Raw genomic sequence first — 57,671 nt, forward strand, 5'->3', positions numbered from 1 at the left:
TTGTGAATGTTGCGCAGTTTGATGCACTCTTTCCACAGTTCGTCACTTTTAATGTTTTGATTTAATGAGAATTTATAAAAATCTCCTGCGTCATACATTGCACAGGCGTTCAATGTATGACGCAATGTTCACTTTCTCCAAGAGAAAAAACCGACAAAAATTACAACGTTAGAATTTAAAGCTTTGACTTAAAATCGTTTTATTATTAGATTTGTGGGCAATTTAAAAAATAGCGTGCTGTTTTTATTGTGCATGCGTGATAAATACACTGTTAGGTGTTCAATCAAATTTCGTGCAACATAGTACCTCAAAGGAAAGATAAATAGAAAATGGCAAAGCCAAGAATATTCATTAGTTCAACTTATTATGATTTAAAACATATTCGCAACAGTATTGAGAGATTTGTTTCTGATCTAGGCTATGAATCAGTATTGTTTGAAAGTGGCGACATCCCTTTCGATCATCAAGATCCATTAGACGAATCATGCTACAAAGAAATAGAAACATGTCATATATTTGTTCTCATTATTGGTGGTAGATATGGTTCCTCTGTTTCGAATGAAGAAAACTCATTACCTGAAGATGAACTAGAAAAACACTATCATCACTTCAACTCGATTACGCGAAAAGAATATGAGACAGCTAAAAAACTAGATCTGCCAATATATATATTTGTAGACAAAGGGGTTTCCGCAGAATATCAAACCTATAAAGAAAATAGAGAAAATACATCTATAAAATATGCTCATGTAGATAGCGTAAATATCTTTAAACTTTTAGATTCTATTCACTTACAGAGAAGAAACAATCTAGTCAGAGAGTTTGAAAAATTTGATGACATCTCTTCATGGCTAAGAGAGCAATGGTCAGGACTTTTTGCTAAATATTTATCAAATAGATCCTCTGAATCCAACTTAAAATCATTAGCTAGGCAACTAGGTAACTTAGAAGATGTTGCAAGCGCTTTAAAAGATTACTCGGAAAACCTTCTAATAAATGTAAGTCCCCAGAACTCAGAACAACTTATCTCTGAAACTAATGAAAAACTTAAACATAAAAAAGAACTGAGCATCTTTGAAAGCTATAGATTTATCAAGCACTTAATTAATGACCATGGCGCTGATCCTGAAAAGCTTTTTGATGTATTTGTAGTATCTAAAACCTTAACTCAGTTTAAAAACAAGGCTAATGAGATGTTGCCAGAGGGGAAGACTTGCGGAGCATTTATTAGCCCTAAAGTAAGATTTGAGTTAGAAGATTTGCGAGAAGAATTAGATCTCAATGAATGGAAAAGGATGCCCCGGAGAAAAACACCTAACAAGTAAATCCAGGTGACGCCTACGGCGCACCTGATTTAGGCGTTAGAGCTATCGAGGGTATATTAGTGAAAAAAAGGACACCCACAAATTTCTCTATGATTTTTAACCCTTTACGACTGTAACAAACAAAAAGCTCAGTAATTAACAATAATTACTGAGCTTTTTTATTCAATTTTAACAGCCACGATTGATTAAAAAATTCAATCTCTCCCTACACTAAATTTTCTTCATTCTTCCGCATTGAGAAAAAGGGACACCCAAAAAATTCTCTTTGATTTTTAAAGTATTACAATTTCACTTCCCAATAAAGCTCAGCAAATAAAAATAATTGCTGAGCTTTAACGCCCACAATCGATACGAAATCAAATGGATTCATTGGACATCATTAACCAACAAATAAAAACCAAGGAAACTCAGTGATAACCATTGATAACTTCACCATTGAAAAGCATCAGGGTGACTACGAAAACAGGCCGTTAAAGTCAGCCCTGCACTTCAATGGTGAAAAGTTAAATTTAAAGGTATCTGGCTATGTTATTGAAAAGCAGTTTGAACTGCCCAATTACTTCCTACTGCTCATAAATTGGGATTGCCCGTTCGAGGAAGGATGCGAGATTGTTGTATTAAATAAGGACTTTAAAATTGTTGGCAACTACAGCTTTACGCCGTTTTATCACAGCTATTTATTAACGAGCTTTTGCGAACTATCAGCCAATCAATATCAGTTAGTTTTTAATGACTCTGATAGCTTCGAACTAATCGTCAACTACCCCAAACGTCGCTTATTTAGCAAAGTTGTTTGCGTAAATAAGATCAATTAGAAGAATAATAAAATTGAGGTAGCACTGTTATTAAAGCTGCTTCTATCAATTTTCACATAATCAAAAACAACACTTCAGATCATAGTCTACGCTAAGTTATCAAAGTGAATTATCCCCAGTTTGCGGCCAAGCGAGCTGGATAACCGCCTTTGTTAAACGTTGAAAACATACCCTAATGGAGTATACTTTGATTTACAAAACCAGAGTTTTTGCTTCTTTAACTAAAAAAGAAACTATATCGGACAATGATCTAATCACTGCTTGCTTGGAAATGAGCGATGGTCTTTTCGATGCGGACTTAGGTGGTAACCTTTATAAAAAACGTATTGCCTCAGGTAATAAAGGTAAAAGTGGTGGCTACCGTACAATTGTCGGCGCAGTCATTGGAGACAGATATTTTTTCCTGTATGCCTTTGCGAAAAGTGATAGAGCAAATATCAATGCTAAAGAAAAACTGGCATTAAAAGAGTTAGCAAAAGAGATTTTAGCGTTTGAAGAGAAAGAGATTAACCAACTAGTAAAAGATGGTGAATTGATTAAGGTAGGTAAATGATGAGTGACATTCTAAAGGCAGTTCATGACACAGCGAAAGGCTTGCAAGATTCAGGAGCTATCAGCAAAACAACTATGAGAAAGTTTGATGCCCTATGTCTAACCACAATACATGAATTTACGCCGGAACAAGTAAAATCGCTTCGAAAGAAAAACAACCTTTCACAGCCTGTCTTTGCGCAGTATCTAAATGTCAGTGATAAGTTAGTGAAAAAATGGGAACAAGGTGAAAGCAAACCAAGAGGCGCGGCATTGAAAATGCTTTCTCTCGCCGAAAAGAAAGGCTTGGAAGCTATTGCATAACCATAGAAAAAAGAAATTAGAAATTTAGAAGGCATGTAAATATTGCTGGTTAGGTAAGTAACCAGCAATATTTAACAACACTAACCTACAACACCGCCGACAACGTTTCTAACACTGACTCATCTTCGATTGTCGCTGGCACAACAAACTCATCGCCGTTGGCCATTTTCTTCATAGTGGCTCGAAGAATTTTACCTGAGCGAGTCTTTGGCAATTTCTCAACACAGTGCACACGCTTAAACGCCGCTACTGCGCCAACTTGTTCACGCACCAATGATACTAACTCTTTGCTCACTTCTTCGGCTGATTTGTTGTTGCCACTACTTAATACAACTAACGCTAATGGCAATTCGCCTTTTAGTTCATCGTTGACACCAATCACTGCGCCCTCGGCGACACTTGGGTGATCACAAATCACTTCTTCCATGCGGCCAGTAGATAAACGGTGCCCTGCTACGTTAATCACATCATCGATACGGTTCATTACAAATAGGTAATCATCCTCATCTAAATAGCCAGCATCACCTGTTAGGTAATACCCTTCGATTTGGCTTAGATAAGCGTCGTAGAAACGTTCGTTGTTATTCCACAGTGTTGGCAGTGTGCCCGGCGGTAATGGCAGTTTTGCGACTATCATGCCTGATTGGCCTTGCGGCACTTGCTCGCCAAATTCATCGACGATTTGCACGTCGTATCCTGGTACGGCACGTGCTGGAGAGCCAGCTTTAACTTCACTTGGGCAGCTACCTAATAAGTTAGACGCCATTGGCCAGCCAGTTTCGGTTTGCCACCAGTGATCGATCACAGGAATTTGTAATTGGTCTTGCGCCCAATGCAAGGTTGCTGGGTCACAACGCTCGCCAGCAAGGTATAGTGCATTAAGACATGAAATATCGTATTTCTTAATAAACTCACCGTCAGGATCACAGCCGCGAAGTGCGCGGAATGCCGTTGGTGCAGTAAAGAAGCTTTTCACATTATATTCACTAATAATGCGCCAGAATGTGCCAGCATCTGGTGTACCTATTGGCTTACCTTCGAATACTACCGTCGTCGAGCGATTGATAAGCGGGCCATAACAAATAAAAGAATGGCCTACTACCCAACCAACATCCGATGCCGCCCAGAACACTTCGCCTGGTTTCACGTTGTAAACGTGCTTCATTGACCACGCTAGCGCCACCGCATGACCGCCGTTATCGCGCACCACGCCTTTAGGCTGCCCTGTGGTTCCAGAGGTATATAAAATGTAGAGTGGATCTGTCGCCGCAACACTAACACAGCCCACAGGCTCAGCAGCTTCAACAGCTTCGTTCCAATCGACGTCACGACCAGCAGTCATTTCAGCAGTCAGCTGTGGGCGCTGCAGAATAATTGTATGCGTTGGTTTGTTAGCGGCAATCTCGATGGCTTCGTCAAGCAGTGGCTTGTACGCAACAAGACGATTAGGTTCAATACCACATGAGGCGCTTAGAATTAGTTTAGGTTTCGCATCATCAATTCGTGTTGCGAGCTCTGGCGCAGCAAAACCACCAAAAACTACTGAGTGAATCGCGCCAATACGCGCACAAGCGAGCATACCAATTACGGCTTCAGCGACCATTGGCATATAAATGACCACAGTATCGCCTTTCGTCACACCAAGATTGGTCATCGCGCCAGCAAGTCTTGCTACTTTGTCTTGTAGCTCATTAAAGGTCAGTTGGTATTTTACGTCGGTAACTGGTGAATCATAAATAATAGCGGCTTGTTCGCCATAACCATCTTCAACGTGTCTATCGACGGCGTTGTAACAGGTGTTTAGCTCCGCACCTTTAAACCAGCGATAAAAAGGTTTGTTGCTGTCATCAAGAATTTCATCGGCTTCTTTATTCCAGCTAATGGCTTTGGCGGCTTCGCCCCAGTAGCCTCGTGGATCGTCGATGGCGTGTTGTTTGAGTGTTTGATAGTCGAGTTGCTCAGTCATTGTTCTTGTTCTCATTCTTCTAATCAATGTTGACTATAACTAACACGTTAAAGAGCCGCTTAAATATTAGACTTAGTGTTGAGTGGCAGATAAATTGCTGTTTAGGCTTGATAATAACTAGGTATCTCCATTAGTCTAACAAGACAAAAGTGGTAATTGGTTCTGGAGTTACGAAAAATAACTTTACCTTTACGTAAACTTCAAGTACCGTATAAAAAATTCAGGAGTTATGCATGATAGATTCACAAAAAACATTTTCGATAAGCGACTTATCAAAAGAGTTTGACGTTACAACTCGAAGCATTCGCTTTTACGAAGATCAAGGGTTAATGAAACCAACCCGCCGTGGACAAACACGTATTTACAGCCCGCAAGATCGCGTGCGACTGAAACTGATTTTACGCGGTAAACGCCTTGGCTTTTCACTTGCTGAAACCAGACGTTTATTCGACTTATATGACGCCGACCGCTCAAGCGTTCAGCAGCTACACACCATGTTGTCGTTGATTGATGAAAAGAAACAACATCTGCAACAACAAATGGAAGACATCACCGTCGTGCTGATGGAGCTAAGCTCGGTAGAAACCCGCTGTAGAGCGGAATTAAAAGAATTAAGCTAAAAATAGCCAATGGAGCCCACTATGTTATCTACATTTAGTTCACTAAATTTCAATCACGGCGAAACTATCGACATGTTGCGCGATACTGTTAACGCCTTTGCTCGCGACGAAATCGCACCACGCGCTGAGCAAATCGATTTAGACAACGAATTCCCTGCCGATTTATGGCGCAAAATGGGTGACATGGGCTTATTGGGTATTACCGTTTCAGAAGAGTTTGGCGGTGTGGACATGGGTTACTTAGCCCACATGGTAGCAATGCAAGAAATCAGCCGCGCGTCAGCGTCTGTTGGTTTAAGCTACGGCGCACACTCTAACCTTTGTGTTAACCAAATCTACAAAAACGGTAACCAAGCACAAAAAGAAAAATACTTACCAAAACTTGTGAGCGGTGAGCACATCGGCGCACTAGCAATGAGTGAGCCAAACGCGGGTTCTGACGTAGTTTCATTAAAACTACACGCGCGTAAAGAAGGCGATAAATACATTCTAAACGGCAACAAAATGTGGATCACCAATGGTCCAAATGCCGAAACTTACGTAGTTTACGCAAAGACAGACGTTAACGCGGGTTCACGCGGTATCACAGCATTCATCATCGAGCGCGGTTTCAAAGGTTTCTCTCAAGCACAAAAGCTAGACAAACTAGGTATGCGTGGTTCAAACACCTGTGAATTAGTATTTGAAGACTGTGAAGTACCAGAAGAGAACATTCTTGGCGAGCTAAACGGTGGCGTTAAAGTATTAATGAGCGGCCTAGACTACGAGCGCGTAGTACTAACAGGTGGCCCACTAGGCATCATGGATGCGTGTATGGACATCGTTGTTCCTTACATTCACGACCGTCAGCAGTTTGGTAAATCAATCGGTGAGTTCCAACTAATTCAAGGCAAAATCGCCGACATGTACACACAAATGAATGCAGCTAAATCATACGCTTATGCTGTTGCAGCATCTTGTGATCGCGGCGAAACAACGCGTAAAGACAGTGCGGGTATCATTTTATACAGCGCCGAGCTAGCAACTAAGATGGCATTAGATGCAATCCAACTGCTAGGCGGTAACGGTTACATCAATGAGTTTGCAACGGGTCGTTTACTACGTGACGCTAAACTTTATGAAATTGGCGCGGGTACTTCAGAAATCCGCCGTATGCTAATCGGCCGTGAGTTGTTTAACGAATCTAAATAATTCATCCACGATTAGAACTCAGTTCGCTAACGGTGCTATACCTCCCCTTTTGTACCCGCAGGCTTTGGGCAATCGCCAAAGATTGCGGGGATAGCACCGTTACCTTTAACAAGGTAAAGGAGCCCACTTGTGACTATTCTTTCCAGCAAAATTAATACCCGCAGCCAAGATTTCATCGATAAAAGCAACGCTATGCAAGCGCTTGTTGATGAGCTAAACGACAACGTTGAAACCCTTAAAAAAGGCGGCGGTGAAGCGGCGCAAGAGCGTCATCAATCACGCGGCAAAATGCTTGCCCGCGACCGTATCAGCAATCTTATCGACGCTGGTAGCCCATTCTTAGAAATCAGCCAATTTGCCGCATGGCGTTGTTATGAAGACTACGTACCTTGTGCCGGCGTTGTGGCAGGTATCGGCCGCGTAGCTGGCGTTGAGTGTATGATTGTTGCCAATGACGCAACAGTTAAAGGCGGTACTTACTATCCGCTCACGGTTAAAAAGCATTTACGTGCTCAAGACATCGCCGAGCGTTGTCACCTGCCGTGTATCTACTTAGTAGACTCTGGTGGCGCATTCTTACCTCGTCAAGATGACGTATTCCCAGATCGCGATCATTTCGGCCGCATCTTCTTTAACCAAGCGAATATGTCTGCCAAAGGCATCCCACAAATTGCTTCGGTAATGGGTCTGTGTACTGCAGGTGGTGCTTACGTGCCAGCCATGGCGGACGAGTCAATTATCGTTAAAGAGCAAGGTACTATTTTCCTTGCGGGTCCACCGCTTGTTAAAGCAGCAACGGGTGAAGTGGTTAGCGCAGAAGATTTAGGCGGCGCGGATGTGCACACCAAGATTTCTGGGGTGAGCGATCATTACGCACAAAACGATGAGCACGCTTTACAACTTGTACGCCAAGCAGTTAAACGCATCAATCACGTTAAACAGCCAAACCTAAGCGTATTACCAACGGTTGAGCCACTTTATGACGCCAAAGAGTTATACGGCATCGTAGGTACGGATCTGAAAAAGCCGTTTGATGTGAAAGAAGTTATTGCTCGCATCGTCGATGGCTCTGATTTTGATGAATTCAAACAGTACTACGGTTCAACGCTAGTGTGTGGCTTTGCCCGCATTCACGGCTATCCAGTAGGCATTGTTGCTAACAACGGTATTTTATTCTCAGAGTCGGCGCAAAAAGGCGCGCACTTTGTTGAGTTGTGTTGTCAGCGCAAAATTCCATTAGTGTTCTTACAAAACATCACTGGCTTCATGGTAGGTCAAAAATACGAGCACGAAGGCATCGCTAAACACGGCGCGAAAATGGTAACAGCGGTTTCTTGTGCCAAGGTGCCTAAATTCACAGTACTTATCGGCGGCAGTTACGGCGCTGGTAACTACGGCATGTGTGGCCGTGCGTACGATCCAACCATGATGTGGATGTGGCCGAACTCGCGTATCTCAGTAATGGGCGGCGAGCAAGCTGCTGGCGTATTAACGCAAGTTCGTCAAGACGGCTTAGCGCGTAAAGGCGAAAGCATGTCGGACGAAGAAGTCGAGAAATTCAAAAAGCCGATTATCGATCAATACGAAGAGCAAGGTAATCCATATTACGCCAGTGCCCGTTTATGGGATGACGGCATTATCGATCCTGCGCAAACCCGTCAAGTACTTGGCCTAGCCATTAGTGCGTCGTTAAACAAAGAAATCGAAGATACCAAGTTCGGTATCTTTAGAATGTAGGAGTTGACGATGACGGATTACATATCAACGGATATCGCGGGTGGCGTGGCGACTATTACCATGCTGCGCGAAGATGTTCACAACGCCTTTGACGATGTGATGATCGCTCAGCTTATCGCAGCATTCAACGGCGCAATAGCTAATGATGACGCGCGCATTATCGTGCTGCGCTCAACGGGTAAAAACTTCTCAGCGGGTGCCGATCTGAACTGGATGCGCTCGATGGCCAAGAAGAACTATCAAGAGAACATCGATGACGCTGGCGAGCTAGCGAACCTAATGAAAACTATCGCCACCTCGCCAAAGCCAACCATGGCCTTGGTGCAAGGTGCAGCCTTTGGCGGCGCAGTAGGTCTAGTGGCTTGTTGTGATATCGCCATTGCCACCGAGCGCGCAAGTTTCTGCTTAAGCGAAGTAAAAATTGGCCTTATTCCAGCGGTTATCAGTCCTTATGTGGTTGCTGCTATGGGACAACGTCAGGCGCAGCGTTATTTCTTAACGGCTGAGCGCTTTAAAGCAGACAAAGCAAGCGAGTTTGGACTTGTTCATGAAGTTTGTGCCGATGGCGAGTTAGACACAGCAGCAGCCCCTGTTATTGCATCGCTACTTGGCAATAGCCCAGCGGCCATGACAGCAGCGAAAGAGCTTATCGGTTTTGTTCGCTTTGATCATATCGACAGCACTATTATCGATGGCACCAGCGAGCGCATCGCCGCTATTCGCGTGTCAACCGAGGGTCAAGAAGGCCTGAGCTCTTTCTTAGAAAAACGCGCACCAAATTGGCTGCTAGCCGATAAATAAGGTAAGGAATTAGTTATGTTTGATAAAATTTTAATTGCCAATCGCGGCGAAATTGCTTGTCGCATCATCCAAACCGCACAGAAAATGGGTGTGCGTTGTGTGGCGTTATACTCTGACGCCGACAAAGATGCCCTACACGTGAAAATGGCTGATGAAGCTTTTCACATTGGACCATCGCCGTCGAAAGATTCTTACCTTCGTATGGATCGCATTTTAGAGGCAGCTAAAGAGTCTGGTGCCCAAGCAATCCATCCGGGTTACGGCTTTATGTCTGAAAATGTAGACTTTGCTAAAGCCTGTTTAGACAACAACATTACCTTTATCGGTCCACCGGTTGAAGCCATCGATGCCATGGGGTCAAAGAGTGCCGCTAAAGCAATTATGACTGACGCGGGCGTACCGCTAGTACCGGGTTACCACGGCGACAATCAAGACGAAGCCTTCTTAAAAGAGCAATCACTTGCCATTGGTTACCCGCAATTACTTAAAGCGGCCTACGGCGGCGGTGGTAAAGGCATGCGTGTAGTTGAGTCTGCCGATGAGTTTGACGCAGCACTTGCTTCCACCAAGCGTGAAGCCATTGCTAGTTTCGGCAATGACAAGATGCTGATTGAGCGCTACCTAACTAAGCCACGCCATGTTGAGATTCAAGTATTTGCCGATAACCACAGTAACTGTATTTACCTATCTGAACGCGACTGTTCAATTCAGCGTCGTCACCAGAAAGTTATTGAAGAAGCGCCAGCGCCAAACCTGAGCGAAGAGACTCGCGTTGCCATGGGTGAAGCGGCTGTAGCGGCTGCAAAAGCCATTAACTATCAAGGTGCAGGTACGGTTGAGTTCTTATTCGACGAAGACGGCTCTTTCTACTTCATGGAGATGAATACTCGTTTGCAGGTTGAGCATCCAGTGACTGAAATGATCACTGGTCTTGATTTAGTTGGCTGGCAGTTAAAAGTTGCTAACAACGAAAAACTACCACTTGAGCAATCTCAAGTAACCGTTGATGGTCACGCGATTGAAGTACGTATTTACGCCGAAGATCCTGACAATGAGTTCTTACCAGCGACAGGTCAATTGAACTACCTACGCCAACCAGAGCCGTCTAATCACGTGCGTGTTGATACGGGTGTTATTCAAGGTGACGAAGTATCAAGCTTCTACGATCCTATGATTGCTAAGCTAATCGTCTGGGATGAGACGCGTGATCGCGCTATCGCTCGCATGAACCGCGCGCTAGATGACTATCGCATCAGTGGTTTAAAAACCAACTTAGGTTTCTTAACGAACCTAGTAAACGCGCAGCCGTTTAAAGATGTTGAGTTAGACACGGGCTTTATCGAGAAACACGACGCCTTACTCTTTAGCGACAAGACAGAGACTTGTTACAAGTCACTAATGCTAGCGTGTTTAGCAACGCTGGCTAAAGAAGATGCGCCAATCGAACCGCATCGCACCAACAACGACCCATTCTCGCCGTGGAATATCAACAACGGCTGGCGTCTTAACGAACAAGCGTCACACCTTGTTGAGCTAACCGACGAGAACGACAACAGCCATAGCGTGCGCGTTGGTGTTGAAGGCAATGGTTACGTATTTAACTTCGATGGCGAACGTTTCGATGCCACAGCAAGCGTTAACGGCGATCACCTAGTTGCTACCATCAATGGCCACAAAACAAGCCTACTATTTGATGTAACTAGCGAGCAAGTAACATTGTTTATCAAGCAAGATGTACATCACTTTACCCGTAAATCAGATGGCAGTGCAGGCTTTGACGTTGATGAAAGCGAAGACAAGCTAACAGCGCCAATGAACGGCACCATCGTTGAAGTGCCAGTGACCGCTGGTCAAAGCGTGAAAGAAGGCGACGTGCTAGTGATTATGGAAGCCATGAAAATGGAATACTCAATCACTGCAACCCATGATGGCGTAGTCAGTGAAGTATTCTTTGCCGCCGGCGACATGGTAAAAGATGGCGATCAACTCGTTGAACTAAGCGAGGGCTAATCATGAGTTTACCGAAGAAAGTTCGCATCGTTGAAGTAGGCCCACGTGATGGCCTACAAAACGAGAAGCAAGTGAGCACCGATGCTAAAGTGGCATTAGTTAACGACCTTGCTGACGCTGGCCTTAAAGTGATTGAAACTGGCAGTTTCGTATCCCCTAAATGGGTGCCACAAATGGCGGATAGCAGCGATGTTTTCGCTGCTATTGATCGCAAAGACGGTATTACCTACGCCGCACTTACACCAAATGTTAAAGGCCTTGAAGCCGCTATCGCAGCGGGTGCATCAGAAGTTGCGGTATTTGGCGCGGCTTCTGAAAGCTTTAGCCAAAAGAACATTAATTGCTCTATCGATGAATCTCTAGAGCGCTTTACACCGCTAATGGCGATGGCCAAAGAGCACGGATTACCGGTTCGTGGTTATGTGTCTTGTGTCTTAGGCTGTCCATATGAAGGCGATATCGACGTAGCAACCGTGGCTCACGTTGCCAAAAAACTATTGGATATGGGCTGCTATGAAATCAGCCTTGGTGACACCGTTGGTGTCGGTACACCAATGGCGGTAAAAGCAATGCTTGAAGCAGTTACTACTAAAGTGCCCGTTGAAAAATTAGCGGTTCACTTTCATGATACCTACGGACAAGCGCTAGCCAATATCTTTAGCGCGCTGCAAATGGGTATTGCTACAGTAGATAGCGCCGTTGCAGGCCTTGGTGGCTGTCCATATGCTAAAGGCGCATCGGGCAACGTTGCCACCGAAGAGTTGGTTTATATGTTAAACGGTCTTGGTATCGAACACGGCGTTGATTTAGATAAATTAGCGCGTGCAGGCTGGCGCATTAGCGACGCGTTAAATCGCGCACCTAATTCAAAAGTGTCATTGGCGCTAAAAGCCAATAGTAATGGATAAAATAATAATCTCTACCTAAGGAGCTCATAGTGGCTGGTTTAAATAAAGTAGTAGAAACATATGATCAAGCATTAGCTGGTCTTACTGATGACATGACCTTAATGGTTGGTGGCTTTGGTTTATGTGGTATCCCTGAAAATCTCATCATCAAAATGCAGGAAATGGGCGTTAAAGGTTTAACGTGTATTTCAAATAACGCCGGTGTTGATGATTTTGGTTTAGGTTTATTACTGCAAAAGAAACAAATTTCGCGTATTTACGCTTCTTACGTTGGTGAGAATGCCCTATTTGAGCAACAAATGCTTAATGGTGAGTTAGAAGTTATTCTGACGCCACAAGGCACGCTGGCTGAGAAAATCCGCGCTGGCGGCGCTGGTATTCCAGCATTCTTCACTGCAACAGGTTACGGTACGCCAGTGGCTGAAGGTAAAGAAACCCGTGAAATCGATGGTCGTCACTACGTATTAGAGCCATCGTTGACTGCTGACTTCGCCTTAGTTAAAGCATGGAAAGCCGATACTATGGGTAACCTTGTATATCGCAATACAGCCATGAACTTTAATCCAATGATGGCAACCGCAGGTAAAATTACCGTGGTTGAAGTGGAAGAGATTGTGCCAGCAGGCACTTTAGATCCAAACCACATCCACACACCGGGTATCTATGTTAATCGCGTGATTAAAGGCAACTTTGAAAAACGCATCGAACAACGTACAACAAGGGAGGCATAATCATGGCACTATCACGAGAGCAAATCGCTAAGCGTATCGCTGCTGAGCTGCAGGATGGTTTTTATGTCAACCTAGGTATCGGTATTCCAACACTAGTGGCTAACTACATTCCTGACGGCATGGAAGTGATGCTGCAATCGGAAAATGGCCTATTAGGTATGGGACAATTCCCAACGGAAGACGAAGTAGACGCCGATTTAATCAATGCCGGTAAGCAAACCGTTACTATGGAAACTGGCGCATCGTTATTCTCATCGGCAGAAAGCTTTGCAATGATCCGCGGCGGCCACGTTGATTTAACCGTACTAGGTGCATTTGAAGTTGATGTAAGCGGAAATATCGCGTCTTGGATGATCCCAGGCAAGCTTATCAAAGGCATGGGCGGCGCAATGGATTTAGTGGCTGGCGCTGAAAACATTATTGTGACGATGACTCACGCCGATAAGAAAGGTAACTCAAAACTGCTTGATGCTTGTACCCTGCCACTAACTGGCGCGCAATGTATCAAGAAAGTAGTAACTGACTTAGCCGTGCTAGAAATCAAAGACGGCGCTTTCCACCTACTTGAACGCGCCCCAGATGTATCGGTTGAAGAAATCATCGAAAAGACTGCTGGTAAATTAGTGGTTCCTGAAAATGTGAAGGTAATGGACGTTTAGTCTCTTCATATTGCCCTGATAAAATGCTCGCTTAGGCGAGCATTTTTTTTGTGGCATACTATTTGCTAAATTCTCAGTAATCATTCACAGCAGCTCAATTGGAGCCATAATGACATTACGAAAATATCTAATGGCCTTTGCCCTTCTTGCCTTAGGCGGTTGTCAAACCATTGACACCATAGTTGGCAAGAGCAAGTCGACGGAGCAGCCAGTTGAAGTCGCAATCTCCTCGTTAAGTCAGCAACTTACAACAAATCCGCTTTTTTCGGTGGCAGATATCAAGGTTGTGAGTACTACTTTTGTGTGGTCAGATAGTTTAAATACCACCACCAAAAACCAAAAGATGGAATATTTAGGTAATTTGCTGCAAGAGAGCATCAGCACCAACCTTAGCAACGCGGGTGCTAAGGTCATGGAAATCAAATCAGCCAATGCCATCTATTTAACTGAGCACAGTGAACTCATTCTAAGTCGAGACGGAGAACGTGTTGCCAACGACACTGACGCCGATTATGTTCTTACAGGAATTATGACACCAAGTGAATACGGTACTGTGGTCAATGCGAAGTTAATTAACCTACATAACAAACAAGTTGTTGCCGCCGCTCGGCAGGTGATTGCCGCTATGAGCGCCGATCGCAATCAAGGACAATCGTCGACAGTGAAAGACGGCCTACTCTATCGCGATAATTCGCGCCAAGGAGTTATTAATGAATAAATCAACGTTGAGCCTATTAGTTGCTGCTGCAATGATTCCAGCCTGCTCAATCTTTCCTTCACAAGAAGAGATGAGCCAGCAAGTTGTAAAGAAAGTCATCGAAGCAAAAGAAAAAAGCGCCTTTGATAAGAAAACACTGGTGAAGAATGTCAATCACTACGCCAAATGGCTGGTGCAAGATCTCTTTTCTCATATCGATTCACCGAATAACAACAGCGCTTTCGCGGTAGCAAACTTTGCCCTACTCGATTCTGACTTAAAAACCACTAACCACTTTGGCCGCCAGCTTAACGAAGCTATCATGCACGAAACGAGTCGCTTAGGCTTTGCGGTTTTCGATTTAAAATCGACAGGCCGTTTACAGTTTTCTGAAGCTGGTGATATTTTCTGGCATAGTGAAAACATTGACGAGCTATCGGGTAATTTTGATATTAACTACGTCATCACTGGCACAATGACTAAGCATCAAGGTGGCTATTTAATTAACGCCCGTATTATCGATGTAAATACCAGTATTTTACTTTCGTCAGCGCAAATATTTACACCTGCCGAAGTGGTAAAAGCAGTGCTCAGCGAAGCGCCGGAAAGCGAAAAAGGCTTCCCGATTATTTCACTGGCTAATTCAGAGATGGAATAAAATGATGAAATTAGGATTGTCACTCACGTTAATTGCAACAGTTTTTACAAGCGGCTGTACCACTAACTTTCTGATGTCAGACGAACACCAAGTGCCACAACAAACCAGTGCGGCATCGATGGCGCAAGATAAAGCTGTGGATAGTGTGATGACGCCACAATTTCATACCCACAGTCACCTTGCAAATTACACCGATTGGCTAGCCAATCAATTGGTTGAACAGGCAACCATGGACTTATCGTCGCAATATATTACTGTGTTGCCATTTACCTTTAGTCAGCCACCAGCAACCGTCAATCATCAATTAACCAAAGAACTTAGTGAACATGTTGCCCATGATTTACAGGCATTCGGCGTTAAGCTATTAGCAGGCCCAACGACGATGCTAACCGCCGACCAAGCACCGCAATTAGCTGCACAAGCAGGTAATGGTCAAGCGACAGCTTATTTAACAGGAACGCTAATACCAACAAGCCACGGTATTATTGTGCATGCAAAATTAGTGGATTTAAGCACCAATGCGATGTTTGCTAGCGCTGAAAAATTTATTCCGTTTTATGCATTAAGTGAGTGACTTAACCGAGTAAAATTGAACTAAACTTTCCTTTTCTTCGTATAGCTAGCTACTTGATTAGAACTTTGAGTAGCTCGTGACACTTATAATTTGCAGACATAAATCAAACTATTACAAGCAAGCTACTATTCCAAGCTTACTTATTTCATTTTCTCGTCCAAAACACGCTGCACTCTTTAATAGCATTACGCAATCGAGTTAGCCCATGAAACATCTACGCTTAATTTTGGGAGATCAACTAAATGCCAGCCATAGCTGGTATAAAACCGTCGATAATAATACGGTCTATTTGATCTGTGAGTTACATCAAGAAGCAAGCTACGTCACTCATCATATTCAAAAGATTGCTGCGTTTTTCAAAGCGATGGAGAGTTTTGCTACCGCCCTTAGCAAAGCGGGCCATCAGGTTATTTATTTAACCCTTGACGACACGGCGCAATATCAAGATTTACCGCATTTACTTGAAACCATTATTCAACAACAGCAAATCAGCCAATTTAGTTATCAGCAGCCAGACGAATATCGCTTAGCTCAGCAGCTAGCAGCGTTTTCACAACAGCTTGCTATCGCAAGTACATGTGTCAACAGCGAGCATTTTTATTTAGCACATAGCGAATTATCATCATATTTCAAAACAAACACTAAACACCGCCTTGAGCATTTTTATCGCGCCATGAGACGCCGTTTTAATTTATTAATGGACGGTGAAGAGCCCCATGGTGGCCAATGGAATTTCGATACTAATAATCGTTGTAAACTCAAGGCAAAAGATTTAGCTCAAATTCCACAACCCTTACTCTTTGACACGAATGTGACTGAGATCCTTGAACGGATAAACCGCCATCAGATAACTACCATGGGTCACATCGGAAGTAACTTATTATGGCCTGTAACAAGAGCGAGTGCCAAGGCGCTGCTCATTTACTTTTGTCAGTATTGCTTACCACGGTTTGGACAATTTCAAGATGCGATGACGGGTCGTCTCGGCTCTTTCACTGACGACAACGGCTGGAGTCTGTATCACTCCCGCTTATCATTTGCATTAAACAGTAAGATCCTCAGTCCACAACAAGTGGTTAACACTGCAATAAACGCCTATCACGATAGTAATGGCGATATCTCTATTGCACAGATTGAAGGATTCATTAGGCAAATTTTAGGGTGGCGCGAATTTGTCCGTGGAATTTACTGGCTTAACATGCCAACTTACCGTCAACTCAATGCACTCGATGCCAAAAGAGCACTGCCGAGCTGGTTTTGGAACGGCGATACAACTATGCGTTGTCAGCAGCAAGCCATCAGCCAATCGTTAGATTACAGCTATGCCCATCACATTCAACGTTTAATGGTTACTGATAATTTTTGCTTACTGACGGGAATAGCACCAGATGAAGTAGACAATTGGTATTTAGGAATTTATATCGACGCCATAGAATGGGTTGAGTTGCCTAATACCCGTGGTATGAGTCAATTCGCTGATGGCGGCATTGTTGGCTCTAAAGCCTATGCGGCTAGCGGTAATTACATCAATAAAATGAGTGATTACTGCCAAGACTGTCATTACGACGTCAAACAAATTACCAGCGACAACGCCTGCCCACTCAATGCACTTTATTGGCATTTTATGCTGCAGCATCAGGCGCAGTTTGCCAACAATCCAAGAAACAGCATGGTTTACGCTAATTGGCGTAAACGCTCACCAACAGTACAAGAGGAGATACTGGTAAAAGCCCAACATTTACTAGCTAACCTTGAGCAACTTTAATTTTTATCAGGACAAAATTCACCATGAACACAGCAATTAATAACTCTATTCACATCACTAGCGACGATATCGCCGATTACGATTCTCGTTATCGCGCCAAACTCATCAATAGTCTTTCCGGTTTTAAAAGCGCCAACCTCATTGGCACCATCGATGAGGATTTAGTCACGAATCTAGCTATTGTTAGTTCAGTCTTTCACCTAGGTGCCAATCCGCCATTAATGGGCATGATAATTCGACCAGATACAGTGCCAAGGGACACACTGGCCAATATTCGCAGCAATGGCAGCTATACCATTAATCACGTCAACAGCGCTATTTACCAACAAGCACATCAAACCTCTGCACGCTACGATGCCAGTGTTAGCGAATTTGACGAAACGCAACTAACACCGCAATTTACGCCAAATGTTAAAGCGCCTTACGTGGCACAAAGCCATTTAAAATTCGCGCTCGAAGTTCGCGACATTCAGTGGTTGGCAGTCAATGGCACCGTGATGGTGATTGGCGAAATTATGGAAATTATCACACCGAGTGATAGCATAAAAGCTGATGGTTATATCGATATCGAGGCCTTAGATTCTGTCGCCATTTCAGGACTCGATGGCTATCATCAAACCACACGCCTGAACCGTTTAAGTTATGCGAAAGTCGCGACAACGCCATCCGCACTATCAATCGAAGGTGCTAACCTCGTCGAATAAACTAACTTCATCTAATCGGCTGATAAATTCCATTGGTTATTTATCAGCTAATTTGTGCAAATGCTCTGCAACACCAACAGAACCGACATCCATTGCTAAAAACGCATAAATTAGCCTAAAAACCACTAACGCTTTGCATAAATATGCGGTAGTCTCAAAGCACATCAAGAATCAATATACAAAACAGGAAGCATAGAACTAATGAAAAAAGTAGGTTTGGTCGGTTGGCGCGGTATGGTTGGCTCGGTATTAATGGAGCGCATGCAAAGTGAAGGTGATTTTAATCACATTGAGCCAGTGTTTTTTAGCACCTCTCAAACGGGACAAGCAGGTCCTGATATTGGTAAACCGGTAACCACCCTGCAAGACGCTTTTGACATTAGTATTTTAGCTGAGCAAGAGATCATTATTAGCTGTCAGGGTGGCGATTACACTAAAGATGTTTATCCAAAGCTGCGCGAGTCTGGCTGGCAAGGTTATTGGATTGATGCAGCTTCTGCATTGCGCATGGAAGATGACAGCATTATTGTGCTCGATCCTGTTAACCGCGACGTTATCGACGCAGGTATTAAATCAGGCATTAAGACTTATGTCGGCGGCAACTGTACGGTATCGCTAATGTTATTAGCCCTTGGCGGATTATTTGCCGATGACTTAATTGAGTGGGTAAGCCCAATGACTTATCAAGCGGCTTCTGGTGGCGGCGCGCGTCATATGCGTGAACTGCTAACGCAAATGGGCGACATTAATGCTCATGTAAAAAGTGAATTAGATAACCCAAGCTCAGCGATTTTAGACATCGATGCTAAGGTATCAAGCTATATTCGCAGTGGTGAACTTAATACCGATCAGTTTGGCGTGCCATTGGCGGGCAGTTTAATTCCTTGGATTGATACGCAATTAGCCTCAGGTCAAAGCCGCGAAGAGTCCAAAGCGGAAGTTGAAGCAAACAAGATTTTAAATACACAAGATGCGCCAACCCCAATCGACGGTTTATGTGTTCGTGTTGGTGCGATGCGCTGTCACAGCCAAGCATTAACTATCAAGCTAAAGCGCGATGTCAGCGTTGAAGAAATTGAAGCCAAGCTTGCTGCCCACAACGAATGGGTTAAAGTGATTCCTAATGATCGTGACATTAGTATGCAAGAGCTTACGCCAGCTAAGGTCAACGGCACCTTATCTGTGCCAATTGGTCGTATTCGCAAACTCACCATGGGGCCTGAGTACATCAGCGCCTTTACTGTTGGTGATCAGTTACTGTGGGGCGCGGCAGAGCCATTGCGTCGTATGCTGCGTATTTTGATTGATTAACAAGTCCAATACATTAAATCACGGCCGTTAACATCAACGGCCGTTTTTGTTTAAACTATCAGCAACCAATTCAAGTTTCTCGATTTACTCCATCACATCCATTCGTATTACTGATACACTCCAAAAAATAGTTAGATAGACTTGCTGTTAATTTAATAACATTTGATACTATTTTTACTTTATTACCCTTTTTAACTAGGTTTTTACGATTGATTTGGCTAAATTAAAGCAACTTGATCTTAAACAATAATTATAAGAAGAAGAATATGAGCGCATCTAGAGGTAAGTTTAATTCTCGCATTGGCTTTATATTAGCCGCGGCAGGCAGTGCCGTTGGATTAGGGAATATTTGGGGCTTCCCCACGCAAGCGGCAGGAAACGGCGGTGCCGCTTTCGTATTAATGTACTTAATTTTAGCCTTTTGTTTAGCCTATCCTGCATTTATGGCGGAGCTAATCATTGGTCGTCACGGTCAAGCTAACGCCGTAGAATCGCTGCGTAAAGTGTCAAAAGACGGCTGGCAAAAGAAGTTTGCCTTTATCGTCGGTTTTGGCGGCATCTTGTGTGCGGCGCTGCTGATGAGTTTCTATTCTATTGTCGCTGGTTGGATGCTAGCCTTTACCGCAGAGCCTATAACTACACTCGTTGGCGCAACAGATACCTCTAATTGGCTAACCGCGCAAAGCACCTCTCGCAACCTTATTTTCACACTAATTTTTACACTACTGACGGTATTTATTATTAGTCGCGGCGTTGAAAACGGGATTGAGCGCTGGTCGAAACGTTTAATGCCAGCGTTAGTCGCCCTACTCGTTTCTCTTACTGTATACGTACTAACGCTAGATGGCGCGATGGATGGTTTAAAAGCCTACCTCATTCCAGATTTCAGCCAACTATTTGAGCCATCGCTGATTGTAAGCGCACTTGGCCAAGCATTCTTCTCGTTATCGCTAGGTACCAGCGTAATCATTATCTACGGCTCTTATGTCGCTAAAAATGAAAACCTCGTGAGCCTTGGCGCATCGGTAACGCTAATTGATGTATTTATTGCATTCTTAGCAGGTCTATTAATCATTCCAGCAATGTATGTTGCAGCGGCTCAAGGCGTACAGATTTTCGATGCTAATGGCGCTCTAATATCGGGCGACACTCTTGTGCTTACTGTGCTACCAGCATTATTTGATGGCATGGGCAGTGTTGGCGTTATTGTCGCGCTAGCGTTCTTTGCATTGATGTCAATTGCTTCGCTAACATCGTCTATCTCAATGCTAGAAGCACCAGTATCATACACAGTGGAGCGTTTTGGCATTGCACGTAACACGGCAACAATGGTGATTGGTGCGTTAATCTTCGCTACCAGCTGTTTAATTATCTTTAATTTCAACACCCTATTTGGCTTTGTAATCGCGCTGACAACTCAGTATGGTCAACCAATAATCGGTATGCTATGTTGTATATTCGTAGGCTGGATCTGGCACCGTTCATCGCTACTCGAAGAATTGAAATCGGGTAATGAACATGTTGAAAATCAACTCTTTTGGAAAATCTGGCCGTGGTATACGAAGCTTGTGTGTCCGGTAGCTATCGCTTTGGTATTTATTCACTCGCTGTAACCAATTAGCTCCAGACGCTTCACAAAAACCAGTAGTTGTTATTCATCTACTGGTTTTTTTGTCTCTGTCACCTAGGTTAAAGGAGCTAGCCATGTATATTCTCGGTATTGAACTTAAAGGCAACGACGCTTATATGGCGTTAGTCGACAAGAAAGGTCGCTGTCGCCATCAACAACAACTAGAACTAGGCGATCGCGATGACGCCGCTCAAGTGGCAACCTTTTATCGCGCCATCACTAGTTTAATCAAACCCTATTCCATCGCTTGCGTTAAACTAACGCGTACCCCACACATTGCAACCAACGCCAACGCTATTGATGTGGTGCGAATGGAAACTATATTCCAACTGCACTTTAGTCACTGCTTTTCGATTATTGAGCGCGATGAATTGGAAGATTGGATGACTCACCATTTGGTAGAGCATCATCCAATGACCCAATTTCATTTAGCCATCACAGCTGCACAATACGAGCTGCAACATAATATCTGTTTTATTGATTAGCTTGATATCTTATGTAGATTATATCTAAGCCAGTATTACTGCGCGTTTGCTGGCTTATTTCCATTCATTTTCCCCATAATCGCCATTTCTTTAAAAAATTGTGACAGAGTATCTTTAACAAGCTATGTTAGGCTAAAGTCTAGTCGGTTAGAAGATTATTCATACTAACCGATTAATTTTTAGCGTTTTTGTTGAAGGAGTTTTGTCATGCTGATCAGTATTCCCAAAGAGCAATTGGCGGGAGAAACACGAGTTGCTGCGACCCCAAAGTCGGTGACTCAATTAATTAAATTGGGCTTTGACGTTCAAATCGAGCAAGGCGCTGGTACCCAAGCCAGTTTTAGCGATGCCGATTATCAAGCCGTTGGCGCTTCTACCGTTAATGGTGATGACGTTTATAACACCGATATCTTACTCAAGGTCAATGCCCCACTGATCACCGAAGATTGTGATGAAGTCAGTAAAATCAAAGACAATACCACGCTCATAAGTTTCATTTGGCCAGCGCAAAGCGAAGAGTTGATGGCTAGGCTCACAGCAAAAAGTATCAATGTTATGGCGATGGACTGTGTGCCGCGTATGTCGCGCTCGCAGTCACTCGACGCACTCAGCTCTATGGCTAATATTGGTGGTTATCGCGCGGTGATTGAAGCGGCACACGAATTCGGCCGCTTCTTTACCGGACAAATTACCGCTGCGGGTAAAGTGCCACCAGCTAAAATGTTAGTGATTGGCGCTGGTGTCGCTGGCCTTGCAGCTATTGGTGCTGCTGGCAGTCTAGGTGCTATTGTCCGAGCATTTGATACTCGCCTTGAAGTAAAAGAGCAAATCACCTCTATGGGTGGTGAATTTCTAGAGCTGCAATTTGATGAAGATACCGATTCTAGCGATGGTTACGCCAAAACCATGTCAAAAGAATTCATTGAAGCAGAAATGGCACTCTTTGCCGAGCAAGCCAAAGACGTAGATATCATCATTACCACCGCGCTTATCCCTGGCAAACCTGCACCTGTGCTAATTACCAAAGAGATGGTGGATAGCATGAAAGCGGGTAGCGTGATTGTCGACTTAGCAGCGGCTAACGGCGGTAACTGTGAATACTGTGAAACAGGTAAACTCATTACCACCGACAACAACGTCAAGGTTATTGGCTACACCGATTTACCGGGTCGCCTGCCTGTGCAATCTTCACAACTCTACGCCACTAACCTAGTTAATTTACTCAAACTACTGGCACCAGAAAAAGATGGCAGTATCAATATCGACTTTGAAGATGAAGTCATTCGCGGTGTTACTGTGGTTAAAGCCGGTGAATTAACATGGCCAGCACCGCCAATTAAAGTCAGCGCCGCACCAGCTGCCGCGCCAGCGCCATCAGAGCCTGCGGTGGTGGAAGAAAAAGCCATGTCGCCAATCCTTAAAGGGTTGCTAGCTGCTTGCGGCATTTTTGCCTACGGCGCAATGGCGATGTATGCACCAAGCGAGTTTATGGCGCATTTTACTGTCTTCGCCCTCGCCTGTGTTATTGGCTATTACGTGGTATGGAATGTCAGTCATTCACTCCACACCCCTCTGATGAGTGTTACTAATGCCATTTCCGGCATCATTATTGTCGGCGCGCTATTTCAGGTCGCAAGTGGTTCAATCATTGTCACTATTTTAGCGACCATAGCGACACTGATAGCAACCATCAATATCGCGGGTGGATTTTACGTTACCCAGCGCATGCTGAAGATGTTTAGAAAATAAGGGGAATTGAAATGTCACAAGGCTTAGTTAGTGCTGCTTATCTCGCAGCGGCCATTCTCTTTATTTTGAGTTTGGCGGGATTATCGAAACAAGAAACAGCCCAGCGCGGTGCCTACAGCGGGATTATCGGCATGGCCATCGCGTTAATCGCCACGCTGTTATCACCATCAGTTGAAGGTTTAGTCTTTATAATTTTCGCCATGGTAGTTGGCGGTGCGATTGGTATTCGTCTGGCCAAGAAAGTCGAAATGACGGAAATGCCAGAGCTCGTCGCCATTCTGCACAGTTTCGTTGGCTTAGCAGCGGTATTCGTTGGCTTTAATAGCTATATCGATGCCCCAGCGACTACGGGTGCGCTGCACACCATTCACTTGGTTGAAGTGTATTTAGGTATTTTTATTGGCGCAGTCACCTTCACTGGTTCAGTTGTAGCTTATGGCAAACTGAGCGGCCGTATTGATAGTTCAGCGTTAATGCTGCCACATCGTCATAAACTCAATTTACTGGCGCTTATTGTTTGTGGTTACCTGCTTAGCCAATTTGTTGGCGATAGCTCAATTGGTATCTTGCTGATCATGACATTAATTGCCTTTGCCTTTGGGTATCATTTAGTTGCTTCAATTGGCGGTGCCGATATGCCTGTAGTTGTATCTATGCTCAACTCATATTCGGGCTGGGCAGCAGCGGCAGCGGGCTTTATGTTGGCCAATGATTTACTCATCGTCACTGGCGCGCTAGTAGGTTCATCGGGGGCGATCTTAAGTTACATCATGTGTAAGGCGATGAATCGCTCGTTTATCTCGGTGATTGCCGGTGGTTTTGGCACAGATGTCACAGCATCAGGCGATGAAATTGAAGGTGAAGCGCAAAGTGTAACCGCAGCTGATGTTGCCGACAAACTAGTCAATGCATCACGTGTTATTATCACTCCAGGCTATGGAATGGCGGTGGCTCAAGCGCAATACCCAGTATACGAATTAACCCAGAAACTACGTGATAAAGGTGTTGAAGTTCGCTTTGGTATTCACCCTGTTGCAGGTCGTTTACCAGGTCACATGAACGTACTCCTTGCCGAAGCCAAGGTGCCGTATGACATCGTATTAGAGATGGATGAAATCAACGATGATTTCGACGATACCGATGTCGTGCTGGTTATTGGCGCGAACGATACGGTAAACCCTGCTGCAAAAGAGCCGGGTAGTCCGATTGCTGGTATGCCTGTACTAGAAGTGTGGAATGCGAAAAACGTAATCGTGTTTAAACGCGGCATGGCAACGGGTTACGCTGGTTTACAAAATCCGCTGTTCTTTAACGACAATACACAAATGCTATTTGGCGATGCCAAAGACAGTGTCGATCAAATTATCCACGCGATGTAGAGTTAAACGTCAGACACAAAAAAGGATGCCGCGGCATCCTTTTTTATTAAGTGCTTTTAATAAAAGCGACTTAAGATTTGTCTACTTTAGCGCTGTAAAGCAAGCCACCAATTGCTGAAGCAATTAAGATAAACGGTGTTGCTTGGATGAAGAACGCAACTACAGATAGTTCGTTACGCAAGAATGAGAATGCAATTGGAAACGCAATTGCTGCTACAACAACTAATAATAAAAGACCCATTTTTGCTTCTGCAGATATGTTTTGCTCAGTTCTTTCGCTCATTTTTGATCCAAATCAATTAATTTTTAAGTGGCGAGATTATAGGGCAATATAATTAGCAACCCAAGTTTTGTTTTGCTATTTTGAGAGGTTTTTCGACTAATTTATAATCACCTGTTTCCATCCGAAATTTTTACCACTTGCGCTAAGTTGACAAAACTTCAGCTAACTCCCTAATAAAACGCTTATTTCCAGTGAAAGGTTGGCGAATTGTTAAGGAGTTTGATAGATTGTTACCGTCTAAAAATAGCGAGAATATTCAGATGAAAAAATGGATGATTAGTGCTGTTGCACTGGCGATCACCGCCTGTTCACAGTCACCTAAGACAGATGATGTAAATATTGCTGGTGTTAAGTTTGTTGAAAAAGTTAGCGCGCAGCCTGGCAAAACAACTATTCCCTACAAAAAATTCCAACTTGCTAACGGTTTAACCGTTATCTTACACGAAGACAAATCAGATCCCTTAGTTCACGTTGATGTGACCTATCACGTTGGCTCAGCCCGTGAAGATCTTGGTATGTCTGGTTTCGCCCACTTCTTCGAGCACATGATGTTCCAAGGCTCAGAGAACGTTGGCGATGATGAACACTTTAAGATCGTTACCGAAGCTGGCGGTACTATGAATGGTACCACCAACAGCGATCGCACCAACTACTATCAAACAGTACCAGTAAACCAACTGGAAAAAATGCTGTGGTTAGAATCAGATCGCATGGGTTACCTACTCGATGCGGTAACACAGGAAAAATTCGAAGTTCAGCGTGAAACCGTTAAGAACGAGCGTGGTCAACGCGTCGACAATGCACCTTATGGCCGCTTAGGCGAAATCAAAGCGCGCGCAATGTATCCAAAAGGTCACCCATACTCATGGCCGGTAATTGGCTACATGGCCGACTTAAATCGCGTAAACGTAAATGACCTAAAAGCCTTCTTCTTGAAATGGTACGGTCCAAACAACGCGACCCTAACCATTGGCGGTGACATCAACGTTGCAGAAACTATGCAGCTAGTGAACAAGTACTTTGGCGACATCACGCCGGGTCCTCAAGTAATACCACAAGATAAAACGCTGATTAATCTACCACGCGATCGTTACGTATCTTTCGAAGACAACGTTAGCCTACCGCTTGTTTACATGAGTTTCCCAACGGCTTACGCCCGTCATGAAGACGAAGCAGCACTTGATTTACTTGCGCAAATCTTAGGTGGCGGTAAAACATCACTGCTCTACAAAAACCTCGTTAAATCACGTCTTGCGGTACAAACGTCGGCAACACATCCTTGTCAAGAACTCGCCTGTACCTTCGATTTATACGCCCTACCTCACCCTGCAAGTGGCAAGAGTTTAGGCGAAATTGAAAAAATCATGCGCAAGACCATTAGCGAATTTGAAACACGCGGCGTGATGGACGATGACCTAGCAAAAGCCAAAGCACAAATGGAAGCGAGCTTTATCTTCGGCCTACAAAGTGTACAAGGTAAAGTAGCGCAACTTGCCGCATACGAAACCTTCACTGGCGATGCCAATTACATCGAAAAAGACATTGCGCGTTACAACAACGTTAGCAAGGTAGATGTAATGCGTGTGTTTAACCGCTACATCAAAAACAAACCGTCTGTTATCGTTTCAGTTGTGCCAAACGGCCAAGGCGCTATGGTGGCTAAGGCTGATAACTATGAGCCACAAATCACTAAGTTAAGTGGTGAATCAACCACTAGTGCAGCTGATTTAAAAATGCGTGATAACCCAAATACCTTTGATCGCAGCAAGCAGCCTAAAGCGGGCGCAATTAAAGCGGTTGACGTACCAAGCTACTGGACAGAAACATTCGACAACGGAATTAGCGTACTAGGCAGTGTTAGTAACGAAACACCAACGACTTCGTTACTATTGCGCATTCCAAATGGTCACTTCACTGAAAACAGTGCTAAAGCGGGTATTACCTCTTTGACTGCACAAATGATGAATGAAGGCACCAAGAACTATTCAGCAGAGCAAATGAGTAAAGCGCTACAAAAACTAGGTAGCTCTATATCTTTCTCAGCAGGCAACATGTACACCAGCGTGTTCGTAAGCTCGTTAACGAAGAACCTTGATCAAACCATCGATTTGTTAAACGAGAAATTGTTTAACCCAGTGTTTAAAGAAGCTGATTTTGAGCGCATTAAGGCCAACCAAATCGAAGGCCTAATCAATGCACAAAAAGACGCAGGTTCACTATCGCGTAACGCATTTAGAGCACTGATGTTCCAAGGCACTATCGCTGCCCTACCAACCGCAGGTACTGTTGATTCACTTAAGCGTTTAACCATTGAAGATGTGGAGCAATATTACAACCGCAACTACAAGCCAAAACGCGCACAGTTAATCGCCGTATCAAACCTTGGTGAGCAAGCCTTAGTTAACAAGTTCAACCGCCTTAAGTCTTGGAAAGGCCACACAGGTGTTACTGAGCTAAACCTATTGCCACCAAGCTACGCGAAAAACACCGTGTACCTAGTGAACAAAGATAACGCTGCACAATCAGCTATCCGCGTTGGCCAACGTGCCATCAAAGAAGATATCACTGGCGAGTACTATGAACTTGGCCTAATGAACTTCCCAATTGGCGGTAACTTTAACTCGCGCATCAACATGAATTTACGTGAAGACAAAGGCTACACTTACGGAGCTGGCTCGACCTTCTACGGTAACAAGTTCGGCGGTGCTATGGTTGTATCAGCAGCGGTTCGCGCCGATGCCACTATCGCCTCTTTAAAAGAAATCATTAAAGAGCTTAAAGACTACCGTGAAAACGGTATTACCGACGAAGAACTCGCCTTCATGCGCGCTGCTATCAATCAGCAAGACGCTCTGAAATACGAAACGCCTAACGCAAAACTTAACTTCCTAGCACAAATCATCGAGCATGACTTAACGCCAGCATTCGTTAAAGAGCGCGCTAATATCGTTTCTAACATCAGCAAAGAGCGCATCAACAGCCTAGCTCGTCAATATCTAAACATCGACGATATGGCTATCGTGATTGTAGGTGACGCGAAAACGCTGAAACCTCAATTACAAGAGATGGGCTACAACGTAGTTGATTACACAGCGCCTTAATTAATTTAAGCGCTAAAACGACAAAAGCCGATGTTTATGCATCGGCTTTTTTTGTGGGTATTAGATATTGTTGAAATCAGTCTAGCTTGTAGTTAATTTGATGATTAGAGTTAGCAAACGGTTTCCAGCCGGAGTCCAGCCCTTCCGCTATTGCGTTAGCTATAAATCTAGGCGTCACATTGTTTGAATAATTACTGAAGAAACTATCATTTCTTGGACACAAGAAATCAATAATCAGTTTTGACTGCGGATCGTTATAAAGCTCGACAACAGCGGTTAAATTGGTCCACTCGAGACCAGAACTATAAGTAGGCTTATGTCTGATTCCCCAGCGATAATCATCACCATTAATCTGTATTTTCCTGGTTCCCTTCTTAGATAACGCCATAATTTCCTTCAGTTGATCAATCGTTTATACCATTTAAGAATTATCCCACTCCTTAAACCAAACCAATATAGACTCTAACTTGAGGATAAAAACAAGCTCATCATCGCTGGAGCGATCTCGAAAGCTTTCGTCAACTGTAACCAAGGTAATTCCGTTTTCAGTATCTTTACTAATAGAATGAAAGCCAAGGGTTTGAGGGTAGTTCTTTAATACTCCGTTCAAACAAATGTCAGTAGAGCTATCGTTGGTAGGCTTAGTTATATACAGCAATATCTCATCACCCAACTGAGCCCTTCGATAACTACCTCCTCCCCAAGTAATAAACTTATCCCGCTGCTCTCCCTTAAAGGTTTCAATTACTTCAAAAACCCACAATTTAGCAGAACAATCACCATTATCGCTAATTACAGTTTGATAATCCGTGAGTTTACCTCGAATCACACTATGAGAATTCAAATATTGCCACTTCAAAACGTCCATAGACGGCTCTTTTGGCTTGCAGCCACTAAGTATAAAAGTGACTATTAACAAAAAGCAGAAGCAATTTACTTGAATTCTAAATAATCCACTAAACTTCCATTTACACGACAAGCCTGCCGCTAACTCTTTACTCACCACTCACTTCTTCCTAAACATTGAAAATGAATAGATTAAAGATAACTATCAAATAATCTATTTTACCGTTTCTTGTTCCCCGCTTTTTTTATATCGAAATGATTTTGGTCCTTCGAATGGTTCAATTGTAATTAGCCGAGAGTAATACCTATTGGGGCAAACAAAGAATACTATTTCTGATTTTTTCGATACTAAATATTGCTGTTTAAACTGCATGTTTATAATCAGACTCCCTTCACAACTTTCAATACTCTGGCCAGAAGAAACACGAAGAGTTTCCAGTAATGGATAAATATCACCTTCAAGTTCCTGTGAAGGGATCAATATTGTACGTTCGCTAGTAATGACTTTAAATAGATGTATTTTTTGGTCTCTAAGAGTTATCTCTAAAGTCTTATATTCTTCACTATTTAGCTCTAATTTAATTCCATTCCAACTAACTGGAATATCAATTGATGCTATCGAAAAGCTATTCATGCATAACATCATAAAAACGAAACTAAAAATTCTCATTAATAAGCTCACGTATAATTGTGTCAAGGTCAGATTCGCTTCAACTTTACCATAAAAAAACCGCCTCTCGGCGGTTTTCATAATCTTCAATCTAAACGTCAATTAACGCTTTTTATGGAATTTCACTAAGCGGTCACGTTTGCGTTGCTGTGATGCGGTAAGCTTGTTCTTCTTACCTTCAAATGGGTTATCAGAGTTACGGAACTCGATTTTAATTGGTGTGCCCATAATTTTTAACGTGCGGCGGAAGTAGTTCATCAGGTAACGCTTGTATGATGAATCAAGCTTCTTAACTTGGTTACCATGAATGACGATTACCGGTGGGTTGTAGCCACCAGCGTGGGCGTAACGCAGCTTAACACGACGACCTTGGAACATTGGTGGGTTGTGATCGTCCACAGCCATTTGCATGATTTTAGTCAGCATTGACGTCGATGTACGCTTGGTTGCTGAAACGTAAGCTTCGTTTACCGACTCAAACAAGTTACCTACACCACTGCCGTGCAATGCTGAGATAAAGTGGATACGCGCGAAGTCTACGAAACCTAAGCGGCGATCTAGTTCTGATTTGATACGCTCTTTAGTATCGTTGTCTAAACCGTCCCATTTGTTAACGGCAATCACGATTGAGCGACCAGCATTTAGAGCAAAACCTAGCAGGCTTAAATCTTGATCTGAGATGTTTTCACGCGCATCAATCACTAGCAATACTACGTTAGCGTCTTCTACTGCACGGAGGGTTTTGATGATAGAGAATTTCTCTACTGCTTCATTAACATTTTTACGACGGCGAATCCCCGCCGTGTCGATAATGACATATTCACGCTCATCGCGCTGCATTGGAATGTAGATACTATCGCGGGTCGTGCCCGGCATATCATAAACAACAACGCGCTCTTCACCCAGAATTCGGTTTGTTAGCGTCGATTTACCGACATTTGGACGACCGATAATGGCAAGTTTGATTGGCTGATCTTGCAGGGCTTTCGCTTGCTCTTCAGCTGTCTCTTCGGTGAGTTCTTCTTCCTCCGGCCACTCGTCTTCTTTTTGCTCATCAACGTCTAACAAGCCCATTTCTTTGGCGTAAGGACGTAAACAAGTTTCGATAAGTACTTGAACACCACGGCCGTGTGCTGCCGCAATTGGATGAACATCACCTAATGACAAGGCGTAGAAGTCACCAGTTACTGAATCGATATCCACACCGTCGGTTTTATTAGCCACCAAGTAAACGGTTTTATCTAATTGACGTAAGTGGTGAGCAATGGCTTCATCAGCTACCATGATGCCGTCGCGAGCATCTACTAAGAATAATACAACATCTGCTTCTTCAATCGCTTGTAGCGATTGCTCAGCCATCAGTGCATCGATGCCCTCTTCGTCACCTTGGATACCGCCAGTGTCGATAAGTAGGAATTCATAACCGCCTAGTTGCGCTTGACCGTATTTACGATCGCGAGTTAGCCCCGGAAAGTCTGCAACAAGTGCATCACGGGTTCGTGTTAAACGATTAAATAGCGTTGATTTACCAACATTTGGGCGACCAACTAAAGCCACAACTGGCAGCATGACACTTTCTCCAAAACAAACAAAAGCGGCGCTGAAAATTCAGAACCGCTTTTTTAAATAGTTGAATGTTCAAATTAGCGCCAAGGCGCCGAACATCGCGATGGCGCTATTTTATAGAAATAGCTGACAATAAGCCATCTTTAGATTGTAGATACAGCAAGTTGCCGTCGACAATTGGCTTAGCAATGTGACCATCGTCATCAATTTCTAATTGGCCAACAAACTCACCTGTCTCACTCGACATTAGGTGTAATACACCTTCAAAATCTACCACAGCAACATAGTCATCAAAAATAACTGGCGCTGTTAAACCGCGATTTTCTAGGCCAAGTTGTGACCATTTTTCTAAACCAGAACGACGATCAATAGCCACGACGTGACCCGCTGCGGTCGTTAGGTAAAGGTTAAAACCACTTAGGGTCATTGATTTAAACGCCGAGTAATCACGCTTCCACAATACTTTACCAGTGCGAATTTCAATGGCGGCTAGGTTACCGTTGTAACCGACGGCGAAAATCGTTTCACCTAAAGCGATTGGCGTTGAATCAACGTCGATAATGCTCGCTAACTCATTGCCGCCAGATTGAGGCGTCACAATGGCTTCCCAAATAGCGCGACCGTCATTAACTAACACACCGCCGATTTTACCGTTTGGCAAACCGAAAAATGCTGCGCCTTGGCTTTCAGTTAAACCAGAAATACCACGTAATGTTAAGGCAGGTACGTCTTGCTGATAAGTCCATACTTCTTTGCCATCGGCAATATCAAAGGCTTTGATTTTACCATTGCCCATTGCGGCGATAACTTTGTTATCACTCAGTAGTGGGCTAGATAGAATTTCACCATCGGCTTGTACTTTCCAAATCAGTTCACCTGTTGCTTGATCAAGCAGGTATAACATTCCGCTTTCAGCACCAATGGCGATTTTTTCGTAACCAGCGCTAATGCCGCCAGATAATTGGGCATCAACACCTGATGAAAAGCTAAAGATTGAACCTTGATCTTCTACTTCAACTTCCCAAACTTGTTCACCAGTTTCTTTGTCAAAAGCGGCAACAACACCAGCGCGATCACTAGCAAATACTTTGCCGTAAGCAACAATAGGTGCCAGTTTGCTAAAGTAATCTTGCGTACCGTCACCAACACTGTGTTCCCAGTTCACGGTAACTTCAACACTTGGCTGAATTACTGGTAATGGCGCGATTTTAATTTCGTCATCGTTTGACGAACAACCCGCTAATGTCCCCAATAACACAACGCTAGCAACTAATGATTTAGACCATTGTTTCATAATCATTCCTTAAGCCGCTGGCGTTAAGTCGTTTAATTTCATTTGTAAATCGTTGCTCACTTGATCGCCGGCAGCTTTTTCAGCAGCTTGATAGGCAGTGCGTGCTTTATCAACATTACCTTGAGCTAATTCAATATCGCCCATTAGTTCGTTCTTTTGTACGTCAAACGCGCTATCTTTTAACTGAGCCAGTGTGCTTAACGCTTGTGCGTATTGTTGCTGAGCGTTCTCAATGCGCGCTAAACGCATGATTGCAATTGATTTTACTGAGCTATCTACGTCGCTAGCAATAACGTCTTTTAGCAGCTTAGTTGCTTCATCAAATTTCTCACTATCCACTAGCGATTTAACCGCTAATAGCTGCGCCAATTGGCTGTATTGTGTATCACTGTGAGATTTTGCATAGGCCTCGGCAGAAGCAGCAACATCGTCTGATGTAGCGATTTCAGAATACGCCATAGAGTTATCAGCGATAGTTTGAATTTGGTTGGCTTGGTATTGGTTGTAACCGTAAATGCCACCTAAACCAACAACAGCACCAATCACTAATACCGTACCGTTATCTTTGAGAAATCGTTTGATCGCTTCTTCTTGTTGTTCTTCTGTGCTGTAAATTTCCATCAGGAGTTCCTTATAATTCTTCTAATCGTGATGCAAGCTCGTCCATAGTCACTGTGACTTGTGGCTTGTCTTCACGTAAATACTTCACGGTCACAGAGTTGTTCTCTAACTCGTTGTCACCAAATAATAAAACGATTTTTGCACCGCTTTGGTCGGCCTTCTTCATTTGCTTTTTGAAGTTACCGCCACTGTTGTGCTTCATAATACGCAAGCCGCTGTGTGCTTCACGCAGCGTCTGGCTAATAATCATGGCTTGGTTTTGTGCGTTATCGCCCATGGCGCAAACATAAACATCAACCGCGCTTAGGTTAGTGTCTACAAGCTCAAGGGTTTCAAGCATTAACACTAAGCGCTCGATACCCATGGCAAAACCAACGGCTGGGCTAGCTTTACCACCAAGTTGTTCAACAAGACCGTCGTAACGACCGCCTGCTAACACTGTACCTTGTGCGCCTAACGAGTCTGTCACCCATTCGAACACTGTACGGTTGTAGTAATCTAAGCCGCGAACCAGTCGTTCGTTAACCGTGTATTCGATGCCTGCGAGGCTCAACAGTTCACATAATTTTTCAAAATGTTGCTTTGACTCTTCGCCAAGGTGATCAGATAGCTTAGGAGCATCCACTAAAATCGCCTGTACATCATGGTTTTTAGTGTCTAATACACGTAATGGGTTAGTGTACATTCGGCGTTGTGATTCTTCATCAAGCACGTCTTTGTGTTGCTCTAAAAACGCAATTAAGGCGTCGCGATATTCTGCGCGCTCTTCATTGTCGCCTAGTGTATTTAGTTCTAAGCGCACGTGCTCCGTCATGCCTAATTGCTTCCACAAATACGCAGACATCATTAACACTTCAGCATCGGCGTGGGCATCGCTGATCCCGTAAACTTCAACACCAAATTGGTGGAATTGACGATAGCGACCTTTTTGCGGACGTTCGTGACGGAACATAGGTCCCATGTACCACAAACGTTGCTCTTGGTTATATAGCAGACCGTGTTGGTTACCAGCGCGAACCACACAAGCGGTACCTTCTGGACGCAGTGTTAGGCTGTCGCCATTGCGATCGTCAAAGGTGTACATTTCTTTTTCAACGATATCGGTGACTTCACCGATAGAGCGCTTAAATAAATCGGTACTTTCAACGATTGGTGTTCTGATTTCACTGTAACCGTAGGCTGCAACTGTGTTGCGAACGGCTTGCTCGGCGAATTGCCACAGCGATGTTTGTGTTGGTAAACAATCGTTCATGCCACGAATGGCTTGGATAGTCTTTGCCACAATAACCCTATTTAAAACTTATATATGCTAATGAAGCGACCGCAGCCGCCACTAAAAATTGCTAAGCATTATGCTTAAAAAACGCGATGGTTGCTACCTTTACCGCGATTAAACTTCTTTAATATCTATCTTGTTTTTTTCGTTCGCCAAACGCTCACGGATCTTCTTCTCTAAAGAGTCGACAAGATCGGTATTATCAAGGCGTTCTTTTTGACGTACGCCGTCTTCATAAAAACCGCTCATACGCGCGCCACCAGCGAGTCCCATGTCTGATACTAGGGCTTCACCTGGGCCGTTAACCACGCAACCGATAATAGAAACATCCATTGGCGTGACGACATCTTCAAGACGGTTTTCTAACTCGTTTACCGTGTTGATCACATCAAACTCTTGGCGAGAACAACTCGGGCACGCGATAAAGTTAATACCACGACTACGAATGCGCAGTGATTTTAAAATATCAAAACCAACTTTTATTTCTTCTACCGGATCAGCAGCAAGTGATACACGCAGCGTGTCACCAATGCCGTCATTTAGTAGCATGCCTAAGCCAATAGCCGACTTAACCGCTCCAGCTCTAAATGCACCAGCTTCGGTAATACCAAGATGCAATGGCTGAACGATTTGCTTTGCCAATAAGCGATAAGATTCAACGGCTAGGTGAACATCAGATGCTTTTACTGACACCTTAAATTGATCGAAGTTCAGACGATCGAGAATATCGACGTGACGCATTGCTGATTCAAGTAACGCTTGCGCGGTTGGCTCGCCGTATTTTTCTTGAATATCGCGCTCTAACGAACCGCCGTTAACGCCGATGCGAATTGGAATATTTTTGTCACGGGCACAATCTACTACCGCACGAATACGCTCTTCACGGCCGATGTTACCAGGATTAATACGCAAACAATCAGCGCCATATTCCGCCACTTTTAAAGCGATGCGATAGTCAAAGTGAATGTCTGCCACCAGTGGAATTGGTGTTTGCTCTTTGATCACTTTAAAGGCTTCGGCATCATTCATGGTTGGTACTGATACGCGAACAATATCTGCGCCTGCCGCTGCAATGCGCTTGATTTGAGCAAGCGTTGCGTCAACATCGCTAGTGCGGGTGTTGGTCATCGACTGAACTGCAATTGGCGCGCCGTCACCGATAGGTACATTGCCTACCATGATACGCGTTGATTTACGGCGGATGATTGGATTCTCGCTATGCATAATTTATTGTTCCAGCGGCAAGGTAAAGGTTGCCGTTTCATTTGAAATATAAGGAGTTATATCGAGTATTTGTTGCTGATAAGTAATCTCGACGGCTGTTGGCGCGCCTAAAATCACTTCAAGCGGCGCAACGCCTATGACGTCAATTGACGTGCCTGCTTTTTTGATGCCGATTGCAACAACAGCATTGGTGGCGTCGGTAATTTTTACCCAGCAATCTTGTTTAAATTTGAACGTCGACTCCACGTTAATGGTTTCAATTTCCATCGCTGCGTTTGTCGCCATTGGCGCTATTGGTAAGCGCGGCGAAGGCTCTAGGGCTACAGTAGTGGTTTCTTCCACTACCACAGGCATTTCATTCATCGCCTGACGCTGCCACCACCAAGCAATCACAGCCATTAAAATGACAGTGACTACGCCAAAGGTAATGAGATTTAGGTAATTGTTGTGGGTGTTGTTTTTCGAGCGATTTGAGAATGTCTGCATCGACTTTAAATCGCCATCACAATGATACTGGGTGCGAAAATGGGCGATCATTTCATCGCAATCTAAGCCCACTAGCGTGGCGTATGATTTAACATAGCCTTTAAAAAATAACGCGTTGGCAGATTCTGGCACCGTGTCTGTTTCGAGCTGCTGAACTACGGCTTTTGATAAAAACAATTTTTGCGCAGCATCATCAAGGCTCAGTCCTGCAGCTTGGCGCGCTGCAAGTAATACACTGCCCAGACTCGGCTGAGTTTCGCTTTGCTCACTGTTTTGTTGTGACGTGTCGTCGGTGTTACTCATTTAAAATTCTTTTGCTAAATAGGCTTTGGTGGCCGCTGAATTAGGGTATTTTTGCAATAATATGCGTCCCAATTGTTTAGCGATATCCACGCTGCCGCGTTTCTGTTCTACTTGAATGGCTAACCACAAGCTTTCAGAAGTTTGACTGTATATTCGGCGATAGTTCCGTAATTGCTGCGCAGCTTCATCTAATAACCCTAATTCGAGATCTGCTTTGGCCAACCCTAAAATTGAACGTGCGCGAATAGATTCATAACGCAGCACGGCACTTAAATGAGATTTAGCACGCTGCCATTTTTGATCCCGCAGTGCGCACAAACCAGCATTTTCATAGCTGTTGGCGGTTTGGGTATTTAACGGTGATTCGATGGCTTTAACAAATTGCGCTTCGGCTTCTTCATAACGGCGATTGTCACACAAGAAAGCGCCGTAGTTATTGCGGGTATTGAAGTTATTAGGAAAATCGTCGAGTGCTTTGCGATAGGCTTTGTCAGCCAATTCTTCTTCGCCTACTGTTTGATAAAAGTAAGCGTAACTCGAATAAATGCCGTCGAGGGAATCATCGAGCTTTTCGGCGCGCTCTAGATTGAGCTTTGCTTGAGCAGTATTACCGTTTTTAAGGTATTCGAGCGCGAGTTTAAGACGGGCCATCGCCGCTTCTTTTTTATTGACTGTACGCTCTTGGACTAATTCATCAGAGCCAGCAACAAACTCTTGTGTAACACAACCACTTAAACCACCCATGCCTATAATAGCGAGTAATGCAAAATATTGAGGTTTGATCATGTGGCCTTGTTCCCTGCTCTGTGTTGTTAAGCTCTGATTTTTAGCGTGTATTAGCGCACCATTGTGACTGAAATTGGCTCGCCTTGCATCTGCTTTTTCGCGGTGCGCTTAGTACGGTCAACGACATCCCCCACTAGCTGGCCACAAGCCGCGTCAATATCATCACCACGGGTGGTACGAACCGTCACGGTGAAACCGTATTCCATCAACACCTTGTTGAAGCGATCAATACGCGAATTACTCGAACGACCGTACGGCGAACCAGGATATGGATTAAACGGAATCAGGTTAATTTTCGCAGGTGTGTCTTTTAATACTTGCGCTAATTCATGGGCTTGGTCGGTAGAATCATTCACGTGATCAAGCATAACGTACTCGATGGTTACTTTACCGCGGTTAGCATTTGATTTGGCGATGTAGCGACGAACACCGGCAAGGAATTCTTTGATTGGGTATTTCTTGTTAACTGGCACAATTTCATCACGCAATTCATCGTTTGGCGCGTGCAGGGAAATCGCTAGTGCAACATCGATTTGATCACCCAACATATCAAGCGCAGGCACAACGCCAGAGGTTGATAAAGTAACGCGGCGCTTTGAGAGGCCATAACCGTTGTCATCAAGCATTAGTTTCATTGCTGGGACAACGTTTTTAAGGTTAAGCAGTGGCTCACCCATACCCATCATTACCACGTTGGTAATAGGACGCTCACCAGTGTCGCCTTTTACGCCAACAACTTGTGCTGCACGCCAGACTTGACCAATGATTTCAGCGACAGATAAGTTGCGATTAAAGCCCTGTTGCGCCGTTGAACAGAAGGTACACTCAAGCGCACAACCAACTTGTGAAGAAACACACAAGGTAGCACGATCGCCATCTGGAATGTATACCGTTTCAACTTCTTGACCACCTTCAAGTAGCATAGACCACTTAATAGTGCCGTCATTTGAGCGCTGCTCTGTATTTACCGTCGGCGCTTTTACTTCACACAAACGGTTAAGCTTTTCGCGCAGTTTTTTGTTGAGATTATTCATCTCGTCGAAGTCCGTTACACCAAAATGATAAATCCATTTCATTAATTGATCGGCACGGAAAGGCTTTTCGCCAATCTCTGCAAAATACTCACGCAATGCAGGGCGATCAAAGTTTAATAAATTGACTTTTGCGTTGGTCATAACGACTCCAAAAAATTACTGCTTAGCTCTTGAGGGTACAAAGTTTTATACACCAAAGATGTTTTTACCTTTAAGGACTAATACCAATTCCGATAAGTACCTGAACAGTTGTGTTTGCTAGAATTCACAATAACTGCGTTGCTCTCAATCCCAATAGCTAGCTATTGCTCAATCGAGCGCCTTGTTCTAGTAAATTCTTCCTAAACACAACAAGACCACTTAAATATCGGAATTGGTATGATAATCATTTCATCCAATCCTTAAACGTAAAAACGGGGGTATACACCCCCGAATTTTATCATAAATTAGCGCTGAGCTAACTTATTAGACGAACTCGATATTAGCGAGTACGTGGACAGATTTCTTCGTCAGAGAAGAAGTACGCGATTTCACGTGCAGCTGACTCTAGAGCGTCTGAACCGTGAACAGCGTTTTCGTCGATGCTGTCTGCGTAGTCAGCACGTAAAGTACCAGCTAGTGCTTCAGCTGGGTTAGTAGCACCCATGATTTCACGGTTTTTAAGAACAGCGTTTTCGCCTTCTAAAACTTGAACCATAACTGGACCAGAAGTCATGAACTCAACTAGAGCACCAAAGAAAGGGCGCTCGCTGTGCTCAGCGTAGAAACCTTCAGCTTTCTCTTGAGAAAGGTGAACCATTTTAGAAGCAACGATTTTTAAACCAGCAGATTCAAAACGGTTGTAGATAGCACCGATGTGGTTTTTAGCAACTGCATCAGGTTTTACGATAGAAAAAGTACGTTCGATAGCCATTATTAGCTTCTCCAAAAAAGGACGTTTAAAAAAATTTGGCGCATTATACGAGATAATTATCCGAAGTACCAATACTGCATTAACAATAAGTCATAAATGTGACGAAATCGAATTATGTCTTTGTTTTAATATGAAAGTTCGTTCAGGAATAATTCATCGACAACAAATAAAAATGAGCTCATCATTAATTATTAGGAGCTTGTGATGAGAGCACTACTTTTATTTACTCTACTCTTAGCCAACAGCTTTAGTTTTGCCGCATCTACCGTTAAGCAACAAACGGTAAAACCTGATCCTGCATTAAGTGCACAACAAAACCTAAGCTCATCTAAAAATTCATCAAAAAAGCACACATCAAAATTCAATGTGGTGTGGTTAGACTCTATTACTAGCAGCAGTAAAATAGATGAAGACAACGATGATTACTCGCAAGATTTAACCGTTACTTTCGACTTTGATACCAGCTACCAGCAGATTCCCGTTTACATTGATATGTTTCTTGTCGATGAACGCGATAATCAAACCAAATTAACCACTTCAAAAGACTTTGTACTAACAGGCGATTCCATTGCCGACAAGCAGCGTTTTGATATTGTGGTCGATGAAGCGACAGCAACCGGCTATTACAAATTGCTGATTAATATCTATGACGCTAAAACCCATCAGTTAATTGATATTGTCGACTATAACAACAACAGTGGTCTTGCCGATATTCGCCTTGAAGGTCATCGTTTTGATCATCACGACACTTTTAGTTTGTACAACCACAATTACAGCACATCAATTGACCGCGATTTTGATGGCTACTACCAACGCATCGAGCTCAGCTTAGATCTAGATTCAATTTACTCAAGCCAAGAGTTACAAACAGACATTTTACTCGACGGTAAACTGTTATTTTCATCACGTCCATTTACTGTGTACGGCAGCTCTACAAGCGATGTGCAGACCTTTGATTTGTTAGTCCCTTCGCGTTTTTACAGTGGAACTTACGAATTATCGGCTCGTGTCACAGAAGTACTGAGTAGTCATAGAGAGCACAGCACCACCTTCGATTTAGGCGTAGTAAGCGTAGAGTCAGAATACAACGATCAACCCGTGCATACCGATGTTATTGTTCACGACTCAGGCAGTTTGCACTGGTTCGGCTTATTAGGCCTTGGTTTGCTAGTAGTGTTGAGACGATTACGACGCTAACAGCACCACGCTTTTATATTAGTTTTCAACGATAAATTAATGTGTTAGTTTAAAAAGTTCATCACAGAGAAAATTAAAGGAAACGACAATGGATGATTTACTAACAGTGGACCAAGTTGCTGAATTTCTAGGTATAAGTGACTCACGCGTTCGCCGCTTAGCCCGTGAAAGTTTATTAAACAATGTTGGCGATGATGCAGAAAACCCGCAGTTTAAAGCGGATGAAGTGAAAAAATATAAAGAGCTAGCTGAACGTATTGGCGGTATCTAAGCCCCAACAGAACAACTAATTCGTCAAAGGCCATCACAGCAATGTGATGGCCTTTTTGTTTTCCCAGGGGGCTAACTTTATTCAAAGTAAAAAGCCCGAGTGATAACCCGGGCTCTTGTCATATAAACGGCGCTTCTTATTCAATAATCATCACTTCAACGCGGCGATTTTTAACACGGCCTTTAAAGTAATTATTGCTAGCGATTGGCGCGGTATCACCATAGGCCTTTACGCGAATACGCGACTTGTCGATACCCGCGGCGGTTAACATATCGCGAATGTTATTTGCGCGCGACAATGAGAGCTTAAAATTATATTCGCTGCTGCCTACATTATCGGTGTGGCCAAAGAGTACGGCACGCGATGATGGACTTGCCTTCATTAGCTTTATTGCGCGGCTAATTTGCTCACGTCCCCTTGTATCGAGGCCCTGTTCATCATGATCGAATCCGACGTATTCGATAAAGCGTGTACTCGCAACTTTTTCTACGACAGGCTTAACCACCTCTTTTTTGACTTTCGCCAATTTTGGAGCCAGTTTAGGCGCTGGTTTTATCGGTGAAGGCTTAGCCGCCTTTTCGCGCGCTTCAACACCAAAGCGTCGGCCAAAGTGAACGGTAAACATATCGGCATCTTCGTCAATAGTTGTCCATTGAATTCGGCTAAACCAATTCGCGTCCCAGTCATATTCAAAGCCAGCACCAAGATGTACAGAATTGCTTTCCACCTGAGTCACTTCAACGTTATGGCCTTTGGTATCTAGTTCACTGCCACCAACAAACGCCAGCAGACGACCATTGTCAGTTACAGGCCAATATCCCGTCAGTTGCAGACCAATACTGCGATAGTCAATACTCTGGCTATTGCTGATCTCATATTTGTCTAAATTGGCATAATAGCCTTCAATGGCAAAATATTGATTGAACTGCCAACCAGCGCCGAATTGCCATGCGATGTTGTTTTCTGTATCTAGTTTTACATCATCTTTTAGCGGCGTTAATGCCGATGCGCCAGCCCCTAGATGCACAAAGCCATGGCTTGAGCGCTCTTTTTTAGTATTGTCTGCTAAAGTGGTTGGAGAGTAGCCAACAAGTGACAAGGTACCAACCATGCCAACTACAGCTAGCAACGGCAACTGGCGCATACGACGCGATAGCGCTGCGTAACCTCGATTAAACTGAATTTGTCGCAACATAAACAACATTCCTAATAATACAAAAATAAAGAGTGATACTGAGCCACCTTTAGTGCCAGTTTTATATTCAGGCTCAGGCGTTGGCTCTGGTTTTGGTGGTGGCGGAGGTGTCACAGGATCAACTTTCTTCGGCGCTGAAATAGCGACTGGGTCAACGATCATACCGTTAATTAAGCCATCGCTATCATTAGCGCCACCATCAGTGATTTGTAATAGTAAACACATATGGCCTTGAGTTAAGCCGCTTGTGTAATCATCGATGTCGGTTGAACAGACACCGTCTGACACAGCTGGCGCAGTGGCAAATGAATCTTCACCACTCACATCGTAATCTTTCCAACCATCAGTCGGGTTGAACTTACGCAAGCTCGCATTCTCAGGAATCGCCTGCGTTAATGGAATAAAGATTGGGATCATCGCCCCGGCTTCAGGTAGATTTAATGCTTCATAATCGAAAGCGTCTAGGTGATCAAAATCATTATCAAGCGCTAGGCTCTCATCGACTTTACCTCCTTGACCGTCACCAAACTGCGCGATGCTTTCTTCCGACACCTCACTACCGTTGTTGCCCGCAAGAATAGCCACCACACCGAGGCGCAGTTTAATGCCGTTTTGCGTCATCATTTTGAAAGTATCTTCGCTAACAATCTTGGTGGGAATAGTTTCTTCCTTATCGCTGTTACCGTTGTCGGTATCGACATTATCGGCGACACCGTCACCATCACTATCTTTAACGGCGAGTTCACCACTATCGCTAATATTAACAACATAGTGTGCCGTCGATGATAATGCTTGACCATTAATGGTGCGAACAACAGTAACAGACACCGGATAGAGACCAGCAACTAACTGACTCACCACAGGCTGCTTGATATCAGTTCCCGATACCGTCATGCCGGCATCTGTTAGCGAATCAAGCGTCCAGTTATAAGTCACTTTAGTGGCTGTTAGACCACCAAAGTATGTTTCGAGACCTAATTGGTCGTCGCCAATCTCAGTCGATTCTACCCACAATACTGGAATATCGTTGCGCAGCGGATTACTGCCCGACTCTATTTCTTCGATATCAGTAATGCCGTCACCGTCACTATCAGATTCCGGTGTAATAGATTCACTGTTATCGCCACCCGTTAAGAACTCTTCAACGGCATCGCTAATTCCATCACCATCACTATCACTAATCTGCTTGATAGCAAACAAGTCTTGTAGCTCTTTTAAGGTTGCCGCTTGACGCACTTCATAGGCATCAGACAAGCCATTAGCATTAAGATCGAGCTCTTTCGTATCCTGACCATCGTTAATGGTATCGGTTAAGAAAGATTCAATGAAATCAACCACACCGTCATCATCAACATCATTGTCATCGGCGCGTAATGGGTTACCACCCAAGGTCACTTCTAGTGCATCGTTGATGCCATCGTTGTCATAGTCAGCAAATTTCTCCACTTCCCCTTTGCCGTTAACCAAACCAAGTGATTTAAGATAAGCATTAACCGTATTGGTTAAACCATTGCTTGCTACCTGTGCACCGTTGTCGGTTGGATCATTGGCATCTAGTGGATCACTGCCACGAGCTACTTCTAATGCATCAGGTAAACCATCACCGTCGCTATCGGTTGACGGCGAGGTATTTGGCACACTTTGACCGCCAATTGATGCAAGATATGCTTCAACTGCATTAGTTACACCATCACCGTCATCATCACCATTACCATTGAGGGTTGGCGAGTTGTTGTCGGTAGACGATGAACCTATGCGCTCTTCAAGCTCATCAGGTAGGCCGTCATTATCACTATCCCCTTTAGTAAGATCACTAATCAACACCTTTAACTGCTCAATGGTTCGGGTTGCAGGATTGGCTGCCAAGGCTTTATTAAGCGCATCGAGAACGTCAATGGTGATACCTTTAATACCTAGTTTTTCAAAGTCTTCAACTGTCGGCTTAGTGGAGCTTCCACCGCTTGTTGAATACTCATTGATTAATTTAAGGGCATTAATTTCATCAACAATTACTTGAATAGTTGACGGTGTCACAGGCAGTTGCTCAGGCGAAATTCCACCAACACGCTTATTCACCTCTTCGATATTACCGCCGTTTACGCCTGTCACTCCAATAGCAGTGTATTTATCGACTTCAATAGTAGATGTCGTTCCACCGGTAATGGCGTTATTGACATCATCGATGTCTTTATCGATACCATCGAGCACATCAGTCACTTCGATCACTACTGTATTGGTTGCGCTAAGTGCACCATCACTCACCTCAACGCTTAAGGTATAAGTAGTGAGAGATTCAAAATCAACCGCAGCAAGCAGACTTAACTGACCCGCATCATCAATGGCAAATGTATTATTGAGATTGCCCGAGGTAATGCTGTAGCTAAACTCGGTATTAACATCAATATCGCTCGCAAATAGCGGCGAACCAACTGCACTGCCAATCGCAGTATCTTCAGCAATGCTAAACTCGGCGTCATCAAGTGTTGGCGGGTTATTCACATTAATTACATCAATGCTAAAGCTTGCCAAGCTATCGCTTAATCCTTCGCTATCAGTCACGCTAATCACGATATTGTTGTAGCTGCCCACTTGACCGTTCTCCGGCGTTCCGGTTAACACACCAGTTAGGCTATCAAAGGTCATCCAGCTTGGTAGATTCTCAATCGCAAAAGTAAGCGAATCACCAACGTCAATATCACTGGCTGTTGGCGCAAAGGAATAAGTTTGGCCTTCATCGATTTCTGTTACAGGCGTGCCGCTAATGATTGGCGCATCATTAAGATTGTTCACCACAATAGTAAATGGTGCTAAATCCTGAGATAAGCCTGCCGTATCAGTCACACTAATCACGATGTCATTGTATTCGCCAACTGCACCATTATCACTGATGCCAGATAGTTGACCAGTTGCGACGTCGAAGCTCAGCCATGATGGCTGGTTAGTAATGGAGTAAGTAAGCACGTCACCACCATCGATATCACTGCCTGATGGCGTGAAGTTATACACGTCACCTTGGTCAATAGTAGCCGATGGCTCTGCGCCAGCACCAACTTCGATAGCAGGCGCTTCGTTAACATCGATAAGGTCAATAACCAAGGTAGCAGTATCACTAGCGCCTTCAGCGTCTGTCGCACGAACAATTAGCTCAAAACGCGAATTGGATTCATAATCTAATGCTTCGATTTGAGCAACAACGACTTCACCATTGGCGTTAATATCAAAAGCATTACCCGTGTTGCCACTGTCGATAGCATAGGTTAATGCGTGACGATCAACATCTTGTGCTGTATGTGTTCCAATAACACTGCCAACGGCGCTATTTTCAGCAATTGACATAAAGCCGTCGTCATATACAGGATCTTGGTTAGTGTTTTGAACTTCAATGGTAACCGTCATCGCGCTCGACAGCTCACCATCATTAACACTAATCACTACATCATCATGCACATTGGCATCGAAGATAGTTGGCGTACCTGTGATTTCACCTGTGTTTGCATTAATGCTCGCCCATGGCGGTAAATTACTAGCACTAAAGCTCAGCGAATCGTTTTCAATGTCACTGGCTGTTAGTAGCCAACCATAAGCCTGCGCTTCGACGGCAACAATTGGCGTACCAGATATAACGGGAGCATCATTTACTGCCATCACCGTCATAGGAATAGTTTTAGTGACATCTGGATTACCATCAGCTTTCACCGTAAAGGTAATATTCCCGGTGCCATGCTTGTTGGCTTTAGAGCGCAGTGTTAACTGCGCACTGGCGCGACTACTAGAAACAACAAGCGGTGTAACAGGCTCTAATAAATCGGCGTTATCAACACTCACTTCAACGGTGACCGATGGTTCACCAGCAAAGTCGATGTTTTCTAATGTGACTGTATAAGGCGCGTAATCTTCATTCAGTGCAATTGATTCCGTCGAGATATTTGGGAAATCAAGTACAGCAGGGATCACAATGTCAAAGCTCTTAACAGCACTTTCACCGTACATATCCGTTGCAATAAGCTGGATATTAGCAGCACCAAACTGGTCAAGAATACTCGCTACAGACAGGTTGTAAGCCGCATTTTCATAGTCGACAAAGCTTAACTCTGTAGTTGGCGCAACGCTTACATTAACCACTGAAGGCGTACTGTTGTTTAGTGACAATGTCAGCTTGTCTTTATCGCTATCAGTTACCATAAAGCCTAGTTGATAGTCACTAAAGTCTTCTTGCTGTGTCTGCTTAACCAATTCATCGCTAGTGATGGTTGGCGCCACATTGTAATTTGTCACTTCAATCACAAAGTCTTTGCTTGCATTATTATCATCGCTATCAACCGCGGTTAATGTCACTTGATAGTTATTGTCAGTGTTGGCATCTGCTGGTAACTCAAAATCTTGCGCTGGTAGCGTAAATTCGCCCGTGGTTGAATCGACGCTAAATAGCGCGGCATCATCACCGGTTAGCGCGTAGCTAAGCTCACCGATATGCTCACCAGTGGTTTGAATAACAGGTGATTGATACACCACATTTTCACTAACCTTGGTTGCACCAATATCATTAATGCTGAATGTTGCTGCTTCAACAACATCCGTCACATCGATAGTCACAACAGCTGTGTCGCCTAATTCACTGTCGCTCACCTCAATGGTTAGGCTGTATTGAGTTTTGTTCTCAAAGTTAAGTGCGCTTGGCGTTTTTACCGTTAATTGACCATTGTTATCAATAGCAAACGCATCATCGCCATTACCGTTAGTAATGGTATATGAAAGTGTGGTTGCTGCATCAGGATCGCTAGCACTTAACGGTGTGCCAACCAAGGTATCAGCCGTACTGTTTTCAGCGATGGCGAAATTTTGATTCGCTAATGACGGCGGTTGATTAACATTAATCACTTCGACATTAAACGCCGTTAATGCGGCGTTTGCGTCAGCGTTATCTGTAACCGTAATGACAATATTACTCGTCGTGCCCACGTGGCTGTTATCTGGCGTACCAGATAATTGGCCTGTTTGGGCATTAAAGTTCGCCCAGCTTGGCTTGTTAGTGATACTAAAGCTCAAGCTATCATTGTTATCGATATCTGACGCGACAGGTGTAAAGCTATAAGGAGCGTCTTCAAGCACTGATGTTGCCGGTGCACCGCTAATCACTGGTGCATCATTCACATTTACTACTTCGATAGCGAAACTTGCTAAAGAAGCTTTTGCACTCGCCTTATCAAGCACACTAATCACAATACCGTTGGTGGTACCAACATCGCTGTTATTCGGTGTACCTGCTAAGGCACCAGTTGCGCTGTCAAAGCTCGCCCAACTCGGCTTATTAACAATACTAAAGCTCAGCTCATCACCAACATCTTGATCGCTCGCGCTTGGCGTAAAGCTATAAACAGTATCTTGGTTAACGCTGGTATTTGGCACACCAGAAATTACTGGCGCGTCATTACTATTACTTACCGTAATAGTAAAGGCGGGCAGTGATGCCGTTGCATTGGCTTTGTCCTTCACCGATATCACGATGTTTGCAAAAACGCCGACATCAGCATTTGCTGGCACGCCACTGATTTGGCCGCTGCTGGTATCTAATGACAACCACGACGGTAAATTAGTCGCGCTAAAGGTTAGCTCATCGTTTACGTCAATATCATTGGCACTTGGAATAAAGCTATAAGCTTCACCTTGCAATACACCACCCACTGGTACACCAGAAATAGTCGGCGCATCATTAACGTTCGTGACTTCAATACTAAAGGCGGCTAAGCTCACTTTTTGATTGGCGGCGTCTTGCACACTAATCACGATATTGGCGGTTGTGCCAACATCACCGTTGCTCGGCGTACCTTGCAGCACACCGTTTGTGGTATTAAATACCGCCCAGCTTGGCTTGTTGGTGATGCTATAAGTAAGCGTATCGCCATCGTCGATATCATCACCTTGAGCAGTAAAGCGATATGCGCTGCCCTGAGCAATAGTTGTTGTTGGTGTGCCCGTGATCGTTGGTGCGTCATTGACGTTATTCACCGTCACGCTAAAGGCAGGTAGAGAAGCCCTAGCGCCTGCAGCATCTTGTACGGTTAACACAATATTGGCGTAACTGCCGACATCGGAATTAGACGGCGTACCAGAAATAACCCCAGTTGATGTATTTAGCGTTAGCCAGCTCGGTAAACCAGTTGCGCTAAAGCTATGGTTATCACCACTATCTATATCAAGTATGCTCGGGGTAAAGCTATATAAGCTATCTTCGTTTACTGACGACGCAGGCACGCCAGAAATTGTTGGCGCGTCATTGACGTTAACCACTGCAATGGCGAACGCAGAGAGACTGGCCTGTGCATCATTGCTGTCAGTTGCCGTGATAATAATATTGCTGTAATTACCAACATCACTATTACTCGGCGTGCCTGAAAGCTTACCCGTAGCCGTGTCAAAGGCTAACCAACTTGGCCTGCCGGTAATGCTAAAGCTAACGCTATCGCCTAAATCAACATCAACCACACCAGGAGTGAAGCTATATGCTACGCCTTGGTTAACTGTTGTTGCAGCAACGCCGCTAATCACAGGTACATCGTTGGTATTTTTAACGGTTAATTCAAACGGCGCTAGTGAGTTACTGCCATTACTGCTGTCGGTGACAGTCAGCGTAATGTCACTATACACACCCACATCGCCATTGCGCGGCGTACCTTCAAGGGTTTGAGTGGCTTGGTTAATGGTTAACCACGACGGAATATTTGCGCCGCTAATAACATGGGTGTCACCGACATCAAGATCAGAAATAGTTAATTTGAAGCTATAAGCACTGTCTTCATCGACAAATAATGCAGGGGTACCTGTAACTATCGGCAAGTCATTAACATCAGTTACCGTCACAGTAAATGGCGCTAGCTGTGCTGATAGATTCAGAGCGTCTTTTACGGTAATCGTAATGTTGCTGTGATCGCCTAAGTCGCTATTTGTTGGTGTACCAGACAAAATACCCGTCGCGCTATCAATAGTTAGCCACGTCGGTAAATTAGCAGCGCTATAGGTTAATGTATCCCCCGCATCAACATCATTACCTAGGGCGGTAAATTGATAAAATGCGTTCTGAGCGATAGTTGTTGGCGCAGCGCCGCCGATAGTTGGCGCTTCATTAACGTTAGTTAAGCCAACGGTCACCAATGCTAGATCTGATAAACCACCATTGTCTTGCGCTTTGACCTCTAGTGTAAATTCAGCGTTAGTCTCATAGTCTAGCGCCGTCACATCATTAACCGTAATTTTACCATCGTTATCAATCGCAAAGGCATTACCTGTGTTACCCGACTCAATGGAATACGTGTGAACATCACCGGCGTCAATATCACTAGCGATATGAGTGCCAACTAACGTGTTATTGGCTGAGTTTTCTGCAACAGTAAAGTCAGTATCTGTATAAACTGGCGCTTGATTAACATTATTAACGTTAATGGTAATCGACAAATTAGCACTTAATGCACCATCAGAAACTGTGATTACCGCATTTGAACTACCTTGATCGTTAACCGTTGGCGTACCACTAATTTCACCTGTTGCTGCATTTAGAGTTACCCACGCTGGCAAACCAGTTTGGCTAAATGTAAGTGCGTTTTTGGCATTATCAATATCATCAAATGTCGGTGTCCAAGCATAGGCTTGAAGCTCGGTTGCCACTGCTGCACTGCCGCTAATCGTCGGTGCGTCATTCACAGGGTTTACCGTAATAGTGATGTCTTTTGAAACAGGAGTTTGCCCATTTGCTGTAACAGTAATAGTCGCGGTAGTACTTCCAAATGCATCAGCAATGGACTGCAACGTAAACTTGCCTGTTGTGCCGTCGACACTATTTAAGATGACTTGAGAGACAGGTTGCACCACAGTGCTATCGCTAAAACTCACATCTATCGTCAAACTCGATTGGCCTGCAAAATCTAAGTTTTCCAGCGACACATCAAAATCCGAGAAATCTTCGTTTAACGAGATATCTAATGAAGCAAGCGTTGGGAAATCTAATACCGCAGGAATCGTCATGTTAAAACTAGCAACATCAGTCACGCCATACATGTCAGTGGCTACAAGCTCGATGGCCGCACTACCGAATTGATTATTTATGGAGTTAATCGCAATGTCATAGTTACCAACGTTATACGCCGCATAATCAATGGCGGTTGTTGGTGAGACACTAACATCAACAATCGTCGGCGCACTGTTATTGATGCTGAGCGTAATGTCATCTTGATCGGCATCAGTCACTGTAAAGCCAAGTGTGTAATCGGTAAAATCTTCCGCTTGTGTTTGATCCGTTAGATTAGTTTTATCGATAACAGGCGCAACGTTGAAATTGGTTACCGTGATAACGATGTCTTTCTCGGCTGTGTTTTGGTCATCATCCGTCGCAGTTAACGTCACCAGATAAGTATTATTGGTATCATTATCTGCTGGCGCTTCAAAGTCTTTCGCGCCAAGTCCCAATTCACCGGTCGCCGTATCTAGTGTAAATAGCGTGGCATCATCTCCCGATTTAGAGTAAGTCACATTGCCGATTGGTGTGCCGCTAATTGCTGCAACAGGTGATTGATAGACAGTATTCTCAAAAACTGATGTCGATTCAATATCAGCGATACTAAAGTTCGATATTTCCTGAACATCGTTCACTGTCACAGTAACTGAGGCTGTATCGGTTAACGCGCCGTCACTCACTTCAACTGTTAATGCGAAAGACTGCCTCTCTTCAAAGTTAAGCGCACTTGGCGTTAATACCTGCAGCTGACCATCATTAGTGATTTTAAATGCGTTATCTCTATTGCCGCTTGTAATGCTAAAGGTATGGCTATCGCCTATATCAGGATCAACCAAGCTTAGCGCAGTGCCAACATTGGCATTCAATACGCTGTTTTCAGCGATAGAAAAACTGCCACCACTTAAAGCCGGTGCTTGATTGAGATTAACAACTGTAAGGTCAAAGGCAGCTAACGATGCCGTTGCATTTGCAACGTCTTTGACACTAATCACGATATTACTTGTCGTGCCAACATCGTCATTAGTTGGAGTACCAGAAAACATACCCGTCGCCGTATCAAACGTCGCCCAACTTGGCGTCGTTGAGATACTAAAGGTAAGTGTGTCGCCAGTATCAACATCATTGGCGGATGGCGTAAAGCTATAAGCACTGTCTTCATTTACAGAAGTAATTGGAGACCCACTGATAGTGGGCGCGTCATTGACGTTATTTACCGTAAGGTTAAAGGCCGCTAAAAATGCAGTCTCATCTTCACTATCTTTCACGCTAATGACGATATTACTTGTGGTGCCAACATCATCATTAGTTGGAGTACCAGAAAGCTCCCCCGTCGCCGTATCAAAAGTCGTCCAACTTGGCGTCGCTGAGATACTAAAGGTAAGTGTGTCGCCAGTATCAACATCATTCGCGGATGGCGTAAAGCTATAAGCACTGTCTTCATTTACAGAGGTAATTGGAGACCCACTGATAGTCGGCTTGTCATTGACGTTATTTACCGTAAGGTTAAAGGCCGCTAAAGATGCAGTCTCATCTTCACTATCTCTCACGCTAATGACGATATTATTTGTGGTACCAACATCGTCATTAGTTGGAGTACCAGAAAGCTTACCTGTCGCCGCATCAAAAGTCGCCCATACAGGTTTATTGGTAATAGTAAAAGTGAGGTTGTCTCCTACATCTATATCATTTGCCGTCGGTGTAAAACTATAGCTAGCATCTTCATTGATAGTGATAGCAGGCGCACCTGAAATAGTCGGCGCGTCATTAGTATTATTAACAGTGATTGCAAAGCTCGTTAAGTCACTAAATAGACCGCTGCCATCTGTAATTCGAATACTTATATTGGTGTAAATCCCGACATCGTCGTTACTCGGGGTTCCCGATATCTGGCCAGTATTAGGATTAACCGTCAGCCAAGATGGTGCATTAATTAAACTGAACGTTTTGGTATCGCCCGCATCTACATCATTAGCTGTGGGGGTAAAGCTATACAACGCTTCTTCATTGATCGAACCTGCTGGTGTTCCTGTTATCGCTGGCGCTTCGTTAACGTTGGTTAAATTAATTACTACGGAAGCCGTATCGCTAGCGCCGTGTACATCTTCGGCACGTACCGTTAAATTAAAGCTATTTGACGCAGCTTCAAAATCTAATGCATTGTTCGCTTTAACGCTGATAACGCCACTGCTATTTACTTCAAACTGACCATTAGGATCACCAGTAGCAATACTGTATATCAGTACTTCTTCGTCCGGATCTCCCTGTGTCATTGTCCAGAGCGTATTACCTACTGCTGAATTCTCTGGCAAAGAAAGTGTTTTATCATTGAGTATTGGCGCTCTATTTAGCGCTAAGGTCGATACTCGAACACTATTGTCGCTGCTGGTACTTGCGTTATTCGTATTGTCTTTATAATCACTCACACTATCTGACATGATAGTTGCGGTAACTATACCGTTAGTCGATGCGATCACTTGGACGTCAAACACACGGCCATTGTTAGGTGATTGCTCGGTAATGCCACTACAGCTCGCGATGGCTGAGCCACTTAGTACAATATCGGCGCAGGTAAAGGTCTCTGGTTTTATCGGCTCATCAAAGGTTGCACGGTAAACTATGGTTCCGTCGCTAGTATCTGGATCAGCTTGGCTGCTAGCTTGCTCTATGCTGACATTAGGCTTAGTCGTATCTGCATGCCCTAACATCAGCATATTAGTATCACCACCAAATGGTGTTGGCATAAAGTTATTGCTGCTATCTTTCACCGAGTTCGAATTCATCGCGATAGTCAACGGGCCGTTATTAGCTGTCGTTAATTCAATGAAATACTTCGTATCATCATGCGGTGTCCCTTCCGTTATAGAATCACAAACAGCGCCTGCCGCACCTGCTATTGTGAAATCACCACAAGTTAATGTACTTTCATCGATGGGATGCCCGAACTTCAAACTAAATTTCACTGTAGTTTTATCAAGCACTGGATCTTGCTGATTAGATGTTTGAGTGAAAGTTACTGTGGTCAGACTATCAACCGGGCGGATCCAAATTGCACCTTTAGCTCCTCGGCCACCATCTGCTTTCTTACCATTGGTATTCTTACCAAAGATACCGCCACTACCAGCACCACCATATATGTTGCCGTCAAAACCATCTTTGGCCTGCGAATTACTACTACTGACTTTACCGTTGCCACCGTCTCCAGCACCGTCGGGGAAAAATGCCGTATTAGCAACACCACCACGACCGGGATCAAAACCATTCGCACCATCGCTGCCGTGACCGGCATATCCACCAGCACCACCGCCAGCACCAGCTTTTAAATTATTCGAATTATCATTGCCATTACCACCGTCACCGCCGTTAAAACGAATTTGCCCGATAGAGTCAGACGCTTGTCCGCCAGCAGCTCCCGTTGTTTGACTTGTGGTTTCCGCACTACTTGGGGTTTTACCACCTGCTGCTAGTACCAAAGCATTATTAGCATTCGTCAGGGTGAAATAACTATCCTCGCCATTTTTTTTTGATTCACCAACATTATTTTTACCGCCAGCGCCAACAAAAACTTTATAAACTTCACCAGGTAATACTGAAATCACTGAACTTGCAGATGCACCGCCACCGCCGCCACCGCCAGCAAGTGTTGGCCCGTTATTTCCATTACCATCAATCACTGCTTGACCACCGCCTCCGCCGCCGATGGCTAATACTTCAATCGCATAAACATTACTAGGAACGGTAAATTGACTATCCGATGTATAGGTTTTTAAATCAAAACCTCTGCAATCCTCTGGGCGTACAACATAGCGTGGTGAAATATCGCTCGTGTTATTTAAATCGCGGATTCGAATGTTAAAAGCCATTCTATTCGAGCTACTACTCTTGTTAACAATAACAGGTGAAGAGCTGCCAGAAGCCAATACCATGTCGTTATCATCTATTACCTGCATTTGAGTGACAGTGCCGGAATCATCATGCCAATGAACTTGATACTGAAAAGCTCTGTTGTTAAGACACATGCCACGCACTGTATCTATTTCGATATTATCGACATTGTCACGCACCACAAACAGTGACGCACCACAGGTAGCAAAACTTACTTTGCCATTTTGAACAATGGCTTGATTCGATTCATTAGAGGATATGCCATCGCTACAGCTGGCCAAAAAGTCTTGTGTTAAACCCGATTGCCCAAGCTCCTGTCCTGCATGCTTGGCGTAAATAGAAACAGGCGTGCCATCGGGGTAATCGACATTAATACTAAGCTCGATAGGTTTAGAAAAAATTAAATGTTGATCTTTGATGCCAAACTCAAAGGCGTGGACATCGCCCTCTATTTGAAACTGTGAAGCATCACTTTGATGCAAGGTTAACTGACGATAATCTATTGCGCCGCCAGAATAGCGACTAACCCGTGTATTTTTATGAACTCTCGCATAGAGACTGCCTCTTTCATCATTCACGTTTACCTGTTGTTCAAAAGTAAATGATAGTTGCTGTTCTTCGCGCTCTACAATACTTAGCGCCTGTTTATCAACTAGATACAGTGGTGTCGTAGAATCTAAAAGAGGAGGTGTTTTTTCTACTAGAATGTCAGTAGGCAAAGATTGCTGCTGAGCAACATTACTATCTTGCATCTGCCAATATACCGCACCTGTGCAAACCACTGCACCGATAGCAAATAGTGACTTATAAAATGATCGAACAGAACTGTTAAACGACTGTTTATCTGACTTGGATTTAGATACCACATCCATGTTTCACTCTCCGAACTCTATCTTTTACAGAACAAAGCCAAGAAATATGTAGTGACTCAATGCAGATTAAGACCACTACGACATGAGAAATCTTCCTTGACTTACTACTACAGGTATAAGTACAGGTTAAAACTTATACTAAACAAGAGTATATGATGAACAATATAGATTGTATACGGAAAAGTAATTATTCAGATAAGAATGAGACTTTTAGGTAAAAAGCACTAATTTTTATAATACTTTTTTACTATCGAAAGATGTATTTCATTGAAGATAATAATTAAACCTTAGTCTAAAGTCATTGAATTTTAAAGATTAACTAATTTACGTGCAAGTTAACACGCGGGCAAAAAACAAACAACTGCCAACTAACGATTATTTTGCACATAAACTATCAAGCGGCACTTTAGTGATATCGTGTTTAAAATACCAATAGTAAAGTATTAGATTGGATTTCAGACAAATAAAAAGGAGCCCGAAGGCTCCTTTTTCAGTAACTCAAAAGAGATTTTGAATTAAAGTGCAGCTTTTGCTTTTTCAACAAGAACGCTAAATGCATGCTTATCGAATACAGCGATGTCTGCTAAGATCTTACGATCGATTTCAATAGATGCTTTCTTAAGACCGTTGATGAAACGGCTGTAAGACATTTCGTTTTGACGTGCAGCAGCATTAATACGAGCAATCCATAATTGACGGAATTGACGTTTACGCTGACGACGGTCACGGTAAGCATATTGACCAGCTTTAGTTACAGCTTGGAAAGCAACACGATAAACACGTGAACGTGCACCGTAATAACCTTTAGCTTGCTTTAAAACTTTCTTGTGGCTCGCGCGAGCCTGTACACCACGTTTTACTCTAGGCATTGTTCAAATTCTCCAGTAAGTCTTATGCGAAAGGAAGCATACGGTTGATTGAAGGAACGTCCACTTTGTGGATCATACCTTTAGAACGTAACTGACGCTTACGCTTAGTACTTTTCTTAGTCAGGATGTGACGTAAGTGGTTGTGTTTGAATTTGAAGCCACCAGAACCCGTTTTCTTGAAACGTTTCGCAGCGCCTTTACAAGTTTTCATTTTAGGCATAATAAAATCTTCTACTTCGCATTGGGTTAAATTTACATAGCAAGGCGTACAAAATTCAGCCCCAACCTAGGTTAGGGCTGACATTGTAACTTTTAAGTTGCCTTAACTATTTCTTTTTCGGTGCTAATACCATTACCATTTGGCGACCTTCCATTGCTGGAAAAGACTCCACGTTAGCTAGTTCAGCTACATCATCTTTAATACGATTCAATAACTTAGTACCTAAACCTTGGTGTGCCATTTCGCGACCACGGAAACGCAGTGTAATTTTCACTTTGTTCCCGTCTTCAAGAAAGCGATTCAGGTTGCGTAGTTTTACCTGATAATCACCTTCGTCAGTTCCAGGACGGAATTTAAGTTCCTTGATCTGGACCTGTTTATTCTTTTGACGTTGCTCTTTTTCCTTTTTCGATTTCTCGAAAATGAATTTACCGTAGTCCATAACGCGACATACAGGCGGCTCGGCATTTGGACTGATCTCAACTAAGTCTAAGTTAGCTTCTTCGGCAGCACTCATGGCTTCATGTAGTGAAACAATTCCTACAGATTCGCCGTCTGCGCCAGTTAAACGAACTTCACTTGCGGTGATTTCACCATTTATTTGGTGCAAATTCTTCTTTTGCACTTGTCCTCTTCTTGCGCCTTTAATCGGTTATTCCTCCAGTTGTGTAAGACTACGTGTTTGAATCTCGTTAGTCAGTGCGGCGGTAAATGCTTCTAATGACATTTTACCTAGGTCAACACCACTTCGAGTTCGAACGGCAATTTCTTGCGCTTCTACCTCTTTATCACCAATTACAATTTGGTAAGGCACGCGCTTCAATGTGTGCTCACGGATTTTAAAGCCTATTTTCTCATTTCTCAAGTCTGCTTTGGCTCTAATTCCGTTAGATTTCAATTTATTTACGATATCTGTGACATATTCGCTTTGTTTGTCGGTGATATTCATCACCACAACTTGCATTGGCGATAACCACGTTGGGAATAATCCCGCGTATTCTTCAATTAAAATACCGATGAAACGCTCAAGTGAGCCCAAGATTGCACGGTGAATCATCACTGGTGTGTGACGCTCGTTATCTTCGGCAACAAAAGTGGCGTCTAAACGATCTGGCATTGAGAAATCAAGCTGGATTGTACCACATTGCCATGCACGACCTAGACAGTCGTGAAGCGTGAACTCAATCTTAGGACCGTAGAACGCGCCCTCACCCGGCTGAAGTTCGTACTCAAGTTCGTTTTTCTCTAGTGCTTCGCGCAGCGCTTGCTCAGCGTTATCCCACACTTCATCACTACCTACACGCTGCTCTGGGCGCGTTGATAGTTTAATGGCGATATCTTTAAAACCGAATGTCTCGTAACAATCGAATACCATCTTGATACAGTCTGTTACTTCATCCAAAATTTGTTCGTTAGTACAGAAGATATGGGCATCATCTTGAGTAAAAGCACGCACACGCATTAAACCGTGTAATGCACCCGATGGCTCGTTACGATGACAAGAACCAAACTCTGCCATACGCAACGGTAAATCGCGGTACGATTTTAAGCCTTGGTTAAAAATTTGTACGTGACCCGGACAGTTCATTGGCTTGATAGCGTAATCGCGCGCTTCACTGTGTGTTGTGAACATGCCGTCGGCGTATTTGTCCCAGTGACCCGATTTTTCCCACATTGTGCGATCCATGATTTGCGGACCTTTCACTTCTTGGTAATCGTATTGGTTTAGTTTTTCACGAACAAATGTCTCAAGTTCGCGGAATACTGTCCAACCATCGTTGTGCCAGAACACCATACCCGGTGCTTCTTCTTGCATGTGGTAAAGGTCAAGATGCTTACCAATTTTACGGTGATCGCGTTTCTCTGCTTCTTCTAAACGTTTTAAATAAGCTTTTAATTGCTTCTTATCTGCCCAGGCTGTGCCGTAAACACGTTGTAGCATTTTGTTTTTCGCATCACCGCGCCAGTAAGCACCAGCCACTTTCATGATCTTGAAATGGTGACAGTGTTTCATGTTTGGTACGTGAGGACCGCGACACATGTCGATGTATTCTTCGTGGTGATATAAACCTGGGCGTGCATCTTTGTCGATACCGTCGATGATTTCTAGCTTGTAGCTTTCACCGCGCTCTTCAAAAACTTTGCGCGCTTCATCAACTGATACTTTCTTGCGAATAACGTCGTAGT

Annotated in this window: 44 protein-coding genes (2 of these 44 only partly in view); 25 read left to right on the plus strand and 19 right to left on the minus strand. The window is 43.8% G+C overall.

Annotation, left to right across the window (positions count from 1 at the left end):
* Nucleotides 1-36, minus strand: partial view of a sporulation protein gene (locus MHM98_RS02050; RefSeq protein ID WP_239437538.1) — the 5' end (the start) only. The gene continues 894 nt to the left of window position 1, outside the view; 36 of the gene's 930 nt are visible here — the first part of the coding sequence; it begins with the start codon at nucleotides 34-36; its stop codon lies off the left edge, out of view.
* A gap of 293 nt (nucleotides 37-329) precedes the next feature.
* Between MHM98_RS02050 and MHM98_RS02055 the strand changes: the two genes are divergently transcribed.
* The 4 genes from MHM98_RS02055 to MHM98_RS02070 all read left to right on the plus strand — a co-directional run bounded on the left by MHM98_RS02055 (nucleotide 330) and on the right by MHM98_RS02070 (nucleotide 2,995).
* The gene (locus MHM98_RS02055; protein WP_239437539.1) at nucleotides 330-1,325 is read left to right on the plus strand and encodes a DUF4062 domain-containing protein; all 996 of its coding nucleotides are present in this window, start codon (nucleotides 330-332) and stop codon (nucleotides 1,323-1,325) included.
* Between the two features lie 410 nt (nucleotides 1,326-1,735).
* Nucleotides 1,736-2,140, plus strand: coding sequence for a hypothetical protein (locus MHM98_RS02060; RefSeq protein WP_239437540.1), 405 nt, complete (start codon nucleotides 1,736-1,738; stop codon nucleotides 2,138-2,140).
* A 187-nt stretch (nucleotides 2,141-2,327) separates the two neighbouring features.
* A complete protein-coding gene (locus MHM98_RS02065) occupies nucleotides 2,328-2,693 on the plus strand; it encodes a type II toxin-antitoxin system RelE/ParE family toxin (RefSeq protein ID WP_239437541.1) in 366 nt (121 codons plus the stop codon).
* Entirely contained in the window at nucleotides 2,690-2,995 is a 306-nt protein-coding gene (locus MHM98_RS02070) for a DNA-binding transcriptional regulator (RefSeq protein WP_239437543.1), read from the plus strand. The genes MHM98_RS02065 and MHM98_RS02070 overlap by 4 nt, the downstream gene beginning before the upstream one ends.
* A gap of 85 nt (nucleotides 2,996-3,080) precedes the next feature.
* On the opposite strand, the gene MHM98_RS02075 is transcribed toward MHM98_RS02070, so the two are convergent.
* Complete coding sequence (locus tag MHM98_RS02075) at nucleotides 3,081-4,961, minus strand: propionyl-CoA synthetase (RefSeq protein WP_239437545.1); 1,881 nt, start codon at nucleotides 4,959-4,961, stop codon at nucleotides 3,081-3,083.
* 233 nt (nucleotides 4,962-5,194) lie between these two features.
* Between MHM98_RS02075 and MHM98_RS02080 the strand changes: the two genes are divergently transcribed.
* From MHM98_RS02080 to pntB, 18 genes are all read left to right on the plus strand, one after another.
* Nucleotides 5,195-5,581, plus strand: a complete 387-nt coding sequence (locus MHM98_RS02080; RefSeq protein WP_239437547.1) for a MerR family DNA-binding transcriptional regulator — start codon at nucleotides 5,195-5,197, stop codon at nucleotides 5,579-5,581.
* 21 nt (nucleotides 5,582-5,602) lie between these two features.
* The gene (locus MHM98_RS02085; protein ID WP_239437549.1) at nucleotides 5,603-6,772 is read left to right on the plus strand and encodes an isovaleryl-CoA dehydrogenase; all 1,170 of its coding nucleotides are present in this window, start codon (nucleotides 5,603-5,605) and stop codon (nucleotides 6,770-6,772) included.
* A 129-nt stretch (nucleotides 6,773-6,901) separates the two neighbouring features.
* The gene (locus MHM98_RS02090; protein ID WP_239437550.1) at nucleotides 6,902-8,509 is read left to right on the plus strand and encodes a carboxyl transferase domain-containing protein; all 1,608 of its coding nucleotides are present in this window, start codon (nucleotides 6,902-6,904) and stop codon (nucleotides 8,507-8,509) included.
* Between the two features lie 9 nt (nucleotides 8,510-8,518).
* Nucleotides 8,519-9,310 carry an enoyl-CoA hydratase-related protein gene (locus tag MHM98_RS02095; protein ID WP_239437551.1) on the plus strand — a complete coding sequence of 264 codons (792 nt, stop codon included), beginning with the start codon at nucleotides 8,519-8,521 and terminating at the stop codon, nucleotides 9,308-9,310.
* Nucleotides 9,311-9,325: 15 nt separating this feature from the next.
* Nucleotides 9,326-11,320 carry an acetyl/propionyl/methylcrotonyl-CoA carboxylase subunit alpha gene (locus MHM98_RS02100; RefSeq protein ID WP_239437553.1) on the plus strand — a complete coding sequence of 665 codons (1,995 nt, stop codon included), beginning with the start codon at nucleotides 9,326-9,328 and terminating at the stop codon, nucleotides 11,318-11,320.
* Nucleotides 11,321-11,322: 2 nt separating this feature from the next.
* Nucleotides 11,323-12,228, plus strand: coding sequence for a hydroxymethylglutaryl-CoA lyase (locus MHM98_RS02105; protein ID WP_239437554.1), 906 nt, complete (start codon nucleotides 11,323-11,325; stop codon nucleotides 12,226-12,228).
* Between the two features lie 29 nt (nucleotides 12,229-12,257).
* Nucleotides 12,258-12,959 carry a CoA transferase subunit A gene (locus MHM98_RS02110; protein WP_239437555.1) on the plus strand — a complete coding sequence of 234 codons (702 nt, stop codon included), beginning with the start codon at nucleotides 12,258-12,260 and terminating at the stop codon, nucleotides 12,957-12,959.
* Nucleotides 12,960-12,961: 2 nt separating this feature from the next.
* Nucleotides 12,962-13,618, plus strand: a complete 657-nt coding sequence (locus tag MHM98_RS02115; protein ID WP_239437556.1) for a 3-oxoacid CoA-transferase subunit B — start codon at nucleotides 12,962-12,964, stop codon at nucleotides 13,616-13,618.
* Nucleotides 13,619-13,727: 109 nt separating this feature from the next.
* On the plus strand, nucleotides 13,728-14,336 hold the full coding sequence (locus tag MHM98_RS02120; RefSeq protein ID WP_239437559.1) for a FlgO family outer membrane protein: 609 nt from the start codon (nucleotides 13,728-13,730) through the stop codon (nucleotides 14,334-14,336).
* The gene (locus MHM98_RS02125; RefSeq protein ID WP_239437561.1) at nucleotides 14,329-14,973 is read left to right on the plus strand and encodes a FlgO family outer membrane protein; all 645 of its coding nucleotides are present in this window, start codon (nucleotides 14,329-14,331) and stop codon (nucleotides 14,971-14,973) included. The genes MHM98_RS02120 and MHM98_RS02125 overlap by 8 nt, the downstream gene beginning before the upstream one ends.
* A gap of 1 nt (nucleotide 14,974) precedes the next feature.
* Entirely contained in the window at nucleotides 14,975-15,547 is a 573-nt protein-coding gene (locus MHM98_RS02130; RefSeq protein ID WP_239437563.1) for a FlgO family outer membrane protein, read from the plus strand.
* A 205-nt stretch (nucleotides 15,548-15,752) separates the two neighbouring features.
* The gene (locus tag MHM98_RS02135) at nucleotides 15,753-17,312 is read left to right on the plus strand and encodes a cryptochrome/photolyase family protein (protein WP_239437564.1); all 1,560 of its coding nucleotides are present in this window, start codon (nucleotides 15,753-15,755) and stop codon (nucleotides 17,310-17,312) included.
* A gap of 23 nt (nucleotides 17,313-17,335) precedes the next feature.
* Nucleotides 17,336-18,016, plus strand: a complete 681-nt coding sequence (locus tag MHM98_RS02140; protein ID WP_239437565.1) for a flavin reductase — start codon at nucleotides 17,336-17,338, stop codon at nucleotides 18,014-18,016.
* A 201-nt stretch (nucleotides 18,017-18,217) separates the two neighbouring features.
* Nucleotides 18,218-19,327 (plus strand): aspartate-semialdehyde dehydrogenase, encoded by a 1,110-nt coding sequence (gene asd, locus MHM98_RS02145; protein WP_239437566.1) that lies wholly within the window; start codon nucleotides 18,218-18,220, stop codon nucleotides 19,325-19,327.
* A 266-nt stretch (nucleotides 19,328-19,593) separates the two neighbouring features.
* A complete protein-coding gene (locus tag MHM98_RS02150) occupies nucleotides 19,594-20,940 on the plus strand; it encodes a sodium-dependent transporter (protein ID WP_239437568.1) in 1,347 nt (448 codons plus the stop codon).
* Between the two features lie 91 nt (nucleotides 20,941-21,031).
* Nucleotides 21,032-21,442: a DUF3010 family protein gene (locus MHM98_RS02155; RefSeq protein ID WP_239437569.1), complete on the plus strand. Its 411-nt coding sequence runs from the start codon at nucleotides 21,032-21,034 to the stop codon at nucleotides 21,440-21,442.
* A gap of 207 nt (nucleotides 21,443-21,649) precedes the next feature.
* Nucleotides 21,650-23,191, plus strand: a complete 1,542-nt coding sequence (locus MHM98_RS02160; RefSeq protein WP_239437570.1) for a Re/Si-specific NAD(P)(+) transhydrogenase subunit alpha — start codon at nucleotides 21,650-21,652, stop codon at nucleotides 23,189-23,191.
* A gap of 11 nt (nucleotides 23,192-23,202) precedes the next feature.
* Nucleotides 23,203-24,570, plus strand: a complete 1,368-nt coding sequence (gene pntB / locus MHM98_RS02165) for a Re/Si-specific NAD(P)(+) transhydrogenase subunit beta (protein ID WP_239437573.1) — start codon at nucleotides 23,203-23,205, stop codon at nucleotides 24,568-24,570.
* 70 nt (nucleotides 24,571-24,640) lie between these two features.
* On the opposite strand, the gene MHM98_RS02170 is transcribed toward pntB, so the two are convergent.
* Entirely contained in the window at nucleotides 24,641-24,853 is a 213-nt protein-coding gene (locus tag MHM98_RS02170) for a hypothetical protein (protein ID WP_239437574.1), read from the minus strand.
* A 260-nt stretch (nucleotides 24,854-25,113) separates the two neighbouring features.
* Here MHM98_RS02170 and MHM98_RS02175 point away from each other — a divergent pair, with 260 nt between their 5' ends.
* Complete coding sequence (locus tag MHM98_RS02175; RefSeq protein ID WP_239437575.1) at nucleotides 25,114-27,954, plus strand: pitrilysin family protein; 2,841 nt, start codon at nucleotides 25,114-25,116, stop codon at nucleotides 27,952-27,954.
* Between the two features lie 421 nt (nucleotides 27,955-28,375).
* On the opposite strand, the gene MHM98_RS02180 is transcribed toward MHM98_RS02175, so the two are convergent.
* From MHM98_RS02180 to ndk, 11 genes are all read right to left on the minus strand, one after another.
* Entirely contained in the window at nucleotides 28,376-28,822 is a 447-nt protein-coding gene (locus MHM98_RS02180) for a hypothetical protein (protein ID WP_239437577.1), read from the minus strand.
* Between the two features lie 192 nt (nucleotides 28,823-29,014).
* Nucleotides 29,015-29,551, minus strand: coding sequence for a hypothetical protein (locus MHM98_RS02185; RefSeq protein WP_239437578.1), 537 nt, complete (start codon nucleotides 29,549-29,551; stop codon nucleotides 29,015-29,017).
* A 21-nt stretch (nucleotides 29,552-29,572) separates the two neighbouring features.
* The gene (gene der / locus MHM98_RS02190; RefSeq protein ID WP_239437580.1) at nucleotides 29,573-31,039 is read right to left on the minus strand and encodes a ribosome biogenesis GTPase Der; all 1,467 of its coding nucleotides are present in this window, start codon (nucleotides 31,037-31,039) and stop codon (nucleotides 29,573-29,575) included.
* Between the two features lie 106 nt (nucleotides 31,040-31,145).
* Nucleotides 31,146-32,330: an outer membrane protein assembly factor BamB gene (gene bamB, locus MHM98_RS02195; RefSeq protein ID WP_239437581.1), complete on the minus strand. Its 1,185-nt coding sequence runs from the start codon at nucleotides 32,328-32,330 to the stop codon at nucleotides 31,146-31,148.
* Between the two features lie 9 nt (nucleotides 32,331-32,339).
* On the minus strand, nucleotides 32,340-32,951 hold the full coding sequence (locus MHM98_RS02200; RefSeq protein WP_239437582.1) for a tetratricopeptide repeat protein: 612 nt from the start codon (nucleotides 32,949-32,951) through the stop codon (nucleotides 32,340-32,342).
* A 10-nt stretch (nucleotides 32,952-32,961) separates the two neighbouring features.
* The gene (gene hisS / locus MHM98_RS02205) at nucleotides 32,962-34,233 is read right to left on the minus strand and encodes a histidine--tRNA ligase (protein ID WP_239437584.1); all 1,272 of its coding nucleotides are present in this window, start codon (nucleotides 34,231-34,233) and stop codon (nucleotides 32,962-32,964) included.
* A gap of 108 nt (nucleotides 34,234-34,341) precedes the next feature.
* Nucleotides 34,342-35,451: a flavodoxin-dependent (E)-4-hydroxy-3-methylbut-2-enyl-diphosphate synthase gene (ispG, locus tag MHM98_RS02210; RefSeq protein WP_239437586.1), complete on the minus strand. Its 1,110-nt coding sequence runs from the start codon at nucleotides 35,449-35,451 to the stop codon at nucleotides 34,342-34,344.
* A 3-nt stretch (nucleotides 35,452-35,454) separates the two neighbouring features.
* Nucleotides 35,455-36,240: a RodZ domain-containing protein gene (locus MHM98_RS02215; protein WP_239437587.1), complete on the minus strand. Its 786-nt coding sequence runs from the start codon at nucleotides 36,238-36,240 to the stop codon at nucleotides 35,455-35,457.
* Nucleotides 36,241-37,026, minus strand: a complete 786-nt coding sequence (gene pilW / locus MHM98_RS02220) for a type IV pilus biogenesis/stability protein PilW (RefSeq protein ID WP_239437590.1) — start codon at nucleotides 37,024-37,026, stop codon at nucleotides 36,241-36,243.
* Between the two features lie 50 nt (nucleotides 37,027-37,076).
* Nucleotides 37,077-38,201: a bifunctional tRNA (adenosine(37)-C2)-methyltransferase TrmG/ribosomal RNA large subunit methyltransferase RlmN gene (locus MHM98_RS02225; RefSeq protein ID WP_239437591.1), complete on the minus strand. Its 1,125-nt coding sequence runs from the start codon at nucleotides 38,199-38,201 to the stop codon at nucleotides 37,077-37,079.
* A gap of 340 nt (nucleotides 38,202-38,541) precedes the next feature.
* Nucleotides 38,542-38,973, minus strand: coding sequence for a nucleoside-diphosphate kinase (gene ndk / locus MHM98_RS02230; protein ID WP_239437592.1), 432 nt, complete (start codon nucleotides 38,971-38,973; stop codon nucleotides 38,542-38,544).
* Between the two features lie 204 nt (nucleotides 38,974-39,177).
* Here ndk and MHM98_RS02235 point away from each other — a divergent pair, with 204 nt between their 5' ends.
* Both MHM98_RS02235 and MHM98_RS02240 read left to right on the plus strand, forming a co-directional pair.
* Nucleotides 39,178-40,170 carry a choice-of-anchor H family protein gene (locus MHM98_RS02235; protein WP_239437593.1) on the plus strand — a complete coding sequence of 331 codons (993 nt, stop codon included), beginning with the start codon at nucleotides 39,178-39,180 and terminating at the stop codon, nucleotides 40,168-40,170.
* A gap of 88 nt (nucleotides 40,171-40,258) precedes the next feature.
* On the plus strand, nucleotides 40,259-40,441 hold the full coding sequence (locus tag MHM98_RS02240) for a helix-turn-helix domain-containing protein (RefSeq protein ID WP_239437595.1): 183 nt from the start codon (nucleotides 40,259-40,261) through the stop codon (nucleotides 40,439-40,441).
* Between the two features lie 136 nt (nucleotides 40,442-40,577).
* Here MHM98_RS02240 and MHM98_RS02245 read toward each other — a convergent pair whose 3' ends face one another.
* The 5 genes from MHM98_RS02245 to thrS all read right to left on the minus strand — a co-directional run.
* Complete coding sequence (locus MHM98_RS02245; RefSeq protein WP_239437597.1) at nucleotides 40,578-54,395, minus strand: putative Ig domain-containing protein; 13,818 nt, start codon at nucleotides 54,393-54,395, stop codon at nucleotides 40,578-40,580.
* 515 nt (nucleotides 54,396-54,910) lie between these two features.
* The gene (gene rplT / locus MHM98_RS02250; RefSeq protein WP_239437599.1) at nucleotides 54,911-55,264 is read right to left on the minus strand and encodes a 50S ribosomal protein L20; all 354 of its coding nucleotides are present in this window, start codon (nucleotides 55,262-55,264) and stop codon (nucleotides 54,911-54,913) included.
* Nucleotides 55,265-55,286: 22 nt separating this feature from the next.
* Complete coding sequence (gene rpmI / locus MHM98_RS02255) at nucleotides 55,287-55,484, minus strand: 50S ribosomal protein L35 (protein ID WP_239437607.1); 198 nt, start codon at nucleotides 55,482-55,484, stop codon at nucleotides 55,287-55,289.
* Nucleotides 55,485-55,590: 106 nt separating this feature from the next.
* Nucleotides 55,591-56,109 (minus strand): translation initiation factor IF-3, encoded by a 519-nt coding sequence (infC, locus tag MHM98_RS02260; RefSeq protein ID WP_343229201.1) that lies wholly within the window; start codon nucleotides 56,107-56,109, stop codon nucleotides 55,591-55,593.
* Nucleotides 56,110-56,136: 27 nt separating this feature from the next.
* Nucleotides 56,137-57,671: the 3' portion of a threonine--tRNA ligase gene (gene thrS, locus MHM98_RS02265; RefSeq protein ID WP_239437608.1), read on the minus strand. The gene runs 400 nt beyond the window's last position; the window shows 1,535 of its 1,935 coding nt (coding positions 401-1,935); the start codon falls outside the window, past its right edge — the gene reads right to left on this strand; it ends in the stop codon at nucleotides 56,137-56,139.

The sequence above is a fragment of the Psychrobium sp. MM17-31 genome, assembly GCF_022347785.1.
GTDB lineage: Bacteria > Pseudomonadota > Gammaproteobacteria > Enterobacterales > Psychrobiaceae > Psychrobium.

Coding starts and splice junctions, on each gene's coding strand:
- MHM98_RS02130 (WP_239437563.1), top strand. CDS start 14,975: ATGATGAAATTAGGATTGTCACTCACGTTAATTGCAACAGTTTTTACA.
- MHM98_RS02180 (WP_239437577.1), bottom strand. CDS start 28,822: ATGGACGTTTTGAAGTGGCAATATTTGAATTCTCATAGTGTGATTCGA.
- pntB (WP_239437573.1), top strand. CDS start 23,203: ATGTCACAAGGCTTAGTTAGTGCTGCTTATCTCGCAGCGGCCATTCTC.
- MHM98_RS02170 (WP_239437574.1), bottom strand. CDS start 24,853: ATGAGCGAAAGAACTGAGCAAAACATATCTGCAGAAGCAAAAATGGGT.
- MHM98_RS02125 (WP_239437561.1), top strand. CDS start 14,329: ATGAATAAATCAACGTTGAGCCTATTAGTTGCTGCTGCAATGATTCCA.
- bamB (WP_239437581.1), bottom strand. CDS start 32,330: ATGAAACAATGGTCTAAATCATTAGTTGCTAGCGTTGTGTTATTGGGG.
- MHM98_RS02075 (WP_239437545.1), bottom strand. CDS start 4,961: ATGACTGAGCAACTCGACTATCAAACACTCAAACAACACGCCATCGAC.
- MHM98_RS02200 (WP_239437582.1), bottom strand. CDS start 32,951: ATGGAAATTTACAGCACAGAAGAACAACAAGAAGAAGCGATCAAACGA.
- MHM98_RS02105 (WP_239437554.1), top strand. CDS start 11,323: ATGAGTTTACCGAAGAAAGTTCGCATCGTTGAAGTAGGCCCACGTGAT.
- MHM98_RS02085 (WP_239437549.1), top strand. CDS start 5,603: ATGTTATCTACATTTAGTTCACTAAATTTCAATCACGGCGAAACTATC.
- MHM98_RS02140 (WP_239437565.1), top strand. CDS start 17,336: ATGAACACAGCAATTAATAACTCTATTCACATCACTAGCGACGATATC.
- MHM98_RS02240 (WP_239437595.1), top strand. CDS start 40,259: ATGGATGATTTACTAACAGTGGACCAAGTTGCTGAATTTCTAGGTATA.
- MHM98_RS02115 (WP_239437556.1), top strand. CDS start 12,962: ATGGCACTATCACGAGAGCAAATCGCTAAGCGTATCGCTGCTGAGCTG.
- MHM98_RS02080 (WP_239437547.1), top strand. CDS start 5,195: ATGATAGATTCACAAAAAACATTTTCGATAAGCGACTTATCAAAAGAG.
- MHM98_RS02150 (WP_239437568.1), top strand. CDS start 19,594: ATGAGCGCATCTAGAGGTAAGTTTAATTCTCGCATTGGCTTTATATTA.
- MHM98_RS02095 (WP_239437551.1), top strand. CDS start 8,519: ATGACGGATTACATATCAACGGATATCGCGGGTGGCGTGGCGACTATT.
- MHM98_RS02225 (WP_239437591.1), bottom strand. CDS start 38,201: ATGACCAACGCAAAAGTCAATTTATTAAACTTTGATCGCCCTGCATTG.
- MHM98_RS02100 (WP_239437553.1), top strand. CDS start 9,326: ATGTTTGATAAAATTTTAATTGCCAATCGCGGCGAAATTGCTTGTCGC.
- rpmI (WP_239437607.1), bottom strand. CDS start 55,484: ATGCCTAAAATGAAAACTTGTAAAGGCGCTGCGAAACGTTTCAAGAAA.
- MHM98_RS02155 (WP_239437569.1), top strand. CDS start 21,032: ATGTATATTCTCGGTATTGAACTTAAAGGCAACGACGCTTATATGGCG.
- MHM98_RS02245 (WP_239437597.1), bottom strand. CDS start 54,395: ATGGATGTGGTATCTAAATCCAAGTCAGATAAACAGTCGTTTAACAGT.
- MHM98_RS02135 (WP_239437564.1), top strand. CDS start 15,753: ATGAAACATCTACGCTTAATTTTGGGAGATCAACTAAATGCCAGCCAT.
- MHM98_RS02055 (WP_239437539.1), top strand. CDS start 330: ATGGCAAAGCCAAGAATATTCATTAGTTCAACTTATTATGATTTAAAA.
- MHM98_RS02160 (WP_239437570.1), top strand. CDS start 21,650: ATGCTGATCAGTATTCCCAAAGAGCAATTGGCGGGAGAAACACGAGTT.
- MHM98_RS02235 (WP_239437593.1), top strand. CDS start 39,178: ATGAGAGCACTACTTTTATTTACTCTACTCTTAGCCAACAGCTTTAGT.
- der (WP_239437580.1), bottom strand. CDS start 31,039: ATGCTGCCAGTTGTGGCTTTAGTTGGTCGCCCAAATGTTGGTAAATCA.
- ndk (WP_239437592.1), bottom strand. CDS start 38,973: ATGGCTATCGAACGTACTTTTTCTATCGTAAAACCTGATGCAGTTGCT.
- MHM98_RS02185 (WP_239437578.1), bottom strand. CDS start 29,551: ATGAAAACCGCCGAGAGGCGGTTTTTTTATGGTAAAGTTGAAGCGAAT.
- MHM98_RS02175 (WP_239437575.1), top strand. CDS start 25,114: ATGAAAAAATGGATGATTAGTGCTGTTGCACTGGCGATCACCGCCTGT.
- MHM98_RS02070 (WP_239437543.1), top strand. CDS start 2,690: ATGATGAGTGACATTCTAAAGGCAGTTCATGACACAGCGAAAGGCTTG.
- ispG (WP_239437586.1), bottom strand. CDS start 35,451: ATGCATAGCGAGAATCCAATCATCCGCCGTAAATCAACGCGTATCATG.
- MHM98_RS02215 (WP_239437587.1), bottom strand. CDS start 36,240: ATGAGTAACACCGACGACACGTCACAACAAAACAGTGAGCAAAGCGAA.
- asd (WP_239437566.1), top strand. CDS start 18,218: ATGAAAAAAGTAGGTTTGGTCGGTTGGCGCGGTATGGTTGGCTCGGTA.
- MHM98_RS02120 (WP_239437559.1), top strand. CDS start 13,728: ATGACATTACGAAAATATCTAATGGCCTTTGCCCTTCTTGCCTTAGGC.
- rplT (WP_239437599.1), bottom strand. CDS start 55,264: ATGCCTAGAGTAAAACGTGGTGTACAGGCTCGCGCGAGCCACAAGAAA.
- pilW (WP_239437590.1), bottom strand. CDS start 37,026: ATGATCAAACCTCAATATTTTGCATTACTCGCTATTATAGGCATGGGT.